Genomic DNA, 54,552 nt, shown 5'->3' on the forward strand with positions numbered 1-54,552 from the left:
AATATTGAGTTAATACCGATAGAATTAGCAGGGCGGGGGAAAAGATTTCGTGAACCGTTAATGGAAAATATCGAGGATGTAGTGAATGACATTTATAACATCATCGCTGAAGATCTAGAGGATGCAACATATGCTTTTTATGGGCACAGCATGGGTACTTTACTAGTTTATGAATTATGTCATAAGGTATTAAATAATGGTCACGTACCACCTCTACATGCTTTTTTTTCAGGGAGGCTCCCACCTCATTTAAGGCATAATAGTGTTTTACATAAAATGGAAGACGATAAATTATTAGATACAATTTGGAATCTTGGTGGAACACCAAAAGGTTTTTTTCAAGATCCTGGCTTAATCGATATTTACTTGCCGATACTTCGTGCAGATTGTAAAGTGGTGGAAACGCATGAGTATAAGGAAAAAACATCTTTATTTAATTTTGGTATTAGCATTATAAATGGAGAGGAAGATGAACTAACGAATTCAAAACTAAGTGAATGGAGTATTCATACCACGAATTCGACTGATTTCTATTGGCTAACAGGTGGACACTTTTTTATACATCATCACTATAAAAAGGTTACCGAAATAATAAATAATACTTTGTCCCGTTACATAGTATTAAATTAGAAAAGAGGTAGGCTAATATGAAAACGATTGGAGTAGTAGGAGCTGGAACGATAGGGCAGGGGGTGGCTCAGGAATTTTCCTATTATGGTTATAAGGTTATCTTAGTAGATAATTCTAACGAAGCACTAAAAAACGCTGAAAAAGGAATGATCCAAAATCATAAACTTTATCAATTAATGGGAAAGAAAAAGGGGATTTCTACACCTGAAGATATGTTACGTAATATTCAGTTCTCCGCTAATTTACAGGATCTAGAACGAGTGGATTTCTTAGTTGAAAATATAATTGAAAACTATGATGCTAAAAAACAATTATATTTCGAACTAAATGAAATATGTAATTCGGATGTAATTTACGCAGCAAATACTTCTTGTATCCCTATTACGAAAATAAGTTCAAATATTAAGAAGCCTTCTAATGTGATAGGATTGCACTTTATGAATCCGGTCCCATTGAGTAATTTAGTTGAAGTAATTAAAGGATTTCATACGTCAGAGGAGACTATTAGTATTGCAACAGAGCTAATGCATGTTCTAAAAAAAGAAACGGTTGTCGTAAATGATTACCCAGGATTTGTTTCTAATCGTGTTTTAATGCTGACCATAAATGAATGTGTATTTCTTTTACAGGATGGAGTGGCTACTCCTGAGGATGTGGACAAAATATTTAAGTTAGGCTTTTCTCATAAAATGGGTCCGCTTGCTACAGCTGACCTAATTGGATTAGATACGGTTTTATATTCTTTAGAAGAATTATTTAATAATTACTTAGATCCAAAGTTTCGACCTAGTCCATATTTAAAAAAATTAGTCGATGCCGGGATGCTTGGGAGAAAAACTGGACAAGGTTTTTTCAAATATTAATAAAGTAGGTGAATCGATAATGGAAGAGGGAATGAAGGAGATAAAATGTATTGTATGGGACCTTGATAATACCATTTGGGAAGGTACTTTAGCTGAGGCAGATGATGTTAAGTTAAAGCCTGGAATAATAAAGGTTATAGAAGAATTAGATCGGAGAGGTATATTACACTCCATCTCAAGTAAAAACAATTATGACCTCGCAATGAAAAAATTAAATGAATTCGATATTGGAAAATACTTTTTATATCCAGAAGTTCATTGGAATGCTAAATCGTTAGCTATACAGAAAATAATAGAAAATCTAAATATCAACGTTGATACCATTCTTTTCATTGATGATCAAGAATTTGAGCGAGAAGAAGTTAAAAGCGTTCACCCAACAATTAGCTGTTTAGACAGCAAATATTATCAGACGTTATTAACGCATCCTAGATTAAATCCTAAATTTATTACCGAGGATTCTTATAAAAGACGAATACGGTATTTAGAAGATATGAAAAGAAAAAAAGAAGAAGCTACATATGAGGGGCCAAAAGAGGAATTTTTAGCGGCATTAAAAATGAAGTTCACTATATCAGAGGCTAAAGAGCAAGACTTAAGAAGACTAGAAGAACTTACTTATCGGACTAACCAGCTCAATTCAACAGGTAACATATATAGTTACGAAGATTTAAAAGAGTATATGGAATCTGATAGTCATCAGCTTATTGTATGTGAGTTGAGTGATAAATACGGTAGTTATGGAAAAATTGGTCTAGCTTTATTGAAAAAAACGTCGGAATATTGGGAAATTATGCAGCTATTAATGTCGTGTCGGGTAATGTCCAGAGGTGTAGGAACAGTCCTATTAACCTATATAATCCAACAAGCTAAAAAGTCAAATGTATTACTTAGAGCAAAATTTCGCCCTACAGATAGAAATCGAATCATGTATATAACATATGGTTTTTCAAATTTTAAGGAAACAAAAGTTAATAGTGATGGAACAGTTGTGTTATCAAATGACTTATCTGTCATAAACTCATATCCAAGTTATATAGATGTACAAGAAGTAATAAATAAGGAATCCAAACACCTATTTATATAATTTAAAAAAGGCGGTGTAAATATGGAAAGTATTCAGGAGATAGAAAAGACGGTTAGGTCATTCTTAGAAGAAAATATGATTTTCTATGAAAGAGAAAATAGTCTTGATAATGATGATAATATTTTTGAACTAGGATTTGTAGATTCTATGTTTGCATTGAGTTTAGTAACATTTATAGAAAATAACTTTGAAATAAAAGTAGAGAGTGAAGACCTACAAATTAGTAACTTTAGTTCCATAAATAATATAACTAATTTTATTCAAAATAAAAGACAGAGTAGAGTAATAGAATGAACAATATTTTATCGCAAGAGCAAGAAACTTTTATTTCAAAGATAAGCATGTTTTCTGAACAAGAAGTAAAGACACGTAGCAAAGATATGGATGAACAGGGATATTTTGATGAAAATTTGATTCGTAGACTTAGTGAAATAGGTCTCCTAGGTGCAACCTTTCCTAAAGAGTATGGTGGATTAGAACTGGATCCTCTAACCTATGGTTACTGTACAGAAGAAATCGGAAAAAGTTGTAGTAATACTAGGGCATTAATGACAGTACATGTTTCATTAGTTGGCGAGACAATTCTTAGATGGGGAAGCCAAGAACAGAAAAATGAATGGATTCCCCAGATGGCAAGAGGAGATAAGATAGGTGCTTTTGCGTTATCGGAAGAAAATACCGGCAGCAACGCAAAAGGTATTGCAACAACATACATCGAAAAACATAACAAATTTATTATTAATGGAGAGAAGAAGTTTATCTCTTTCGGAGATATTGCTGATTTCTTTATTGTTATCGCTAGGAATAATCAGGAAATAACAGCTTTTATCATAGAGCGGGATTTAGAAGGAATATCTACAGAGCCGATCAAAGGACTGTTAGGATCGCGTGGATCACATGTTTCAAAAATATACTTCAATAATGTTGTTGTTCCTGCTGATAGAGTTCTTGGACTAAGAGGATCTGGATTCACCTATATTGTTAATACTGCTTTAGATCATGGGAGATATAGTATTGCTTGGGGAGCATTAGGTATTGCTCAGGCAAGTCTAGAAGAAATGATAAAGTATGCGAGTAAGAGAGAGCAATTTGGAAAAAGAATTGTGGAAAATCAGTTAATTCAAGGAATGATAGGGGATGCTATGACCCATATTCACGCAGCTCGAGCACTTTGTATAGAGGCTGGTCTAAAAAGAAGAAATCAAGATACAGATTCCATCATTCATACTTCTATGGCTAAATATTATTCATCTAAGATTGCTATGGAAATAGCAACAGATGCGGTGCAAGTACATGGAGGTAATGGATGCTATAACACATTTCCGGTAGAAAGATTCTTTAGAGAGGCGAAAATATTAGAAATTATTGAAGGAACATCACAAATTCAACAACAGCTTATTGCACAGTATGGTTTAAAAAAGTATAGTCCAAGAAAAACGTTGATTTAAATGAGGAGTAATAGAAAATGATAGGAATAAAATCGATAGAATTCTATATACCTGACAATTTATATCCTGTTAGAGAATTAAAGGAAGTTCAAGAGCTGACACCTGAGCAACAAAACATTCTTTCACTAATGAAATTGGAAACTGTATCTATTGCAGAAGAATATGATAATACAGAACTTGCATATGAAGCCTCTAAAAAAGCATTAACTGCAGCAGGAATTACTCCAGAAAATGTGGATGTTGTGATATATCTTCAAAGCAGATCTCCCAAATATTTAATGAGCTCAGAAGCAACACGTCTACAGGAACTTATAGGTGCAACCAACGCATACAGTTTCACAGTAGCAGATATGGGTTGTACGAATATTAATATAGCCTTATCACTAGCTAGAAACATATTAACCTCCGATGAGAACGTTGACAACATACTAATTAGTTGTGGAAGTAAACCCACTGGAAAAGACCGGTATCGTGAAGCGGTCACAGTAATTGGTGATGGTGGTATGGGGGTAGTGGTATCTAGGTGTGAATCTAATCAACTGTTAGATATTAAAATTAAGACAGATGGCAGATTTTGGGATCTTTATAAGGTGGAATACAAAGACAAATTAGTAGACGAATATAAGGAAATTTGTACTAATTCTAGGTATAAATTTGAATTATCGATAGCTAGCCGAAATAATTTTAAAATACTTAATTCAGAATTGTTAGGCAATAATTTTGATGAAGTAAATGGTGTTATTATGCAAAACTTATCAGAATCAGCATTTACATTTAATGAAGAGGCGCTTCAAGTCAATCTTTTAGAGAGTTGTTTTCAAAATTGTAGAATGTATGGCCATCTAGGATCCATTGATATTATGTTGAATTATAAGACCAGCTTACAAAATGGTGAAATTAATAAAGGTGATAAGGTCCTAATAATGAATAATAGTCCAGTTGCGTGCTGGAGCTCGTTATTAATGAAGGTTTAGAATTTGGGAGGTTAATAGACTTGGAACCTTATGAAGAATTCTCTAGGGAATACAATAACTATCAAACTATCTTCACACGTTTATATAATAGTTTTTTAAGAAAAGTACAAGTAAAACATGAGATAAATTTTGAAAGGACCCTAGATTTAGCATGTGGTACGGGGTTGCTAATTTCAAAAATAAGATCAAAAGCAGAAAAAGTAGTCGGTTTAGATTATAGTCCGGAAATGTTGAAATTAGCGATTGAAAGTTATTCACATTTTCCTAATGTAGAATTTATACAGGGAGACTTCCGTAAATTTTCATTACCTGATAAATTTAGTTTAATCATTAGTAGCTTTGATTCGTTTAACTATATCGATCACATTGATGAACTAGACTCCATTTTTTCGTGTGTAGCCAGTCATTTAGATAAGGATGGCCATTTTATATTTGATGTTGTAAGCGAAAATTACTATATGAAAATTAACGGGACTTCTATCAGTACTGAAAATTCAGGCTTTCAAAATAAAATTACCTATAATTCGGATTTGAGGAAAATGACAAGTGTATTTTCTTTTCGTAATGGAACCGAGGAACATCATCAAATACCAATTGAGCACACAGATGTATTAAAAAGTGCAAAAAATAATGGATTAGATATTGTAGGGTCCTTTTCTAGTTTTAACCTCGACCCATTAGTAGAGTCTTCGGAAAGGCTTTTTTATATCATGAAGCATAAATAACGAGAATCACTGTTGAGGTGATATAAATGGGAAAAATAGATAAAAATAATGTAGAAGATATAGTCGGCTTAACCCCTATGCAGCAGGGCATACTTTATGAATCCCTAAAGGATCCCGAAAATGATATGTATTTTGTACAAATTAGTCTGAAATTAGATGGAATAATAATTGAAGACTATTTCAGGAAAGCCTGGGAGTTCGTTATGGAACATAATAATAGTTTAAGAAGTATATTCGCATGGGAGAATTTATCAGAACCGGTGCAAGTAATATTAAAGAAAATTACGCCATCAATTAGAGTGGATGATTTATCAACTAAATCATTGGAATATAAGGATTGGTTTTTAGAAGATAGGAAAATAAAAGATCGAAATGAACGATTTGTCCTAAACAAAGGACCTCTTTTCAGAATAAATCTAATCAAACTTAGCTCTAGCATTTCATATGTCATGATTAGCTTTCATCATATTCTATGGGACGGTTGGAGTACCAATATTATCCTAAAGGAATTCTTTCAGTATTATGATCATCTCACAAAGGGCATTGAACCTATAATAACAAATGAGAAGGCGCAATTTAAGGATTATATTAAATGGATTCAATCCAAAAATTCGCTAGAAGAGTCGGAGTATTGGAAAGGTTATCTAAAAGGATTTGACACAAAGACTTCCCTATCTTCAACAATGATATCTAGTTCTAACCCAGGTAAGATTCAAGGATCACAAATTACCTTGTCAAATAAAATTGTAGATAAACTAAAGGAATTATCAAAAAAACAAGAAGTTACAATGGCTACAATACTTTATTCAGCATGGGGATTACTTTTGCAGAAGTATAATAACACCGATGACGCTGTGTTTGGTACAACTGTTTCTGGAAGGCCGAATCATATTGGTAAAATCAAAAATTCTGTGGGCTTATTTATTAATACAGTTCCACTAAGAGTCAAAACTAATAATGTTACAAGAATTAACGAGTTATTAAAAAAAGTTGGAGAAGAACTAAGTGAACGATATCAATTTGAAAGTACTTCATTGGTGGATATTAAATCTTATTCTAATATCCCAACTGAAAGTCAATTATTTGATTGTATCGTAGTGTATGAGAATTATCCTGTAGAAGATTGGTATCGTAATGGAATTGAATCCTTAAAAGTAATATCATACTCAACCTCTGAAAAAACAAATTATAGCGTAGTAGTTGAGGTTAGCGAAAATGATGAATATAACATCAACCTAAGATATGACAGTCAAGTATTTGACGAGGAAACAATAAATAGAATAAAAGAACATTTGTATCAAGTTATACTAGAAATTCTTGAAAACCCATTTGCAAAAACTTCTGATCTACAAATTATAACGGATGAAGAAAAACGACAAATACTTACAATGAATAAAAGTAATTCTGACTATCCAAATAAATGTGTACATGAACTGTTTGAAGAACAGGTAGAGAAGACCCCTAATTATATTGCTGTTACGATGGATCATAATAAACTAACTTATGAAGAGTTAAACAGAAGAGCAAACCAAATGGCTAGAGTACTTCGGAATAACGGAATAAAAGCAGAGAGTATCGTTGGGATTGCTACAGATAGATCCATTGAGATGATTATTAGTATGCTTGCAGTCATGAAAGCGGGTGGTGCGTATCTACCAATCGATCCGAGTTATCCTGACGATAGGATTAAATATATTGTGGAAGATTCAAAAATGGAATGTCTCTTGGTACAAAGTAAATTAAAGGAAAAGTTTCAATCTTTTTCAACGACAAATATGTTATGGATGGATGATTCATCCTTATTTGAGGGGGAAGGTACATCTAATCTGAATATTTCCTCTCAGAAGAATGATTTGGCCTATGTGATATACACTTCTGGGTCAACAGGTAATCCAAAAGGGGTTTTGATTGAACACCAATCAATCGTAAATACATTAACTTGGCGAGCTGAATATTATCATTATACAGAAGTGGATGCAGTATTACAGATTCCTCCTTTTGTTTTTGACAGTTCGGTCGGAGACATTTTTACATCCCTTATTTCGGGGGCTAAGGTTGTATTATTTCGATCCGAAGACAGACTTGAAATGAATAAACTAGCAAGGCTAGTACATGAGGAGAATGTTACGAACTTTTTAATTGTCCCTAGCTTATACAAAAAATTTATCGAGAATCTAACCTATGATTTACCGAGTCTCCGCTTTGTAACATTAGCAGGAGAAGATTTAACCGAAGGGCTAGTAGAAGATCATTTTAAACGATTTGACCATGTAGATTTGTATAATGAGTATGGCCCAACGGAAAATAGTGTTGCTTCAACTGTATATAAGTTTGATAAAAATAATATCCAAGTTAGAATTGGTACCCCTATTCACAATACAAATTGCTATGTGATGGACAAGAAAAATAAAATACAACCTTTTGGAATTACTGGTGAGTTACAAGTGAGTGGAAGAGGACTAGCACGTGGATATCTTGGTAATAAAGGATTAACGAATGAAAAGTTTTATTACAACCAAGAGATGGGAGAAAAATTATATAAAACGGGCGATTTAGTAAAACTACTACCAGATGGAGAATTAGTATATATCGGTAGAGTAGATAATCAAGTAAAGATTAGAGGAAATCGCATTGAATTAGGGGAAATTGAGAGAAAATTAATGGAACACGACCAGATAAAAGAAGCGATTGTTACAACAAAAGACGATGAAAATAATGGAACTAAAAAACTTGTTGCCTATATTGTGAAAAAAGAACATATTACGCTTGAGTCGATTAAACAATTTATCTCAGAAAAATGTCCTAATTATATGGTTCCAGAATATGTTATTTTCCTAAAAGAGATTCCATTAACACTTAATGGAAAAATCGATCGAAAAGCATTGCCGAACCCTAAAGGGAATTTGAATAACCGAGAAATGGAATCCCCCATTAATGAAACACAAGAAAAATTAGTAAGAATATGGCAGCAGTTATTAGATAGACAGGATATTGGTGTGCACGATAAATTTTTTGATGTTGGTGGTGATTCATTAAAACTAATCAGTTTGACAAGTTTAATAAATAGGGAGTTTGAAACAACGTTCAATGTTAAGGACTTATTTAAATATCCTAGTATTAGCAGTCTTTCAAAGATAATTTTAAAGGAAGAAAAAGATATGAAAGAGAAGAAAACCCTTGCTTTTAAATACTAAATTATTTGTAAACAGTTGATAACTGGGGGGAGTAATATGCAATTTCATAATCAAATGATTGAAGAAGAGGATATAGCTGTAATAGGAATGTCAGGGAGATTTCCGGACGCAAACAATTTAGAAGAATTTTGGACTAATCTAATAAACGGTAAACATTCCATAAAAAAATTACCAGAAGATCGAATTCATGAATTAAAACTGATGTTTGGGAATAAAACAGTTAATGATTTTATAAATGAAGGATACTTAGATAATATTCTTCAATTTGAACCCGAAATTTTTAATATTAGTCGTGAAGAAGCAAAGTATATTGATCCACAACAACGGCTATTACTTGAATTAGTGGAAGAAACAATCTTGGATGCAGGATATAATCCCGGTCAGTTACCTACTAAAAGTGTTGGGGTATTCATTGCTGAAAATGAAAATCAATATTCAAGCATATTTCAGGACTCGACTGCTTTTAGCAATGTTAATAATGTGAATGCTTCTAATGCTGGAAGGGTTGCTTATACATTTGATTTTCATGGACCTGTCTTATCAATTGGAACAGCATGCTCATCCTCATTGGTAGCAGTTCATATTGCATGTCAAAATATACTCTTGCGTGAAATTGAATATGCCATTGTAGGTGGGGTTCGAATGATGTTCTTACCACCTAGAGAAGGCCAGGTAAAGGATAACCCCCTAGTCTCCGAAAGTAGATTAGTACGTGCATTTGATGCAAATGCTGATGGAACTATAGGCGGTGAGGGGGGAGGAGTACTCCTTCTGAAACAAGCAAAAGAGGCACTGAAGGACGGTGATGTTATCCATGCCATTATTAAAGGAAGCGCTGTTAATAATGATGGTTTTCGTTCTAATGGTATGAATGCCCCAAGTGAGGATGGTCAGGCTGAGGTTATCTCTAAGGCTTTTGAGAAATCAAGAATAGAACCTTTATCTATCTCCTACATAGAAACACATGGCACTGGAACTAAAATTGGTGACCCTATTGAGATTGCAGGTATCTCACAAAGTTTAAAAAAATTGGGATATGCTAATCAATCTATTCCAATCGGTTCCTTAAAATCAAATATAGGCCATTTGGATGTAGCTTCAGGTATAGCTAGCATGATCAAAACAATCTTAATCTTAAAAGAAGGTAAAATACCTGCATCTATAAATTATAAAAAAGCAAACCCGCTTATCGATTTTGAAAAATCACCTGTTTATGTTAATACTCAACTTAGAGATTGGAATTTGGTTGAACCTAAGAGAGCTGGTGTTTCATCATTAAGTTTTATTGGTACGAATGCTCATATTATTCTTGAAAATGTCCCGAAAAGAAGGAGTCAGGTAGATGATAAACCGTCTAAAGAGAAACTGGAACTCCTTGTATTCTCGGCCAGAACGAAAAAGTCATTAACAGAGAATATGTTGAAGTTAAAACATTACATACAGAGAAACTCTGATATCAACATAAGCGATATTGCTTATACCTTAAACGCTGGAAGGAGAACTTTTGACTATAAGGTCATATTATCAGCTTGTTCAACTAAAGATTTACTTGATAAGCTTAATAGAAACGAATACAAAATCATAAATGTCAATAATAAGATAGAGCTTTCGCCGATATTTGTTATTCCTGACTTTTTAACGGATGAATTTACTATCCCAATCCCAATGGAAGATGAGCGTGTCGGAAAATATCTTCAAGAGCTTTATCAAGAATGGGGAGATACAGACAATATACCTGCTCATATTTTTGCTTGTCTGGCTTATTTCTCCTATTTTAATGATATATTACAGCGCTATGGTGTAAAACCAAAGACTTATTTGGGTTTCGGAAGTGGATACCATCTAGCGGAACTATTTAATGGAGAAATTTCATTACAAGAATGTATTCATAAAATAGTAGATTATATTCCTATAAATAAACAATTGGAAACCAATCGGTTGAAAGAACTCTATCAATCTATCATTGATTATGGTGTGAATTTGTTTGTTTTTATAAATCCATCTCGGAAGTTAGAACTAGAGAGTTCAAGGCTTTTATCGAGTATGGATAATATATCCATGTGGTCTGTAGAAGAAAACGACGGGCACTTTTATGATGGCTTAAAAAGCTTGGTAAAACAGGGGTTAGTGATAAATTGGGGCAAAGTATATAAAGGACAAAATAGACTTCGACTAAGTTTACCAACTTATCATTTTGACAGAAAACCGTATTACTTAAGTAAAACGATAAATAATACGAACAATAATACTTGGTTTGTAGACACACTGGAAGAAGAAAGGGTAATTAATAATGAAAAAGAAATTAAAGAAAGAATCACAAACTTAATTAGTAATATAAGCTTAGACAAAGAATTAAATTTAAATAGTAACTTGCTTGATGCTGGAATTAATTCTATTATGATAATCCATTTTATAGGAAAAGTAAAAGATGAATATGGGGTTAATATTCCTATTGAGCTATTTTTTGAAGAGAAAACAGTTAATGAGCTAATAAAGAGTATAGTAGGTATTATTCTTAATACATCCACTCAAGAAGAGATCACAATTATGGGTAAAAATGATAACCAGAATTACGTTGCCTCCTCTTCCCAACAAAGGCTATTTATATTACAAGATATGATAGAGAATAATACAAGTTATAACATGAGCTTTGCCATGTCTTTGGACGGGGAAATTGATAAGAATTTATTTCAAAAAGTAATGAGAGAACTAGTTGATAGACATGAATCACTAAGAACTTCTTTTGAAATAGGTAAGGAAGAACAATTGATTCAGAAAGTTCATCACCACGTAGATCTTGATATCAAATATGTGAAGCTGGAAAAAGGAAAGAATGTAAATAAGTTAATAAATGAAAACATAAAGCCTTTTAATTTGTTCAAACCACCATTGTTTAGAACTATGTTAATTGAAGATCAAGGAACATACCTATGGTTCTTTGACATCCATCATATCATCTCAGACGGTACCTCAATGGAGATTTTTCTTAAAGAATTTATCGATTTATATAACGGAAGAACTCTTAAACCACTACGACTACAATACAAAGATTTTGTAAAATATCAACTAGAATTTTTCAATAGTGACAAGTTTAAAGAAATGGAATTAATATGGTTACATCAGTTCAAAGGTACACTACCAATTCTAGATTTGCCAACAGACTTTGAACGCCCGAAATATTTTAAATTTGAGGGAAATACGATAGAGTTCAACATTAATGAAAGATTAATATCTAGGATAAAGGAAGTTTCAAAGCAAAATGGTGTGACACTATATATGACTTTGTTAGCAGTATATAAGATTTTATTATCGAAGTATGCCAATCAGGAGGATATTATCGTAGGAACTTTTACATCAGGAAGAACGAATGTTGACTTGGAAAAGGTCTTTGGAATGTTGGTAAATACCTTACCAATCAGAACACAACCAATCTCCTATAAGACTTTTACCAACTATTTGCAAGAAGTGAAGAATGTTGTCATTCAAGCTTTAGAAAATCAAGAATACCCTTTTGAAATGTTAATTGAGAAACTGAATATCCCTTGGAATCCTAGTCGAAATCCTTTATTTAGTTCGTCATTCGTTTTACAAAATTCGTTGCACAATTTTAATAGTAGTGAGGTAAAAAGTGAGAAAATAAACCTCTCTCCTTATAGGATTACAACGAGTTCAACACAATTTGATATACAGCTAGAAGCAATAGAAATAAAGGACAGTATTGTTCTAAGACTGCATTACGCTACAAATCTCTTTAAAGAGGAAAAGATGGAACAATTACTACAATATTACGAAAAACTACTAGAATATATTTCGAGTGATTCTAGCATAAGAATAATAGATATGGAAATAGGAACCCAGCGTGATGTGTATCATTTGAGACAGAAACACTTCGAGAATACATTCGAATTTGATATTTAACAGATTTAAGGGAGAGGAAGAAATGAAAGATAACTCAACACTATCACAACACCAACCAGAAATAGATAGTAAAACGAATCGAAGGATTCTTCAAAATATAATATTTCTGCTGGCAGGAAAGTTAGTATCCGATTTTGGATCATTCGTGTATGCATTCGTTATGGGGCTATTTGTTCTGAAAGAAACAGGGTCTGGATTGGGATTCTCAGCAGTTTTAATATTTAATATGATACCGAGGGTGATTCTTGGTCCATTCGCAGGGGTTATTGCTGATAAAATTAATCGAAAGAAAATTATTATTACAACAGATATCCTTAGTGGTTTGTCCTTACTATTACTATATGGAATATCTGTATTCGCTGGCTTCAACATCGTATATATTTATCTATTATCCGCTCTGCTAGCAGTCTACAATACATTTTTTGATGTTTCCTTTAATGCAAGTATTCCAGATCTTGTGAATAGGAAAAGAATAACAAAAGTAAATTCCTATTACGAAAGCATTGTGTCGTTTTCGCAAATAGTATCACCTATAATAGGCGGGGTGATCTTTGGGTTAATTGATATTAAACTTTTCCTTCTTTTTACTGGTATTACATTTTTGATATCCGCGCTATCCGAATCTTTTATCGATTTCAATGTGCTTAGAGAGAAAAAAAATACGGAAAAGGAAACGAAAAAGAAAATTAAAAAACAGTCTGCAGTAGACTTTAGGAGTATGTTTGGCGAAATTAAAGAGGGATTTGGATATATCAAAACACAAAGCGCCATCTTTACTTTATTTATTTTCGCTTTGGGTATTAACTTCTTAATCGCTTTAGGAATTGAGGTTCCAGTACCATTTATCGTTAACGAAGTATTAGAACTAACACCAACACAGTTTGGTATTATATCTGGAGCTTTTCCTGTAGGAATTTTTGTTGGATCGATCGTACTGTCCGCTTTACCGGAATTTAAAAAGAAATACAAACTATTCACTGTAGCACTATTTATTGACTCCATAGGAGTGCTGTTATGTGGAATTCCAGGTATTAATATATTTGGAAATCACTTAAATGATATGTTTTTCTTCTTTTATACTGGATTATATTTCCTACTAGGATTTGTGGTTATTTTTGTGAATGTACCAATTAGGACGATGTTAATGACAACAATAGAGGAGCAATATAGGGGAAGGGTTTTCGGAGTAATTAGAAGTTTATCATCGGTTATTACGCCTGCAGGATTGTTATTATCTGGATTACTCATCGAATATGTTCCAGCCTTCATAATTCCAATGTTTGCAGGAGTTGTCCAAGTATTAATGATAGTGTTATTTTCATCCAATAAAGCAATACGCACACTTTGATTGGGAGCTTGTTACATGAATACTGCGAAAGTGTAGGAGGTATATTAATGGAAAAGTATAATAACTTATTGTTATCTTCCAAAAGTTATATCATGCAACGTGATTATTGGCTAGAGAAGATAGAAAAGGCTAATACTGATTCCATCTTTCATAAACCTTCCATTAACTTAAACGATCAAAATAAAACGAAATCAATTCAAAAGGCAATACCTGTCCACATTAGTGAGAAATTGATAGAAATAAGTAAGAACTCTGAATTATCTTTATACTGCATACTTCTAGTAAGCTTCAATGTATTGATTTATAAGGAAACTGGAAGAATGGACAATACAGTTTTAATTCCATTATTAAAGGAATCGATAACTACAAATGATCGAGTGCTGATCCAAAGTGAGTTTTTACCAAATAACACGTTTAAGGAGTTACTTTTTCAAACAAGAGAAAATCTGATAACTGCTTATAATAACGCTGACTATCCCTTTGAAGAAATTATTAAAGAGCTAAATCATAGAGGTTTCCATCATTATGCTAATTTACTCGGAATAATGTTTGCATCTCGTGATATTCATAAAGAAATACATGTAGACAAAAATACCAATCTAATCATATGGAGTAAGAAAGTAAAAAAAGATATTCAGCTTATTATTGAATATTCGGAGAGTAATTATAGCAATTCCCAAATAGACAATCTTATATCAAATTATTTAAGTATTATAGAAACGTTATTAAACAAACCCGAAGTAAAACTAGCAGATCTAAAAACGGTAGGGCATAACGAGAGCAAGTTTATTTTTGAACAATTTAATAATACAAAGAATTGGTATCCTCAAAATAAAAGTGTAGTGGATATTTTTGAGGAGAAGGTATTGCAAAACCCAAATAAAATTGCTGTAGAGGATAATGGAAGAAGCATAACATACGTAGAATTAAATCGCCGAGCGAATCAGTTGGCAAGACGATTAAGACAAAAAGGTATAGGTGTGGAAGAGATAGTGGGTGTTATGTTACCACGCTCTATTGAGTTAATTATTAGTTTATTAGGTATTTGGAAAACAGGTGCTGCTTATTTGCCGTTGGATCCTTCAAATCCAACGTATAGAAATAACCATATTATCCATGAGAGTAATACTAGTTTTGTCATTACTACTAATCCATTTAAAAGTGACATAGATTTTACAGGAGAAACGATAGATATTAATGATAAACTTCTAAGTGAATTAGAATACGGTAACTTGGAAAGAGAATATCATCCATCTCAACTTGCATATGTGATATATACATCTGGTACAACAGGTCAACCAAAAGGGGTGATGATTGAACAAGGTTCGGTTGTTAACCTATTATATTGGTTTTCTATAAAGTTTCCAATGGATGAAGAAGACATATTATTACAAAGAACATCTATAGCATTTGATGCATCTGTTTGGGAATTGTTTGGATGGATATTTTCTGGTTCAACATTATCTTTACTAGATCCACTGCATGAAAAAAATGTCGAAAAAATAATTGAAAAAATCGACGAAGGTCGAATAACCATTGCGCAGTTTGTCCCTAGTTTATTAAGGAGTGTTATTTATTTTGTTCAAGAACACAATGAAATAGACAAACTCTCTAGTCTAAAACAGGTTTTTGTTGGTGGGGAATCTTTACCAATAAATACGGTAAATGAATTTAATCAAATACTTAATAAAAAATTCGGCACAAAGTTATGTAATGTATATGGACCTACAGAAGCTACTGTAGATGTTTCCTTTTATGAATGCAATCATACGCTAGAGAGTGATAGAAGCGTACCGATTGGAAAGCCAATCAATAACGCTCAAATGTATATTCTAAATGATGATTTAAGGTTGCTGGAAATTGGTTCAGTAGGAGAACTTTATATTGGTGGAGATTCATTGGCAAGAGGATATTTAAATAATCCAGATTTAACAAGATTAAAATTCATAAAAAGCCCCTTTGTCGATGGCGAATATTTGTATAAGACTGGTGATTTAGCTAAGTTGCTTCCGAATGGGAATATAGAATTTATAGGTAGAAAAGACCAGCAGGTTAAAGTAAGAGGTTATCGGATAGAGATAGGTGAGGTAGAGCATTGGCTCCATTCCCTTGAGGATATTAAAGAAGCAGTTGTATTAACAAGAGACAGTGGTGAATTATGTGGGTTCATTACTGCAACACGCAAAATTCCAACGAATGAGATTAAATATTTTCTATTGCAATACTTACCTAACTATATGGTTCCAGCGGAATTCATTCAGCTAGAACAGCTTCCATTAACTTGGAATGGTAAAATTGATAAGAAAAAATTACTGAGTTTAGAATACCAACTTCATTCTGACGTCCCGGTCGTTAAGCCGAATAATAATGTTGAATCCGAGATTATCAACGTTTTTGAAAAAGTGTTAAATATGAAACCTATTAGTACGGAAAGTGATTTTTTTGATTTAGGTGGAAACTCTTTAAAGGCTGCTACTGTTGTTGCAAGGTTATATAAAACGTTTAATGTTCGAATTCCGATGTATGACTTTTTTGAGAATCCAACCGCTAAAAAGTTAGGGCAGTTAATTATGTACGCTAAAAAGCATAATTATCAACCAATTAAAAGGGTTCAGAAAAGAGAATATTACCCTACCACTTCTGCTCAGAAGCGTATATATATTCTCAATCAAGTAGGAGATCATTCTGTTAATTATAATATGCCTGAAGTCTTATTGCTTAAAGGTAATGTTAATGTTAAGAAAGTAGACGAGATATTTAATCAATTAGTACAGAGACACGAGTCATTCCGTACATCGTTTCATATTCTTCATGATGAAATTGTTCAACTCATCCATGAAAATGTAGATTTTAAGGTAGATTATCTAGAGTTGGATAAAGAGTCACTTGAACAAGAAATTGAAAACTTTATAAAACCATTTAATTTAAGGAAGGCTCTATTACTAAGAGTGAAACTAATTAAGTGCTCAAGTAATGAACATTATCTATTCATTGATATGCATCATATTATCTCTGATGGGTATTCAGTAGGTTTATTAGTCAAAGAATTTGAACAGCTCTATCTTGGAAATACATTACCTGACTTAGAACTACAATATAAGGACTTTTCGGTATGGCAAGAAGAACAATTTAATACCGAACAGTTCAAAGAGAAAGAGCGATATTGGCTGAAAATGTTTGAAGGGGAAATACCAGTTCTAGATTTACCGACGGATTTCCCAAGGCCATCCGTCATGAAGTATGAGGGAGACTCCGTTCAAGTTGAATTAGAAAAGAATTTAACCGATAGAATTAAGGAAGTTGCAAGGGAAAATGGTGTAACCCCATACATTGTATTATTGTCAGCATATTTTATATTACTATCTAAATATACTAGGCAGAATGATTTGGTAGTTGCTTATCCTACTGCAGGAAGACCTCATCCTGATCTGGAATACTTAGTAGGTATGTTTGTTAATACAGTTGCTATGAGAATGAATATTAATCATGATGAATCCTTTAAATTGTTCTTAAGTAAAGTGAAGGAAACATCATTTGATATTTATGATAATCAAGACTATCAGTTTGAAATGTTGGTTGAAAAGTTAAAAGTTGAAAGAGATATAAGTAGAAACACCTTATTTGACACCATGTTTGCCATGAGAGACACAGACATAACGGAAATCGTTCTACCAGACTTAAGCATGTCACGATATAGCTTTAAGAATAAAAAAATAAAGTTTGATATTTATATCGAAATGCTTGAAACAGAAAACCATATAATGTTTGAACTATTCTATCGTACTGATTTGTTTAAAGATGAGAGTATAGAAAGATTTATTAAACATTATATTAATATTTTGCATAATATAACGATCAATCAGGAGATAGAACTATCGGATATAGAAATAATAACAAACGAAGAAAAAGAGATGCTAAGGAAATTTAATCAGTCCGAAACAGAGACTCCCAACGCCAATAAAGGTATTGCTACGTTGTTTGAAGAACAGGTTAAAAAGAACCCAGAAAGTTACGCTGTTATTTTTGGCCAAGATAAGATGACGTATAAAGAATTAAACCAGAAGGCAAATGCACTTGCACAATATTTGCAACAGCAAGGTGTCTCCCGGGGAGATTATGTAGGAGTTCTGTTAAACCGATCAATTGATTTAATTGTTGCAGTAGTTGCAATCATTAAATCAGGTGGTGCTTATATACCTATTGATCCATCGTATCCTTATGACAGAATAGAATTCATGCTAAAAAGTAGTAGAACCAACATGCTAATAACAAATGAAGCTTTTGTCAAAAAAATTGAGTACACAGGTGCAATATGTACGATGGATAATGTTAATGTAATCAATACGGGAGATGAAAGACCTAAAATTGTTAATTTACCAAGTGATCCAGCTTATGTAATTTATACCTCAGGTTCCACTGGTGAGCCAAAAGGTGTACTAGTAGAGCAGAAGAATGTCATTAATTTAGTTAATAATCCTAATTATGTGAGATTTGAGCCTGGTGATAGGATCTTGCAAACAGGATCGATTGCTTTTGATGCATCTACCTTTGAAATTTGGGGGGCATTACTGAATGGTTTAACATTATCTATGGTAGAAAAGGATATCATACTGTCTAGTGAGAAGTTAGGTAAAGAGATCATGAATAATGGAATTACCACTATGTTTCTTACTTCACCTCTATTTACCCAACTAGCAGAAGATAATCCATCAATATTCGCTCCTTTGAAATTTCTTTTAATAGGTGGAGATATCTTATCTACAAAACATATTAATATTGTCCGAGATCAATGTAGGGATGTAAATGTCGTACATGTGTATGGACCAACAGAAACGACAACCTTTGCTACTAGTCTATTAATAAATAAAGAATACAACGAAAGTATACCAATAGGAAAACCGATTAACAACACGAATATATATATATTAGATGAATTTGGAAAAACACAACCAGTAGGGGTTCCGGGGGAAATATATATAGGTGGAAAAGGGGTTGCAAGAGGTTATATTAACTCTGAATCCCTAACAGAGGAGAAATTTATCAATATAATGATGGCACCGAATGATCGAGTATATAGAACAGGTGATATTGGAAAATGGTTACCGGATGGTACCATAGAGTTTATTGGACGTACCGATTATATGGTGAAAATTAGAGGATTTAGGGTTGAGATTGGAGAGATAGAAGAAGCTTTGTTCAAGCATGAAGAAATAAAAGAAACAGTTGTAATAGTGAACAACGATTCCTATGGAAATAAGTATCTTTGTGCTTACTATGTATCGGATCAAGAAATACCAGCTAACAAATTAAGGGACTTTATATCTAATAATTTACCGGAATATATGATTCCATCCTATTTCATCTTTATGAACAAATTACCTCTTACAATTAACGGTAAGGTAGACCGAAAACTGCTGCCTGAACCAAAAGACGTTTTAATAAAGAATAAAATCATCGTACAGCCTAGAAATGAAATGCAAAGAAAAATGTCAACCATATGGTCAGAGATACTAGAGTTAGAGCAAGTTGGTATAAATGAAGACTTTTTTGAATTAGGTGGTCATTCGTTAAAGGCGAGTATTTTAATATCAAGAATATCAAAAGAGTTTGCGAAAGAAGTTCCTTTAAAGCAATTATTTATGACACCGACAATAGAGGGGCTTTCCAACTATCTTGAGACTGCTATGAGTAGTACGGACAGTGAAATAATTCCGATAGAAAATCGATTGTACTATCCCGTATCCTATGCCCAAAAAAGGCAATACACGTTACATTTCCTTGCTAAGGATAATATTACCTACAATATACCCGACGTCTATTTGTTAAGTGGGGAAGTAAATTCTTTTAAAATAGAACAAACATTAGAGAAACTAGTAAAAAGACATGATAGCTTAAGAACTTCTTTTCACATGATAGACGGAGAATTAATGCAAAGAATTGAATCTAATATTGATATCGATTTTACGCACCACGTATTAGAAAAGGATAGCATACATTATCACATTAGAGAATTTATAAAACCATTCGATTTAAGTAAAGCGCCACTATTTAGAGTAGAACTCATAGAAGTTGATGGCCAACACTTACTATTATTTGATATGCATCATATTATTGGGGACGGGACATCAATGTCAGTCTTGATGAATGATTTTATTACGATTTATAATGGAGAGTCACTCCAAAATTTAAAGCTACAATATAAGGATTTTGCAAATTGGCAAAACCAACAAATAAAGCTTTCTGACAAAATAAAGAAGCAAGAAAACTATTGGTTATCTTTATATCAAGATGAAATACCGATATTAAATCTCCCAACGGATTATTCAAGACCTAAGATTCTGAGCTATGAGGGTGATAAGCTTACATTTAAACTTGATAAGGAATTGACCTATAAACTAAACCGTTTAGCTACAGTAAATGGTGCAACATTATTTATGGTGCTGCTCTCTGCATATAATATATTCTTATCCAAAATAAGTGGGGATACAGATATAGTAATAGGATCACCAATTGCAGGGAGAAATCACCCAGACGTAGAGAATATAGTAGGGATGTTTGTTAATACACTAGCTTTAAGAAATAAATTGAATCCAAATGATACCTTTCTAAGTTATTTGGATAATGTTAAATCGAATGTACTTGAAGCCTTTGATAACCAGGATTATCCATTTGATTTGCTTGTTCAAAAGGTAGACAAAAGCAGAGATACAAGTAGAAACCCTCTATTTGATAGCATGTTTGTCTTACAAAATATGAAGAAGCCCAATATGTCATCCGAAGGTTTAAGATTACGTTCATATGAATTTGACTTTAAAGTATCTAAAGTTGACCTAGAGTTATTTGGTGAAGAGCGTAATGATGAACTTTGGCTAGGATTTCGCTATCGTACGGTATTATTTAAGCAAGAAACGATAGAAAGAATGTCTGAATACTTCGTTCATATTTTAAGGTCTATTGTAGATAACTCAGAAGAATGTATTAAGAATTTTGGCTTACCGCCTAAGGATTTACAGAACATTGTGTATGGATTTAATCAAACGGAACATCGATTTATGAAAACTAATTCTCTTCAGGAACTGTTTGAATCACAGGTTAAGAAAAAACCAAATGAATTAGCACTGATATTCAGGGATAACGAAATAACATATGGAGAGTTAAATACTAGAGCTAATCAGCTGGCACATTTTCTATTGAAGAATAAGTTGGATCAACCAAAAAGTATTCCAATCATCATGGAAAGAAGCCCAGAAATGATTATTTCTATATTAGCAGTGTTAAAATCAGGATTTGCTTATCTGCCAATCGATTCGGATTTTCCAATCGATAGAATCAACAATACTTTAGATGATAGTGGGGCAGATTTTATCCTGACCAATATCCAATCCATAAGTGAGAATTTAAAACATAAGAAGGTAATAAACGTTATGCAAGATGGCGTGTATGGAAATGAATCAACTGACCCTAAAGTTAAAACGAACCCCAATGATTTAGCCTATATTATATATACTTCCGGAACAACCGGAAAACCAAAGGGAGTTCAAATTACACATAGGAATGTTATCAATTTACTTGAAGGGGTTAAACAAAAAATTGATTTATCCCAAACCAGAAGTGTCCTATGTTTAACATCCATATCGTTTGATATTTTCGTTGTTGAAACAATACTTCCTTTAGTTAATGGTCTAAGAATTGTATTAGCTGATGATAATATCAAGCAAAACCCAAAAGCGATAAGGGAGATCATAAAAGAAAAGCAAATTGATTTATTACAATTTACTCCATCACGTCTAAAGCAGCTGACCAATAGAAAAAGCGAACTAGATTTTCTAAAAGAAGTTAAAAGTATCATTGTAGGTGGAGAGCCATTTAACATGAACTTATACAGTTTAATTCGTCAACATAGTGAAGCAAGAATTTTCAATGGATACGGTCCTTCTGAAACATGTGTATATTCTACTATGGAGGAAATAGACGGTAGTACGGATATATTAATTGGCAGTCCCTTAGCAAATACACAAATATATATACTAAATGAAAACCACCAACCACAACCAATTGGTGTTGTAGGTGAACTATATATTGCTGGTGAAGGAATTGCAAAAGGGTATTTAAATAATTCTACTTTAACAAATGAAAAATTTGTAACAAATCCATTTTCTAATGGAGAAAAGATGTATAAGACAGGTGATTTAGGAAAATGGAAAGAGGACGGCAAAATATTTTTTATAGGAAGAAAAGATAATCAAGTTAAAGTGAGAGGGAATCGCATCGAATTAGGTGAAGTGGAATCACATTTATTAGAGCATCATAGTGTGAAGGAAGCGGTAGTTCTAGTATTTTCGGATGATGACGGTAACAATTATCTAAATGCGTATATCGTATCTGATAGTGAATGGAACGTATCGAATTTGAGAACCTTTTTAAAACAGAAACTACCAAACTATATGATTCCTTCGAACTTTATTCCAGTTCCTGAGATACCATTAACGACTAATGGGAAGATAGACAAAAACCGTTTACCTAAGTTTGAAGAAAAAGTTAAGTTAGATACAATTTTTGAAGAACCTAGAACAGAATTAGAAAAGAAGATACTTGATATATGGAAAAAAGTTTTAGGAAATACACAAATAGGGATAAATGATGATTTCTTTGAGCTAGGTGGACATTCTTTATTAGTGATAAAACTAGAAGTAGAATTGGAAAAAGAAAATATCGATATAGAACATCACGATATCTATACGTTTAACACGGTCAAAAAACTTAGTGAACACATTGAATCAGTTCCTATAAAATAGGACAAGGGTCAAGAGTCTTGTTATTTTTCATACGAGCTCTTGACCGTTCCATACTTATTCATAGAAATGAGGTGACCTTCTTGAAAGAAAAGAAAATAGAAAATATAGATCCTTATAACGATTTATTTTATAAAGGTTGTTTTTATAATTCTTTCTTTCCAATAGTGCGGCATTATAATAAAAATGTTTCTGATTTTCTAGAAAATGACATTATTGTATATACAACCGATAATAGTATACAGACAATAGATGCCGAGTATATTGAGATAAGACCAGTAGAGGAAATCTTAGAACAGATGCACATTATGGTCAAAACGCTAACGTACATTGATTCCATAGTAAATGAAGTTATAGAATCACTACAACATAATAGACCAGTGTTACTATGGATTGATTGTTATTATGAACCAGCAAGGAATGATACATTCCAGAAAATTCACCAGCCACATACAATGCTATTATATGGATTTAATAAAATAAAAGAACAATTCCATATCATCGATCATAAAAATAGTAACACCTTATCCTATGAAAAAAGAACGATTTCTTTTAGCGATTTAGAAAATTGTTATACTGGCTATATCAAGAATTTTAATCATTTATATATTAATAATTCCTACTATGCGTTTTATGTTGAAGAAAATCCCGAAGATACAAATCAAGAATATAAGAGAAATGATGCCTTACTTGATAATATTATGAATAATCGAGAGTTAATTGAAGAGTCTTTAACAAGATTATTAACCTTCTGTCATTCCCATCATAGTGCTTTTGATAATACAGCTTCTTTTTGGGATAATACAGAATTGATATTGAGCAGCATAAACAATATAGTAAATGCCAAAAAAGCAGAACTTTATCGGCTAACCATACTTGAAAATATTCCCGAGGAATTCCAAGGTGGTATGAACAATATACTGCATAATTGGAATTTAGTACGGGGAATCATAGCTAGGGTAATATATTCTGAAAAGTATGGTGTTAACACAATGAAGAATATTACTGAAAAACTCTATGAAATCTATCAGTTAGAAGTTAGTTTTTATCAAAAAATTTTTGAAATGAAGAACTCGTATTTCCAACATTCCTTATAGGGGGTAGTAGTATGTCTGAAAGAATACTAAATAAATTGCTCAAGATATTTAGAGAAGAGTTAGGTGAAAACATTAATGTTGCAAGTATAAAAGGAGAAGATGAAATAAATTCACTAGGAATTAACTCTGTAAGTTTTATAAAAGTATTGGTAGCTATCGAATCAGCCTTTGATTTTGAATTTAACGATGAGGATTTGATATCGGAAAGATTTGTAACAATAAATGATCTAGTGCAGTATATAGAGGAAAACATAGAATAAAAGGTTGATAGAGATGGTTGAAATACACGCTATGAAAATTCCAAGGGAGATTCATGAAGAACAACTAGACGGTTTAATATCTTTTTTGACAACAGAAAAGCAAGTGAAATTAACTAAACTTATTCATAAAAAAGACTTGTACAGATCTTTGCTAGGGGAAATTATCATACGATTTATCATTATGAAGCGATACAATATGCGAAATGATAACATAAAATTTATTTATAATCATTTTGGAAAGCCGGATTTGTATAATCATCCTGATTTTTCGTTTAATATTTCGCACTCTGGAAGCTGGGTTATTTGTGCAATAAATCATCAAGAAATTGGCATTGATATTGAAGAAATAAAACCTCTACCTTATTTGAGTATCGCTTCAAGCTGTTTCGCAAAGGAAGAACTTGAAGATATTAGAATGAGAAATAAAGAGGACCAATTGCGTTATTTTTTTGATTTATGGACTTTAAAGGAAAGTTTTATTAAATTTTACGGTAAAGGGTTAGCTATCCCTTTAAAATCGTTTGTCATTAGAAAGTTATCAGAAAGAAAAATAGAGGTTTACGAAAAAAATAAAAAATTACCGTTAGCTTTTAAACAATATTATATTGATGAACATCATAAGCTTTCCGTTTGTATAAAGGAAGGTGACTTTCCTAGACAAATATGTTTTTGGGATTGCAATCGTTTATATGATGAGATGCAGTTTGAATAAGGAAAAGTTACAAATACCTTGTTTATTATCGGATGTTTGTAATAATTTTGATAAAATTGTTGTTTTTGGAAAAAGTTGGTATATTAATCTTATAATATACTGGTGAGGTAAAACTAATCGATCGATTATTAAATCCAGAGTATTTATCAAGGACTCTTACTATTAGATGCTATAGAATTACAAAATCCGTGTCGATCCCGACCACCGGTATTTATCGTTGTCTATTCCTATGTCTGGTGGTGGTACTCCCATCAAAGGTAAGCATGACTTATTTGCTGTACTAATTGCTATTAAGGTTTTGTTAGGTAAAACCGGTTTTAATAAGATGGTAACAGAATTAAAAGGAGCAGTTCATACCTTATCAAATGAGTTAAATATAATTAGTCTAGGATGCTATACCGCACATTAGTAATTTGAGGATATCCTTGTAGCAGTAAATGTTTTCTTTGAGAAGTTGTTTTAAAAAGCAGCAACAAAGTATAGAAACACAAGCAAATAGATACTCCAATTCTTATAATGAATTGAGCAGAAATCTAAAAATCAAGAAATCAAATAGGTTTTCAGTACATAGCCTGCCAGCGTAATTTTTTTGAATACCCCTTGAATACCCTTTACGAAAAATCCGTTAAAATCCCATGAAATACAAACAGGGAAAAACGTTGTTTAAAGCGGTTTATGAACTTCCATATAATATGGAAGAAACTCGTCTATGAAAGAAAATAAAAAGATTAACGAGTAGAAGCGCAGGCAATTATTTGCTTGTGCTTTTATTCTTTTACACTATAGGAAAGCATTCCTGTAATAAAGCAAAATGAGGATTAAAAACTAAAAACGCCCCCTTGGTATGATACGAGGTGTCTAAAGCTAATTAGCAAAAATGGACCCTTAAATTAACCGAGGAGGACTATCATGAAATATAAACAAAATGAAAAGATTTTACAACTAACAGACAAAACTTGACGTATACAAAATCATTTGTATTCTTTATTATCTCGTATAATTTTGATATAATCTTATTCATAAGAAGGTCTCTCTTTTCATGATGTATTTGCATGGTTAGCATACATCTATCATAGAGTACCTTCTTTCTTTTTTTCTACCATTTTTTCTAAATCATCTCGAGAAATATTTTACACATACACAAAGCTTTAATTATTAGAGTTGACATCGCCAAGCATAAAAAATTTGGAAAACCACTATACTTTGAAAACGCATTGGAGGGCTTCCAAAGGTTCACTTATTGGATAGATGAATGAACCACCCAACATGAAAAATCCCATGTTATTATCGGAATGGATCCAACAGGACATTACTGGCTGCCCTTAGCTTATTGGCTAATGGAAAAGCAACTCAAAGTAGTCGTGTAAATCCGGCACATGTTAAAAAGTCAAAAGAGTTGGATGACAATTCACCAACCAAAAATGATGTAAAAGATGCCACAGTCATTTCACGTTTAATCCAAGGCGGACGCTATCTGAACCCCATCTACCAGAAGGGATCTATGTAGAGCTTCGCGAAGGCATGAATATGTATGACCAATTAATGAAAGACCTGCAGGCAGTACAAGGACGCGTCTATCAGTAGATAGACAGGTATTTTCTAGAATACACTATTGTCTTTGCGAACTGGGAAGTAATCTTCTTTACAAATTTTAAAAATGGGTTTGTTTTCTGATGAAATCATGCAAAAAGATGAAATAGCAATCCTGTCAGAAATCCGTAAGAGGTATTGAAAGAAGTTGCCCGCCATTCCATTGGTATCCAAGAAGGAAAAACCATGGCAAGGCTAAAGATCCAAACATTATTGGATCAGTATACTCTCCTTCATGAAAAGATCAATGACGTGTGGGAAATGATAGAGGGGCTTACGAGCACGATTCCCAGTGTACAGGAAATGGTAGATATTAAAGGCGTAGGTGACATCACAATCGCTGCATTTCTGGCAGAAGTAAAAGATTTAAACAATTATAGTCATCCGGAACAAATTATTAAACTAGCGGGGTTAAATCTAAAATTAGCAACATCAGGAAAATGGCAAGGAAGAACGGTGATTACCAAGAGGTGCCGACCAAAGCTACGCGCCCTGTTGTACAAAGTTATCCTGCCATTAGTCAATCACAATCCTGCATTTAAAGCAATGCATGAGTATTTTACAACAAGGAAAGAAAATCCGTTGAAGAAGAAACAATCATTAATTGCCCTATGTTGTAAGTTAATTCGAGTATTATTCAAAGTAGGTAAACAACAAGTAGCCTTTAGTCCAGAAAAAATGTTAAGTGATATTCCGCATTTTCGCTTACAGTGTGCAGCTTAACTAAACAATAACGAATACTCAGTTTAGATTTTTTAAAGAAGTTCCATTTATACAAATACTACCAACAAAGGAAGCACGGAGCAGCCGGAAAATTTTTATACTATCGGGCAATGACCCTACAGGAAAGCATCGCTGGCCCCACTTCATGGATAGACCGAACGAAGGAATGTATGCGCAAATGACGCTGTGAGATGTGGGAGGTTTTGTCACCATGAGTATTGTGGGATTAAGAGGTGCAATCATAGCAGTATTAATTCCCATTTTTTTCAGAAAGAGAAGGATGGCTTATTAAGTGCACCCTTCTATATTAAAATTTATTCCTATGCTGTCTTAAAGTAAGCGTAAAATAGCCCACACCTATTTTAGATGTGGGCATGTGTTATGGATCTATTTAGATTTAGTTGGAACACGACACTCTTGAGGTAGTGTAGTTGACCATGGCAAGAGTTGAGCTAGTTGTTCTTTATCTGTTGTATCTATATTGGGAAGTTTTTCAAACAAATAGCTGAGATAATGGAATGGATTTAATCCGTTTTCCTTGGCTGTTTTCACCACACTGCTAAAAAGCCAAGCTTTTCTCCCTATCACAAAAGGCTTGATCGACCGTTCTGCACAGTTATTGTCTATCTCCAATCGTCCATCCTTTAAAAATCCTTCTAAACGATCCCATTGTTTAAGACAATAGGTAACAGCTTTACCAAGTTTACTTTTGGGAAGGACAAGTGGCGTTTGTTGTTTTAGCCATGCTGAAAAAGCATCCAGCACAGGCTGACTGCGCTCTAAACGTTTTTGTAACGTTCTTGTGGGCTCAAGCTCTTTAGTTCGCGTTCGATACCAAATAGTTTATACACAAGTCTAAACCTTCTTTTGCTTTTACAGCTGTAGTGGATGAAGATTCAGGAAGCGACTGTAATGCTTCTGTGAATTTACGACGTGCGTGCGCCCAGCAACCAACCAATACTACATTCGGCACCCCATTATAGCCGGGGTAACCGTCTACTGTTAAGTAGCCTTGATACCCTCTAGAAATCGCCGCGGATGTTTGGATGCTCGGGTTTGCTGGTAATCATGCAGAATGATTGGCACATCAGTGTGTTCAGAACGATACAACCACATATACGAATTTGAAGTGGCTTTTCTACCTGGTTCAGACAAAACCTGTATGTTTGTTTCGTCCGCATGTATGGCATCCAGTTCTAATAGGTTGGCATGCATTTCATTGTAAATGAGCTTAAGCCAAGTATGAGCACCGTATACTACCCAATTAGCTAGTGTTTGGCGTGGAATAAAGACTCCAAATCGTTCAAATTGTTTCTCTTGGCGATACAACGGCATCCCTTCGACGTATTTTTGTGCCATGGTATATGCCATAGAAGATGGAGAGGCTAAACTACCTGGAAATACAGGCTCTGGCATTTTAGCTATTTGAATAGGTGTTTTTATTTCATGTTGTTCACAATGGCGACAGCTATAGACGTGCTGTACGTGTTCAACAACTTTCACCTGTGCAGGAATAACCTTCAATTCTTTACGTACTTGGGTGCTCATTTCATGCAATCCACCAGCGCAACACGAATACACCTGTTCCTCAGCAGGTAAACGGTATTCTATCGTTTCCGTAGGCAGGTTTTCTAATTGCTGGCCACGTTGGCCTTTTTGCTTCTTGCGTTTATATGTAATCGTCTCAACAGTAGGCTCTTCATGTGTAGAATCAGAAGTGTCCTCTACCTCGTTGAAAAGAGACAGTTGGTCGGAATTTGTCTTCTCGCTAGAAGAGCCAAATTTTTGTTTTTGAAGCAATCTAAATTGTTCTTCATAACATTGTAATTTTGCTTCTAGCTCTTCCTTTTCCATTTCAAGCTTTTCGTTGAGCTCTTGATAATATTCAATTGAGTTCTTTTTCGTTTGCGCTGTTTTTTCCATAAAATAAGGATACGAAAAAGAATCCGACTTGCCTAGTCGAATTCCCGTATTTGTATATTTCAATTTTTTATAGAATGGTTCGCGCTGTCACTTCGCTGTGTGCCTGTTGCTGGTTCATCGATATTCAATCCAACAACCAGCGAAACTAGCGTGGGCTAATATGCATAGGAGTTGTATCTTTCTCGGATGGCCAGTGAAATGTTCCTTTTTCTAATCGCCGATAATACAACCAAAACCCGTTGACTTCCCATTGCAGTATTTTCAACTTATCAAGAATACGAAAAGGCAAGGAGAAAAAGGGTCTAAATCAAAGCATTCTGTCGCAATGGCAGCAAGGCCATCAATGGATTTGCGCATACCGGTGCTGCCTCGAGCTAAGTACACTTGTTCAAATGGAGCACTCGTTAACATGATTGCTTCTCTAAAACATGAACAATATCCGATAATAAGTTCATATCTGTTCCTGATCGCACTTCAATGGAGGTGGAACCAACATGAATGAATATAGGCTCCTTCTCGTGAGATGGAACAAGTTGACAATCATTCATTTGAACGGTCAGCCATTGTGTTTCTATTGATGTACTTCTGGAAGAATTGTCGTGCTCACGAAATTGTTGCACCCAATAATACATCTGATGCGTTTTAATTCTTGCCCTCGGCACCATTCCGCTATGCTTTGTCCACTTTTCTTCCAGGCATCGTATCGCATTCTCCATTCTATTCGCTTGTCTTTTAGGGTCATTGCATAACCTCCCAATTTGTTTTCTAAGAAGATTATCACATAGATGCCATTAGATTGTTATGTGTATTTTATTTTACGCTTTATAGTATAAGAAAAACTATAGCTTTCGCCATAAAGACTTGGCGATAAGCCAAGTTTTTCTAAAATAATTTACAAAGATTTTACATAATCTCAATGATTCGTACATAGTGTTTTGCTAGAATAATGGTATGTTGGAAGATTAGGAGGGGCAATATGCAGACAAGAGGGCAATTTGACCAAGAGCTTAAAACAATTGACGATGCAATTGTTGAAGTAGCTAACTTGACAGAAAAAGCCTTAGAAAATGCTATGGAATCACTATTTAATCAAGATATTCAATTAGCTGAACAAGTGATTGAAGCCGATAAAGATATTGATAAAAAAGAATTAGAAATAAACGATAAAATCGTATTGCTAATTGCAAAACAAAATCCAGTCGCTACTGATTTACGACGGCTAATCACTGCTTTACAGATCGTTGCTGATTTAGAAAGAATGGCTGATAATGCTAGAAATATTGCGCGTTCAACGATTCGTTTAGGAGAAAGCGAGGCGGCGTTAATTCCTAAACGACTGCATACAATGAAGGATGCATTAATCAATATGCTTCATAAAGCTATCACGGCTTTTACGGAAGAGAATAGCAAATTAGCTAGTCAGCTAGCTGAGATGGATGATTTCGTTGATAAAGAAAATAAGCTAATTCTTAGTGAATTATTAGGAGAGACTGCAACAAATCCGGATAAGATCCAATATATTATGCAGATTTCTTTATGCTCTAGATATTTAGAGCGTTTTGGGGATCATATTACGAATATTGGTGAGAGCATTTTATATTTGATTAAAGGCGAAAACTATAATTTGAATTAAAAATAAGCTAAAAAGCAGCACTTTGTCTGCTTTTTAGCTTATTTTGTAATTGCTTCTGCAATTTCGTATAAGCTCATATCACTTGATACTTTAAATTTACCTAATTGTACTTTTTCACTATAATTATGTTTCTCTAAGTACTTATTAAACTCACTAGCATCATCAATAATGTCATTTTCTTCTAATAGATCGCTTATATCCGAAGAAGGCATTCCTGATTTAATTTTTAATGTATATGTTTTATTTTTCTCTTTATCTTCCTTATCTTTTTCTTTATCCTCTCGATCATTATTCTCTCTCTTGTTGTCAGCTTCTTTTTGTTTATCTTTATTTTTCTCATCGTTCGTTTTTTCTGCTGCTTTCGCTTTTGTCGTTGGCTGTTCTTCTTTCTGAGGAGTCTGAGAATCTGTGGCCCCTTGTTCATCAACAGATAGAGCAATATATTCAGAGTCTGATAAAACGTGATAACCCTTCTCTTCAATTAGTTTCACTAGTTCTTCGTCGGATAGGTTATCTGCAGTTTGAATATTTCCATTGGAAAAAAAATAAAAGCCTAGCATGATAACGCCGGCAGTTAATAAACCAATAGCGAAAACACGTACCGGTTGTTTCATGTTTTCCTCCTCCCTTCATTATCTATTATCAATGCGATTTTCAGTAAAATCTTCTGTTAGCAACTCTTCTTCTAAGATTTTAATCTTCTTTTTGATTTGGTATGTATCTTGCATCGTTGTAATGGAAAATTGTTCTAATTGACTCTCGACTAGCTCAATTCGATCACTCATAAAAAATGATACTGCAAGTAAAACAATTCCCACAACAATAATGGAAATAATTGCATATAACATCTGGTTCCCTCCTTTTACTCATTACTAGTTATAACATAAAATACTATCGAAAAGCCATTACAATTTTGTTATTTTTGCTGAAACAACACGAATTTTCATATTAAATCGATTGCATGATGTCATGATTTGGCAAGAGAGATCTAGAAAAGGTGGATGATGACAACAGGTTTAAACGTAACTTTTACAAACCATTAAAAAGTTAAGTAGCAGTAGCCACATATGTTGAATTATATAAAAAAATGTACTAAAAATCAAAAATAGCATTTACTTGTCCAGCTAAAGTGGCGATATACTTGAGTTATATAGTTTCTTATATTTGTATTTGTAAAATGCTATGGTAATTTTTTAAGAGAAGCTGAAGGTTAATTCTCCTTTTAGAAAAAGGTTCTAATTAATGATTAATAATGATTTCAGACTAAAAATCAAAGCATAGCGTTCATTCATAAATCACTATGATGTATAAGTTTTTGCTGAAAAATAATCTCAGGTTAAGCCTTGATACTTTCGGTAATATTTGATATTATGATTAAGTCTGAAATGAAATTTTCGCTACTACGTGATAAAGGAATTTGATATAGTTTGGAGGGAAGAAAATGCGCGTTAATATTACTTTAGCTTGCACTGAAACAGGAGATCGTAATTATATTACAACTAAAAATAAACGTACAAATCCTGAGCGTCTTGAGCTTATGAAATATAGTCCACGACTAAAAAAACATACTCTACATCGAGAAACAAAATAAGATCTTCTTAATAAAACCTTTATCAAAAAGATAAAGGTTTTATTATTATCATAGTCTTCATTATGGATAACTTTTTGGAAAATAACATCATCTAGCTTAAGTGCTCAATCTGTAGCAAATTTCCCTCTTTTTTCTACGACAACTCAACATGGGCTTGAATCTAAAGGAAGGTCGACTAAAGGTGGGCTTGAGCTCAGGCGTCGACATCCCCCTGTTTTAGAGGCATGTTTTCTTGATCTCGGTTAGAAACTCTCCAGTTTGTACACGTTAAACAAGCACCTGAGCTTTTGTTCTTGCATAAAATTATGTTAAAGTTATATATAGAAAAGTGATAAGTGTAATACTGTTAAAAAATGGATAAGAATAAGGTTCATATTTGGTTTGTTTTTGCACTCTATAAGCATCTAACCATATAGATTCTGCTGCTTGAAATAACATTATACGCCAATTATAGATAACTTCAACCATATGGAAGGGAGGAAGCTAGCTTAGTGACGAAGGAGAAATTACGCTCAACTGGAATTGCTAAGTTAAAAAAATTCAGTGAGGAAGAGAAAAAGGGAACGGAGAAACAGTTACATGCTCATCTCCTTACTTCTCACTTGTGGAAACAAGCAAAAACTGTTGGCATAACCATATCACAAGGTTTTGAATGGGATACAATGAAAATTATTGAAACAGGCTGGGAGCAAGGGAAAACAGTTTGTGTGCCAAAATGTTTTCCAGCTACAAAAGGAATGGATTTTTTTCAAATCGATACATATGAGCAATTAGAAGTTGTTTACTACAATTTGCTTGAACCGAAACCGAGTATGACCAAGCATATCCTACCAGAGCGAATAGATTTGTTATTAGTTCCTGGTATTATCTTTGATCGACAAGGATACAGGATTGGCTTTGGTGGTGGATATTATGACCGTTTTTTAGTAAAGTATAAAAATAAAACGGCATCGATTCTACATAGTTCTCAACTCATTGATACCATCCCAAAGGATCCTTTTGACTTACCTGTTGACTATTTAATTACGGAGCATGGATGGATATAAAAGGAAGGTTTTTAAGTTTTACAATAATTTTATCCCGCATGTAACTGGTAGTAAGACCTCTACCAATGCTACGAGGTGAAATCTAGAAGGATAAGTGGAGGAACCAACTGAAGTCAAATGCTCGATTCTGTCCAGAGGTTTTTAGGTCATACCCTTGTGGTACTAATAATCAGTGGGGGATAAAAGAAAACCCCACTGACCGAATTCACTTTATAATAAATGTATAAAACTTCATGCTTCTGCCATAACTAAGAACACAACTTAGAAAAAAGAGGTGTTCCTATTGCGTATTATAGTTTTAATTGCTGGTATACTAACTACTGCAGCTTTATTATTTAAATGGCGCTATCGAGTAATGAATAATCTTTTGGCGATCGGTTTTTTGCGTAAATTAGCTGTCCTGCTATCAATGAATATGCCGACAGTACGCAGTAAATTAATCCCTTGGATGTTTAAATCATGATAAATGGTGAAGAATTTACATGCCAAACAGATACATGAATATCATCCACTGGAAAAAAGAAGTTGTGGAAAACAACTTCTTTTATCATATATAGCACTTATACTATATATAAAGAGAAAAAGCTTAACAATATTCAGATTAACGAAGGTAGAACTTAAGGGGAGATGTGGTAATGTATTTGGATGAACAATATAAATTGTACAAACTGGCAGTTCAATTTGTTTCCGCTGACAATTATGATGTACTATATGTAAATGATCAAGGCAATGAAATATGGTTAGAAAAGAAGCAAGGAAAAACTTCAAATGTTGTACGATTGATTAACCAGGGATTTGATTGGACAAATCATTTAAAAAAAGATATCGCTGTTGTTTTTCAGAAAGTGAAATCAATGAAGCGTCTGTTACGTGGAAGAATTATTGAAATACATAATATTTATATTTCTGAACATGCTCCGGTTGATGATTGGGAACTTTTAAAAAAACCAATGAAGTTAAATACGAAGCAATCTATTTCAATGCAGCTTTATTACTTATCTAATTCTCATTATGAAGAAGAAAAACAAAGACTTGCAAGTGAAGTCGGTGTTTCCATCATAGATACAGATATTTCATTGGATATAGAGGAAAAAGAAAGGAAGTTAGTCTCCTATAAACAGTATTTAACTCAACATGTGTTTGATCGTCAACAACAAACCAAGGCTGTTTTTTCCTTTGGTAAGCCAAGACTTACATATATTATCTTGCTTTTATGTATCGGTATGTTTTTACTTCTTGAGTTGAACGGTGGAAGTAAAAATACGGAAACATTAATCAAATTTGGCGCTAAGTTCAATCCTGCAATTATTGAAGATGGTGAATGGTGGCGGATAATTAGCTCCATGTTTTTACACATTGGATTACTCCATTTGGCAATGAATATGATTGCCGTTTATTATTTGGGATCATTAGTTGAAAGAATCTATGGATCCATACGGTTTCTGATCATTTATTTTCTAGCAGGGATTGGCGGAGGATTAGCTAGTTTTGCTTTTTCTGTAAACATAGCTGCCGGAGCATCTGGCGCATTGTTTGGACTGTTTGGTGCATTATTATTTTTCGGTCTTTATCATCGTACAATATTTTTCCAAACCATTGGCACCAATGTGCTCCTGTTAATAGGCATTAACATCGTTTTTGGGTTCTCTGTTCCGCAAATTGATAATAGTGCACATTTAGGTGGTCTTATCGCTGGTTTTATCGCATCATCAATTGTCCATTTGCCGAAACATAGAGATTTACTAAAACAATTAAGTGCACTTGCCATTTTCATTGCGCTTCTATTTGGTATTGTTCAATATGGGTTAGTTAATAATCAGAATAGTCAACTCTATCATGCCATGCAATTAGAAAGACTGGTAAAGGAAGGAAATTATGATAAGGCGATCGAGCAAGCTAATCAAGCATTACGCAGTGAAGGGGACTTAAAAGCGGCTATCTTATTTCAGCGGTCTTATGCGTATATTGAATTAAATCGGCCTGATCAAGCAATCAAAGATCTAGAGGAAAGCATTGAACTGGATAATAGCGTTCCAGAGGCACATTATAATCTTGCTTTCTTATATTTTCGTAATGGGGAGATGAATAAGGCGGATGCTGCTATCAAAAAAGCATATCAATTGGACCCGAATAACCCGAAAATTACTGAGCTATATGAGAAAATCACTGGAAAAACAGCAAAATAACCAAGGAAGTTTACATCTGGTTTTTATTAATCGGACAGTGGAAAGATCAAAGAATATTAGTTATAAGAAACATACTAAGAATTAGTGGGTAGAGTCATCCGTCGATGACTCTACCCATTAATCTTAGTATGTTTTTGAAATAGTTTACATAATAATTATATGGTAAACAATATTTTTAAAAAATATTTTTGTTACAAGGAATATTTTTGAATCAGTTGTTTCTTTTTTTTATTTAATTCAAAAAGAACAAGCAGATGCTTATTTTCCTTATCAAATAAAATTAGAGGAATATAACTATCTACTACTTCTTTTTCTGTTTTGACAATTGGGATCACATAATTTTTGTATAAACCTTCCCATAGCTGGCCAATTATTTTATCGGTTTGTGCTTGCGAAAGAGAAGGAAGTGGCTCGCTTTGATATTTATCCAAAACAGTTAAAGGAACCGCTAAGTATTTTTCTTTATCGATTTGAAAATGATTTAATAACGTATTCCAATGGTATAATAACTGTTGCTTGGATGTTCGATCAAGCAAATTTTTCCATTCTCTTTCATAATTACTCTTCGCTGTTTTAAATGACACAAGCGGAGTTGTTGGTGAATCAATCACGTAAAGATAATCACTAGACATTTTTTGGATGCTTTTAATCTCGTCTCTTGATTTATGAATTTCACCGTGGTGAAAAGAAATAGACTGATATAGGCTGCTGTCTTCAAGTTGAAGTATCTCTTTTAATTGGATTGTATCCGTATCCTGAACCCATTTCGTTAAAGCGCCACGAAGTCTGCCATTGTCAAAAAGTAAGGAAACATCTTGTCTTAAGTATACGGGGATGTCGGTTGTGGAATTAGTCTGCCACAATAATTTGTAATTATCATTTCCTTTTTCCGTAAATAGAGATAGAGAAGTTTTTGCAGTGGAAAAGGTAGTATCTTGATCGATTGGAAAGTAAGTAATTGCAGGTTTTGTTTGTACATTTATAATACATATGGTCGCTAAAATTATTCCCGAACAGAGTATGATGATTGCTTTTTTCATTCTATCCCCGCCTTTGTACAAGCTTTCTTCTTTCACTATATGCAACCACTTACGCCGTTATGCTATTTATATAGCAAATGCATACAACAATCACAAAATCCACACAATACGTATAGTAATTAAAATGGATAGGTGAGTATATGCAAAAGGATACGCAACCATTATTTCGCTCGTTTGAAAAAAATCGTAACTATATACGCGATCGATTAGCTGTGGACAAAAGTTTTGACGTTGTACAACGTGACCTGGAATATGCTGGTGTTAAAATGGCATTTTTTTTAATTGACGGATTTATTAAAGATGATATATTACTGTATATTATGGATTTATTTGCTGATTTGAAGCCAGAAGATATCCAAACGAATACACTTAAAAAGTTGGTGGAAACATATATTCCATATGTTGAAGTAGATGAGGTCGATGATTTAAATAAAGTAACGGATCTTGTTCTTGGTGGACCTGCAGCGTTGGTAGTCGAAGGAATCGATAAAGTAATTATGATAGATGGAAGAACCTATCCGGCTCGCTCACCGGAAGAACCAGATTTAGAAAGAGTTGTTAGGGGGTCACGGGATGGTTATGTAGAGACCATTATTTTTAATACAGCACTCACAAGACGTAGAGTTCGTGATCGTTCTTTACGCATGGAGTATATGCAGATAGGCAGAAGATCAAAAACAGATATTTGTATTTGCTACTTAGAAGATATTGCAGATCAGCGTAGAGTAGAAGCTTTAAAAGACAAGCTGGCGCAAATCGATACAGATGGTTTGCCAATGGCTGAAAAAACAATCGAAGAGTATATTAGTGGCAGGCATTGGAATCCATATCCTACGGTGAGATACACGGAGCGCCCCGATACTGCTGCGGCTCATTTGTATGAAGGACATGTCATTATCATTATTGATGGTTCTCCGAGTGTAACGATAACCCCGGCTACATATGCTCATCATCTCCAACATGCAGAGGAGTACCGACAAAAGCCGCTAGTTGGTGCATATTTGCGCTTTGTTCGCTTTTTTGCCGTGTGGGCATCCATTTTTATCTTGCCATTGTATTACTTATTTACGAAAAACCCTGAGTATTTACCGGCGAACCTTCAATATATCGGGCCTACTGACCAAGGGGTAGTACCTTTATTCATGCAGTTCTTATTAGCAGAGATAGGAATAGATATTTTGCGAATGGCGGCCATTCATACTCCTTCATCATTAGCAACTGCACTTGGGCTTGTGGCTGCAATTATGATTGGAGAGGTATCTGTTCAAGTAGGTTGGTTTTCTCATGAGGTAGTACTTTATTTAGCGGTTGCAGCGATTGGTACTTACGCTACACCAAGTTATGAGTTAGGCTTGGCAAACCGATTAGTTCGCATTTTTTTATTAATTTGTGTAGCTTTATTTGGCGGCATAGGCTATATCGTTGGAATAACTGTTTGGATTCTCTACTTAGTACGTATGGAATCTTTTCATGTACCATATTTTTGGCCATTTCTTCCTTTTTCCTACCGTCCGTTTCGAGATGTTTTCTTACGTTCACCAATACCATTGAAAAATCGACGTCCAGCATTTCTACATCCAAAAGACCCAGATCGTTAAGAAGATTTGGGTTTTTTCAATGTCTGAAAAACGATATCCGTAGTGTGGGTTTCTTTTTGAAAGTAGCTTCGTGTCTAGTTTATGCGCTCAAACACGTAGCAAACTCCGACCTTCTTACGATATATCAACATTGGCTTGCCTTGTTTCTTTTATCTCATTAGAAGATCTCCAGTTTGAACGTCGCTAACGAGCGTTTCTAGCTTTTGTTCATGTAAAACAGATGCAAATTTTAAAAATTGCTATATGGCTTTAGGATTTATCCTATAAATCATGCGCATTTTTTTGCAATCTATTCTTTTTCTTACCCAGATTTAGTATAATGAAATTTGGTGATCGTTAATGAAATCAGTCTATGATATCCAGCAATTGTTAAAAAAGTATGGTACATTCATTTATACTGGAAGTCGTCTTGGTGATCTCCATATGTTTGAAATGGAGTTAGATGAACTACACGGGCTAGGTTTTATAGAACAAGAGTTATACGTGAAAGCAAAACTAATTTTAAAAAAAGAAATAACATCATTAAAAAAATAGAAAAAAGGGAGTCTTGAAGTTGGAACAGATAATTATTGGTATCGACATAGGAGGAACTGCAGCTAAATTAGGTCTGATTAGTAATGAAGGAGACATACTTGACAAATGGCAAATCCCAACAAATACAAATGATGGTGGTATTCATATCATTCATGATATATGGGATTCGATAACTAAAAAAATAGAAGCAAAAGGAATGAAGCAGGGACAAATTCTTGGTATAGGGATTGGCGCCCCGGGATTTATAGAAGACGAAACAGGTTTTATATACGAGGCAGTAAATATTGGTTGGAGAGACTATCCGTTAGGTGATTTATTAAAAAAACGAGCGCAATTACCAGTGTTTGTTGAAAATGACGCTAATGTAGCTGCTTTAGGTGAAAATTGGCGAGGATCTGGTCACCAAGTTGCAAACTTAATCGCGATTACACTTGGTACAGGTGTAGGCGGAGGTATTATTGCTAACGGAAGAATCATTAATGGTGAAGCAGGGTTAGGTGGCGAAATCGGGCATATAATTATTGAAAAGGATGGCGCTAGTTGTAACTGTGGTAAGAAAGGTTGTTTAGAAACCATTGCTTCAGCGACCGGTATCGTGCGCCAAGCAAAACAGAAGGCAGAGGAGTTTCCTAAAAGTAAACTAGCTTCTATAATAGCAACAAATGGAACAATTACTGCAAAGGATGTTTTTCAACTAGCAGCAGAAGGTGACCAAGATGCTGAACAGATCGTCGCTCGTACTGCTGATGTATTAGGCGAGGTAATTGCAACTATGGGTGTTATTCTTAATCCTGCTAAAGTTTTAATTGGTGGAGGAGTGTCAAAAGCAGGCGAGCCGTTACTGTCCGCTATTCGTGAAGCATTTGATCGATATGCACTTCCAAAAGTGAACCAAACTTGTGAATTAGCGCTTGCCCAATTAGGTAATGATGCTGGTATAATAGGCGCTGCTTATCTAGTAAAACAAAAACTAGAAAAATAGTATCCTGAAGATAAAGTGAAACTTCATTCAAGGAGTGCTTTTCTCCTTGAATGTTAGTACCACAAGGGTATGACCTAAAGGCCCTTGAACGAATCGGGCATTTAGGTGCCGTGTTCTCCCACTTAGACCCTTTTGTACCAGATCAGACTCTTAACGTGGAAGACTTACGGCACCTTACATGCGGGGATAAATAACGAGAAATTGAAACTTTTTGGTTGGATGTTTTTTCATCGTTAATGAAGTAAAGAACGTAATGGAAATATTTATTGAAGTAAAAGAAAGAGTCAACTTAGGTAAAAACTAGTGTTAGAAAAATATCCTTTTCACATATTTTTAACATATATTATACGTCATGTTTATAATGGAGATAAATAGGGTAAAAGAAAAACGCATGATAAACCCAAATGCACCTTGGGATTATTTTACTGTTGTAAAATGGAAATGAATTTAGTATGATTATTATTTAATAAACCATTATTTAAGATTTGATTTTGTATCACAAGAAAGCTTTACTACGTCTCTTAATTTTAGTACGTGTTCAAAAAGAAGTAAGTTCATCATAAGTAGAAGATTTACCAATATATTAGATTTGCAGAAACAGGTAAACGAAGTATATAATGTGTTTTGGACGGACTTTTTGAACGTTTTCTTTTAGAAGCAGCTATAACTTTTACGTAGTTGCCATTTTTCCTAGAGGGAGTAGGGTAGGAAAAATGTAGAAATTTATATTTATAAGGTAAGAAGCAGGAGGAAGTTTTATGGAGTTAAAACGAAAGAAAATACCATTATTTGTTTTAGCTACACTATTATTTGGCATTAAAACATATATTGTTTATCGTTTTATGTTTTCCATTGAATTGGACAACATAATGCAAGAGGTTATTTTATTTATTAACCCATTTGTATCTGCATTTCTTGTTTTTGCTTTGAGTGTTTGGTTTAAAAAACAAACAAGGCAAATGAAATTTTTACGGTATACAGCATTGGTTGGAACCTTGATTATTTACGCAAATCTAGTATTCTATCGTTCATTTACTGATTTTATTACGTTACCGCAGCTGTTCCAGACTAGTAATGCAGCTGATTTAGGGTCTAGTATTTTAACTTTAATTAAGCCATTTGATATTCTGTTGTTTGTCGATGTTATAATCATCTGGTATCTAGGTAAAAGGCGATCAGAGCAAATGACTGTCCGCTATTCAAAAAGTGGAAAAGTTTTTGCTTTAGCTATGTCTTTAGTGTTATTGGCAGGTAATTTCTTTTTGGCCGAAATGGAAAGACCACAGTTATTTACTCGTGCTTTTGATAGAGAATATTTAGTGAAGAATATTGGGTTGTTTAATTATCATATTTATGATCTTGCTACACAGGCAAAAGCAAAAACGCAGCGGGTGTTTGCTGATGGAAATGAATTACCAGAAATTCAAGAATATGTAGATGAAAATATGAAACGTAATAAAAAATCAGAGCTTTTTGGTGTCGCTAAAAGTAAAAATGTAATTTTCATTAATGCAGAATCAATTCAAAGTTTTGTTATTAACAATAAACTTAACGGTGAGCCAATTACGCCATTTTTAAATCGTTTAACGAAAGATAAAGACACGTTTTATTTTGAAAACTTCTATCATCAAACGGAGCAAGGAAAAACATCGGATTCAGAGTTTATTGTAGAGAATTCCTTATATCCACTCTCTCGTGGAGCAGTATTTTTTACCCATGCCCAAAATGAGTTTAATGCCATGCCAGAAATATTAGGAAAAAATGGTTATTACACTAGTGTTCTACATGCCAATAATAGAAGCTTTTGGAATCGTGATCAGATGTATCAAAGTTTAGGAATTGATCACTATTATGGTGAGGAATCGTATGAGGTAACAGAGGAAAACTCGATTGGTTGGGGTCTTAAAGATAAACCATTCTTTGAACAATCCACTAAAATTTTACAAAAATTGCAGCAACCATTTTATGCGAAATTGATCACATTAACAAACCATTTCCCATTTGAATTGGGTGAAGAAGATAAATCGATTGAGCCGTATAATTCTAATTCCAATACCCTAAATAATTACTTTCCAACTGTTAGGTATATGGATGAAGCAATTGAGCAGTTCTTTAATCAATTAAAAAACTCAGGCCTCTATGAGAATTCCATTTTAGTTATTATGGGAGACCATAATGGAATTAGCGCAAACCATAATCGGGCAATGAGCCAGTATTTGGGTAAAGAAGAGATCACACTATATGACCATGTTCAATTACAACGAGTGCCATTATTTATTCACATTCCTGGTTATGGAAAAGGCGGGGTTAAATCAGAAGTTTCTGGTCAAATTGATGTAAAACCGACGTTATTAAATTTATTAGGTATAAAAAATAGCGATGATATTCAGTTTGGTAATGATCTATTTAGCAATAATCGAAAGGGATTCATTGCCTTACGTGATGGAAGCTTTATTAGTGAAGACTATATTTATACAAATAGCACATGCTATGATCGAAAAACGGGTGAACCGATAGCTGAAGAAGATAATAAGAATGATAATACAGGAAAAGAAGAAAACGAGAAAGAGGCTTGTGACCCAATTCGGGAACAAGTGGAAAAAGAACTGGGTTACTCTGATGATCTCATTTATGGTGACTTATTCCGTTTTCTTGATTTTGATAAAAAATAATTAAATATATTGGTGTTTTAAAATTAGTTCTTCAATCCGTAGAAAAAGATGTTCTACGGATTGAAGCTTTTTAGTGTCTAGGAATACTATCCTCATTTAGAGATGAATAATCTCCGTTCGATGCATAATTCTGTTCCATGGCAGTTGTTATTGCTGGATCTCTTAATAGATCCCCTATTTTTAAGTAGGGGTAGAGAAAATTCGACTGTTTGTAGATGGGGAGTATGCAGCTACGAGCTCTCGCAATTTGGGGTTCGTAAAATGGATATTTATCATTATCTGAAAACCTTTGAAAAGAAAAAAAGGTGCCCTTATTCAAAGTCAAAGTTTGAATAAGGGCACCGACACATATTAAAAATATTTATCACTTATTATATCGGAAAGGAGAAAGATTTTATAGCATTATTCCATTATACAAAGGAAAAGAATAACCTTCCAAAGGTATTAAACGCCATTGAGCGATTGAAGAAAGTTCGTTGTAATTTATATTTTAACCATACTTTGGAGTGAACACAATATAGTATTTACAAAGCCATTTTGTGTGTGCCAAACTATTAGCTTTATTGGCCAATTTACTCACTTTCCTTCCTAAGGCTTGAACAATCTCTATTATAGAACAAAGTGAGTTTTTTGGTAGAACCATTTGTTACCCACCCGCATAGCAGGTGGTTTTCTGTTTCGTATGCTGTCACGAGTTCAACTGACTAAAGTCATAAATAAAAGACAAAAGCGCCTTTTTGGTGCTTTGTCTTAAGTGGAATAAAAAATATCGAGATTTTTGCATCTTACTTATTATTTAAAATTTTACAGATAGATGTTACTCTTTCTACCTCTCCAATTTCTTCCATGTCCTTTTGGGGTTTATTTAACATGTTTATTGTAATTACTATTATACTTGGTATTTCACCAGTTTTTCGATATTCTCCTTCGATTTTCATAGGTAAACATTTAACTTCAATAGTATGTAGTGCATCCAAATCTAGTTTTAAACGCAGCTATTCTATGTCTTTTTAGAATTTATCCCGCATGTAATGTGCCGTAAGACTCCCACTTTAAGAAACTGAGTTGGTACAAAAGGGGCTAAGTGGGAGAAAACGGCACCTAAATGCCCGATTCGTTCAAGGGCCTTTAGGTCATACCCTTGTGGTACTAACATTCAGTAGGAGAGGAGGAAAACTCCTACTGAATAAAGTTTCATTATCAGAGAATGAACTTTCCGCGATTTCTTCTACAACATCTTTTAGTTTCTCTATCGTTTCACTAAGTTCAAAGAATTCATTGTCAATACGTTCGACAGTATTTTTGATTTTTTAGTTTCAATTTCGCTCATTTCAGTTACCATCTTAAGAAAATTATTTTTATAACTTATATTTTATAATGTCAACTATAACTCTAGCAACAGATTTTGCTCTATTTTTAGAAAATACAACATTTTCATTTCATTACTTAATCACGAAGCGGAAAATATTGATATAAAAAACACTACTTTTTGCAAAAATTAAACAAGTAAAGTTTTTTAAGCATGAGACAATTAAATCATTATAATAAGGAAATAAGGAGGATGTTACTTTGAATTATCATGTCTTACATCCCTTACCTTGATGCCATATATGAGAGAGCTTGAAGAAAATGAGGTTCTCCAAAAAATAATAATTTCCGAAAGGTCAAACAGTTCTTGGGTGAGGGATAAAAAAGGAAATCATTACAATAACATTAGCAATGCAGTGTTATCAATAGGATCCGGTCAAGAAGATATCATGGATCCAGCACTAACCCAATATAAAAAGTTATCTACTGGAATTCTAATGGCGCAAGGTCATGACAAGGCAAATGAACTGGCAAAAAAGCTTGTTAAAAAAATGCCGAGGTATAATATGTTATTTTATTCACATAATGGAACAGGAACTCTTGAAACAGCCCTAAAAATTGCAAGGAAACATTTTTTAGCAAAAGGAAGGAGTGAATAAGAAAAAATTTATTAGTTTAGAAGGTGATTTCCACGGAAACAGTTATGGGAGTTTGTCAGTAACTAATGTTGGTCTCCATGAATTGTTTGGACCAGTTTTAGATGGAAGCCTAAAAGTTACTCCTCCAAACGCCAGTCTTGATAAAGAAAACCTAGAAAAGGACATAGAGAATAAATGCAAAGAACTTATAGACTTAATTAGTTGCGAAGGATCTGAAACAATTGCGGCTATGATAATAGAATCTATTCAAGGAGTATCGGGAGTTCGTATTATCCCCAACGAATATATACAAAAAATTAGAGAAATTACAAGACAGAATGATATCCTACTCATAGTCGACGAGGTAACTACCGGTATAGGAAGATTAGGTGATATTGAATAATATTCCGAAAGAGTATCAATCTTCCTTTAGTCAGGGCATGGCTTTTGGATATGAGGCAAGACGTTTACAGGATAATGAATTTTGGCAAAATTCTATGGATCAAGTTAATGAAACAACAAAACAAACTATACTCTCATGAATTTCAAACGTTGATTATACGAGAGGTGTTATCAGTAATAAGGAAACGAATTTCTATTTAAGATGGCTTGATCTTATGAGGGAAACAATAGAAGTAGATTAAAATAATGTTGGAAACCGAGCTGATTTAATCTAAATTCGAGCGATTTTAATCTAATTGAGTATTTTTTAGTTGTGCGCCCGGCATGTCTAACAACTTGGTCCACTACAGGCTTGGCAGTAGGAACTGTTAGCAGAAGGCATGTCCATCGTGAAAAGAGTTACTGGATAGTGATTTATTTGAGTATTTTGAAATTTTTGGGAATTGTTTTATTCTGTAGAAAAATTTTATTTTTGTTATATCTTAGGGGCTTCCTATTGCTCTAGATGTTTGTGTTTTAAAAATTTTTAAGTATTTTAATATGCAAAACAAGCAGAGATAATTAATCTATTTTAAATCATAATTAGGTTAGACAATAGAAAGGGGTAGATATTATTGAATAGGAAGAAGTTGATTAATTTTGGATTAGTTATATTTACACTGGGAATATTAACTTTCATTTTTTGGTACTTTTTCTATGATACGAAATATACTTTACCAAAAATTGATTTAAATTTAACAGTAGGAGAATTAGGGATTGATTTCACGGAAGAAATTTCAACTAACAGTGATGTCTCTAAAGAAAATTTGATGAAATTAGTTGAAGACAATCCAGAAAATATGGCTTATCTTAATGCTCTTCGACTGAATATGAATGATGATTTAGATAGTTACCTCGAGTTTTTAGAACAGTTAGGTGAGAGTGAAAGAGTCTATCTTCAAAAAGCCCTCGCATATATTGATAAATTACAAAATCCCCAGTTAGGGACGGGAAGATTAGGACAAATATCTAACCAATCAATCAGTGAGCTGGAACAAGTTTTAAGTATCAATGAATACAATTGGTTGGCTTATTATGCGAGAGGACTAAATAACCTATATTGGCCAGTCGGATTAAAAAGAATCGATAAAGCTATCCAGGATCTCGCTTACTGTGTTGCTGTCTCAGAGGAATACGGAAATATAAGTAATCCATTATGGGCTGATGCTTATGTGGCATACGGAGATGCATTAATTAAAGGGGAAGATCTCGATACCGGTTTTCAAGTTTGGAAGGATGGGTTAAAACGCTTCCCAAACCATCCAGAATTATCTAACAGAGTAAAATCTGGAAAAGAAAAAGCTTATTCAGTAGTCAAATCAATTCGGGGAATTGATTCGTTTCAAAGACCAGATGAAAACTTAACAGATTTAAGCATACTTTGGACTAATAAGGAGTGATTGAGATGACTGGTGTAGCCATTTCTGGGGCGGGTATAATATCCTCAATTGGGGATAACTGTAATGAAACTTGGCAAAGTTTACTAGCAGGTAAAAATGGAGCCGGAAAAGTAAAAAAGTTTTCTAATACACCTTTAAAGGAAATATATGCATGCGAAATAGAAAATGTCGATGTATTAGTTAACGAGGATAAAGAAATGGGAAGTGCCACTAACTTATTTTATAAAACTGCAAAACAAGCATTGAGTGACGCGTCTTTAGGATTTAGGGAACCTATGAAGGTAGGATTATCTATTGGTACAACAATGGGAGAAATCGATAGTTTAGAAAGTGAATTATTTAATAAAGAAGAATCGAACGTTATTGGAGGTCCTAATGTTATTGCTGATAAAGTATACCATAAACTTAGATTAAATGGCCCAAAATGGACTATTACCAATGCATGCGCCGCTGGAAATATTGCCATTTCCAGGGCTATGGAAGATATATTAAGGGGTAATGCAGATGTAATGATAGCTGGTGGTGTGGATATCCTTTCCTGGGTAGCATTTTCAGGATTTAATAGTTTAAGAGCATTGAGCCCTAAACTGTGTACCCCGTTCGATAGAAATAGAAAAGGATTATTACTGGGAGAAGGAGCGGGTGTTTTAATTTTAGAAAGTCTAGAACACTTAAAAAAAAGGAAAAAAGGAAAAAGGGCTGTATTGTACGGTTATGGATTAAGTTCGGATGGTCACCATATAACACAACCGGACCTCAAAGGAGATGGTGCTGTTAAAGCAATGAAAGATGCGATAAAAATGGGGAATATTACGGAAAATGACATTGAATACGTTAATGCACACGGAACCGGAACTTTAGCTAATGATCAAATGGAGAATATATCAATTAATAGAGTATTTAATTCTTCCCATCCCTATGTGAGTTCCATAAAAGGGCATTTGGGACATACTTTGGGTGCGGCAAGTGCTATAGAAGCTGCAGTTTGTGTAAAGATTTTAGAGAATGGTGTTATTCCACATACTCAGAATCTAAAAGAGATTGACCCTAAATTTAGTATAAATTTAGTTAAAGATAATCCTATATCAAGCGACATTAAGTATGTTCTATCAAATTCATATGCATTTGGTGGAGTTAATTCTTCCATCTTAATTGGGAGGTAAATATATATGTCTAAATCTAATAAAAGCTACATTACATCTTGGTCTGATTATAAACTAGATCCCAGGTTTCTCATTATATTGTTTTTAGGATTATTTATTATATCTGGTCAGACTTACTTAAACTTTGAACAAGGACTAGAAAACGTTATTGTTGCGATAGCGACCACAGTCATAACTGAAATGATTCTTGGTAGAATCATCTTAAAAAAATGGGTAAAGCCAATTAGCGCTCTCATTACAGGTATGGGACTAAGCTTATTAATAAGTTCCACTTTACTATGGCCATATTTTTTAGCAGGATTTTTATCTATTGGTATGAAATATACCTTCAAATATAAAGGTGGTCATATTTTTAACCCTAATAATTTAGCGGTAGTGCTCATTATAACTTTTTTTCCTTTGTTTGCAACGATAACTCCTAAGCAATGGTCTAACGGCTATATTATGATGTCTATAATAATAGCCTTAGGGTTAATTGTTGTGGTTTTTGCCAAGAGAGCGGAAGTAGCTATTACTTTTATTTTATTCTTTTTGATCATTGGATATTTTAGACATTTATTTTTTGACATACCATTATTAGCGGCAATTGGTCCCATTATGGGAGCTTCCACACAATTATTTATATTTTTCATGATCACTGATCCCAAGACTACTCCGGTAACTAGAACGGGAAAAATTCTCTTTGCTCTTACTATAACAATAATTGACGGAATCTTGAGAGTCAATAGAATTCCTCACGCGCCTTTCTACGCGCTATTTCTAACAAGTATTATCTTTATGATTCCTTATAGATATTTTGTTAGTAAACTAAATCAGAAAGAAGGGGAAAACTATGAAGGAAGTAAGTATAAGTGGATTTAATGTTGTTACACCATTTGGTTCGGGGTTCGACAGTCTTCCAGGAGAATCTATTTCAGATTTTATAATATCTAACTGTTTCGAAATAGATGACAATCTGGAGTCTAATTTACCTTTAATAAAGCGTTCCCCCCGTGAGATTAAAATACCTTGTATTTCAATGTATGAGGCAGCAAAAAATGTCGGCATTAATACTAGAGGAGAGAAAAAATATACAGATATCGGGATAATAGTCGGAACTTCTTTTTCAAATTTAAAAGCAATCTATGACTTCTATTTAGATGCTGAAAAATATGGGATAGATAAAATTAATCCTAGATTATTTCCTAATACTGTCCTAAATTCTATTAGCGGATATGCTTCAATGCTTTTAGGAGCTGTAGGTGCAAATATAACAATTTCCCAAGGGGGAGAGTCTGGAGTTAAGTTACTTGAGTATGCAGAGGATTTGCTCAATAGGAACATTTTGAGAAAAGCAATTGTTTGTGAAGTCAATTTAAATGTTCCTACCATTTTTCAACATAGAATTGATTATCAACTTAAACCCGAAAGTATTAGTAGTTTAGTTTTGCAAATAAAAGATAAAGGATTGCCTTTAAATGATTTCAAGATTGAACACTATGATTTTAGAGGGAAGCAGTCTTATGCAGTATTGGATATTATGTACCGATTAAAGCTAGCTGAAAGGAAAGTTGTTGGGTAAAGTTAAAACGTTTATTACAGGAACAAGTATATTAGTTCGGCTGGACTGGGTATGAAAGAAGCTTGGTCATCATTTTTAACTCAAGAAATAACCATTCGTAAACGAGATTTAATTTTTTAAAAAAATGATGGTGAAATATCATTTCCGGTTTATCCCATTAAAAAATTTGATGTTTTCAATTGGTTCACCGGAAGAGAATTAGATAATATAAGAAAGGTTCCATTAAGTGAAGATAAGGATTTTCAATTATTATTGGTTGCTATCAAAGAAGTCATTAACGAATCGGGTCTTGATATTAATAATAAAGACAAAATATCTATTATATTAGCCCACGAAAACCCTGGAGTTAATAATTTAACAAACAAAATAATTAAAAACCCATTTAATCAAAAGCAACATAACCCAGAAATGTTAGAAAGAATTTCAAGAGGATTTTTTTAACATACAAACATTTCCACATCTTTTTTATCTATCTAAAATATTTGGTTTTGAAGGGCAAAATTATGTTGTAAATAACGCATGCGCTTCTGGTAGTTACGCATTGGACTTAGCTCAATCTTTAATAAAGAGTAATAAAGCGGATATTGCTTTAGTTGTTTCTTCGGATTATGCTCATCCAACGAAATATCTATGGTTAAAGCAAAAAGGATTTTGCTCAATTGAAATTGATATGACCGAGGGGATAATTGAAAAATCCTTTTTAAAAAAATTCTTTTAAGACGAACTGGTACTGCACAAGAGGTTTCCTCCTGTATTATGCTTTTACTTTCCGATGCATTATCTTATATAACTGGTAAAGTATTAATACCTGATGGACGTATTATATAGTATACGAATAAAATTAAGGAGACTATAAAATGAAAAACCATAAAATATTATTTCTTATTGTAGGTTTGTTAATTTCTGTAGGTTGTACCGCGATAAATACGGATACAGCTGGACAATCCAAAAAACAAAAACATGATATAACCTTCAATTATACGGATATTACGGCCGAATCAAATGTTGATTTTAATCATTTAAAGCCGACATTTGACCCTAAGGTAGATAATATTATGCCATGGCTTGCCTCAACTGGGGCTTCAGTTGCTGTGGCAGACTATGATAATGATGGCTATTACGATTTGTATTTTACAAATTCGAAAAAAGGCAGTGAAAATGGTCTTTACAGAAATAAAGGGGATGGCACTTTTGAGAAAGTAGATAGCATAACTACAGATATAAACCACGATAGTGTCTCAACTACAGCCCTATTTTTTGATTACAATAATGATGGGTACCCTGATTTATTTGTAGGTAGTTGGGGGTATAGTAAGCTGTTTAAAAACAATGGAGATGGAACCTTCACTGATGTAACAGAAGAAGCAAATACTACTAAGTTTGGTTATGCCGCAAAAGCAATAGCATTAGACTATAACAAAGATGGTCATCTAGATCTTTATGTTGCCAATTATTTTAGAAGTGAAAACAATTTATGGGACCTTGAAACTACTAAAATTATGCACGATGATTTTGAAACAGCGGTAAATGGTGGGAAAAACTATCTTTATAGAAATAATGGGGACGGCACTTTTACCGAAGTTGCGGGTGATCTAGGTGTAGATGACACTGGATGGACCTTATCTACTGGATCGGTTGATTTAAATCATGATGGATATCCAGATATTTATAATGCGAATGATTTCGGGCCAGATTCTTTATACATTAATCAGAATGGTGAGGGATTTAAAAGGGTTACTCAACCAAATAATTTTGGGAATGACACCCATAAAGGTATGAACGTGGATTTTGCTGATATTTTTCATAAAGGCGAATATGGTATCTATGTGAGTAATGTAAGTAAGGATTCTTACATTATAGAAGGAAATGATTTCTGGTATCCTAATGAAAACGGAGAATATGAAGAAATAGCTGATAAATTAAAGATCAATTATGCAGGTTTTTCATGGGGAGCTAAATTCTTTGATGTTAATAATTCTGGAGAATTTAGTCTAGCGGTTACCAATGGCTTCATAACTGGAGAAAGCGATGATGATTATTGGTTTGATTTGGGAACCCTTGTAACTACTCCTGGAAATGTGGTAGAGGATACTAAAAATTGGCCTACTATTGGGGATAAAGATTTGTCAGGTAATGAAAATAAATTCTTATTCTTAAATCCGGGAAATGGAAAAGAGTTCATAGATGTTGCGGAAGAAGCGGGGATTAATTTTACTAGCGATGGGCGAGGAATATCTGTAGTTGATATCGATAACTCAGGAGAACTTGATTTAGTTTTTGCTAATCAAAATGCTCCAGCAAAAGTATATAAAAATAATATTTCAAATGATAATAATTGGATAACTATTGAACTTGAAGGAAGTCCACCAAGTAATAGAGATGCCATAGGAGCAAAGGTTACTATTATTACTGAGGACAAAGAAACATTAATTGAACGGGATGGTGGTAATGGTTTTGGTGGTCAAAGCGATCCGCGTATACATTTTGGTACTGATTCAAATGAAGTCATTAAAGAAATTAAAATAGTTTGGCCAAGTGGACGTGTTCAATCATTAGAAAATGTTGAAACTAATCAATTCCTTTCTATTAAAGAAGATGCATCAATTCCGATGAAATAATAATTTAAAAGGATGTTGACTAGTGTGAATAATTACCTAGATTATTTACCTCAGAAAAGCCCATTCAGGTTTATAGATGAGGTAATTGATTACAAACAAGGGAAATATATGATGGCAAAACTATATTCGGAGTCATTGCCACAAGAAATTACCAAGGCAGCTGAATTCTTCTCACCATCATTTATTACAGAGGCATTAGCCCAATTAGGGATAATATTTATACAATTTGAAACTGAACCATTAAAAGAGAATGAACTTCCTGTATTAGGGTCAATTAAGATGGAAAAATTTAATTCCGTTATTTTAAAAGTCTCTTGTATTGATTTATTAATAAAAAAAGTAAAAGTATATAGTAACCATGCATTATTAGAAGGTATAGCCACAGTGAAAGGACAAGTTATTTGTAATGGACAATTTGGGGTAGTTAAAAGTTTTAAAGCAAAGGAATGATAAGATGCAGATAGTTGATAATAACCTTTTTACAAAAGAATATCATCAAGCATATGATTATAGCTCCTATTATACAGGAAGAAAGATACTTGATATTTTATATCATGTAAACCTTATTTTGGGACAAAAAACATCATTCACTAGAGAAGAAGTCTATAATAATACTGAGTGTATGCCCAATTTTATACCAAGCGTTAATTGGGCTTTAGATTTTTTAATTCAAGAAGGGTTTATTGAGAGAAAGAAAAATAAATTTGTCTTGATTAATCAACGTGATTCACCCAAAATGCCTATGGTTGACTTAGATGTATCATACAAAATGATAGATTATGTTAGCGAGAATTGGCTAAATGTTATTAAAGGTAATATCTCCCCAATTAAACTATTTTTGGGGAAAGATGGGAAACGGTTATGGAAAGAATATTTTGGAGAGAATAACTATTTATATTACGTTCATAATGCATGGATTGCCAGTTTCCTTACAAAACAAAAATCGTTGAGCGATAAGGAAATTCTAGAATTAGGTGCGGGTTTTGGTTCAGGTACCAAAGCAATTACGAGAGATATTGTTGATAAAAGATATAAAAACATACAATATTATGCGACGGATATTAGTAGAGTTATGTGTAAATACATCAAAAATGAAATTCCATATAAAGACCTAAATACATTAGTTCTTAATTTTGAAAAAGAAATATCTTTACAAGTGAGTAATAAAAAATTTGATTATATAGTGGCCATAAATGCTTTACATTGTTCCAACGATATTCTCTATACATTAAACAGTATTAAAAACTCATTAAAAAGTGGTGGATCACTTATTATTTCCGAATGTATTAGAGATAACACGTATCCACTAATGCATCAAGAGTTTATTTTTAATCTCTTACCCGGATATACCCAAAAAAAGAGCAACAAATACTATATTAAGGGATTCTATTATGAAAAAGAATGGTTAAATGCTTTTGAGGAAAGTGGTTTTTATGGTATAGAAATATACAGTAATCCTGGGAATAGAAAGTTAGGGGCAATTTTAAAAGGGATGAAACTATCATGAAAAATAAGAACCACCTTCCGAAACCACTCAACCAAATAGATAAATTTGAAATTATAAATGATAGTAAAATAATCATTTATAAATATGTTTCGGAAGGAGATTACTTTTTACAAGGACATTTTCCAGAAAAAAGTATTTTTCCAGGATTATTAATGGTTGAAGCTATTAAACAATCTATTGAGCAATTTTTAAAACTACGGGAATCTGACTATTCTTTTAGAAACGTTTCAGCAAGATTCTTGAAAATAGTTTCACCAGCAGACATATTGAAATTTGTCCTCAAGAAAGAAATGGTATCCAAAACAGAAATTATAATTAATTGTATAGGAACAGTGGAGCAGGATAAGGTTATGGCATTCAAAGCAAATATAATAATAAATCCCTTAAGAGGAAAGTAAAAAAAATGATAATACCAAAAAATTGAAAGAGTCTACCAAAAAATTCGAATTAGATAGGAATCATTAAGATCTAGCTAAAAAATGATAGGGAGTGTCAATAATTTTGTGTAAATGACAATCCAACCTTTTCTTATAACTCAAATATCACTTCAAGTGCTGCACGTGCCTGATTGAAACCGATATGACAACGTGTCGCAAATTTTTGATTGTAATCTTCAAACTGTGAAACAAGGAAACGTTCAAGTGATTCTTCGTTTGAGAATTGCTCTTTGCGTTTTGTATATTTCTCAATTTGTTTATTAAATGATTCAATCAGATTGGTGCTATAAATACTACGTCAAATCGCTTTCGGAAAGACTGTAGAAATGGCATCCACCATGCCTTTTAAGCCATCAGAAGTAAACAGAAGCACTTCTTCGACACCACGTTCCTTGAGTTCTGTGAGCAGTCCTGCCAGTTGTAAGCAGATTCAGTTGGTGCAATCGTGTAGGCCAGTACTTCTTTTGAGCCGTCCTCACGAATACCAACAGCGATATAAACAGCTTCTTTAGATACCGTTTCACGACGAACAGGAATATAGGTCGCATCTAAATAGACGCAGACATAGCGTGCATTTAAGGGACGTTTATTAAAGGCTTCTACCTGTTCTGTGACCACTTTTGTCATGTTGGAAATCGTCTGTGGCGTGTAATGATGGCCATACGATTTCTGACATCGTAATCCCTTTTTGGAAGAGATGAATAACGGTTGATTCTAACGTGTCATTTGAACGTTTATAGGGGGCGATCGTCTGTTGCTTGAACTCGCCGTTACGATCACGTGGAATTTGGATATTTAAATCACCGTATTCCGTGTGTAATGTACGTGAATATGAACCATTACGTGAATTGCCGGAGTTGAAGCCAATTCGATCATATTTTTCGTAATCTAAAAAAGCCGTTAGTTCTGTTGC

General features: G+C 33.5%; 44 protein-coding genes and 6 pseudogenes (1 of these 50 running past the window's edge). 40 read left to right on the plus strand and 10 right to left on the minus strand.

The window, feature by feature from the left end; translation table 11 throughout:
* The 16 genes and pseudogenes from KQI21_RS03435 to KQI21_RS17030 all read left to right on the plus strand — a co-directional run.
* Nucleotides 1-630: the 3' portion of a thioesterase II family protein gene (locus tag KQI21_RS03435; RefSeq protein ID WP_301281720.1), read on the plus strand. Its footprint begins 93 nt before the window's first position; only the last 630 of its 723 coding nucleotides appear in the window; its start codon lies off the left edge, out of view; the stop codon is at nt 628-630.
* A 17-nt stretch (nt 631-647) separates the two neighbouring features.
* Nucleotides 648-1,493: a 3-hydroxyacyl-CoA dehydrogenase family protein gene (locus KQI21_RS03440; RefSeq protein WP_216482624.1), complete on the plus strand. Its 846-nt coding sequence runs from the start codon at nt 648-650 to the stop codon at nt 1,491-1,493.
* 19 nt (nt 1,494-1,512) lie between these two features.
* Nucleotides 1,513-2,580, plus strand: coding sequence for an HAD-IIIC family phosphatase (locus tag KQI21_RS03445; RefSeq protein ID WP_216482625.1), 1,068 nt, complete (start codon nt 1,513-1,515; stop codon nt 2,578-2,580).
* Nucleotides 2,581-2,601: 21 nt separating this feature from the next.
* Entirely contained in the window at nt 2,602-2,874 is a 273-nt protein-coding gene (locus tag KQI21_RS03450; RefSeq protein ID WP_216482626.1) for an acyl carrier protein, read from the plus strand.
* A complete protein-coding gene (locus KQI21_RS03455; protein WP_216482627.1) occupies nt 2,871-4,028 on the plus strand; it encodes an acyl-CoA dehydrogenase family protein in 1,158 nt (385 codons plus the stop codon). The genes KQI21_RS03450 and KQI21_RS03455 overlap by 4 nt, the downstream gene beginning before the upstream one ends.
* A gap of 17 nt (nt 4,029-4,045) precedes the next feature.
* Nucleotides 4,046-5,002 carry a hypothetical protein gene (locus KQI21_RS03460; protein ID WP_216482628.1) on the plus strand — a complete coding sequence of 319 codons (957 nt, stop codon included), beginning with the start codon at nt 4,046-4,048 and terminating at the stop codon, nt 5,000-5,002.
* A gap of 20 nt (nt 5,003-5,022) precedes the next feature.
* Nucleotides 5,023-5,727, plus strand: a complete 705-nt coding sequence (locus KQI21_RS03465) for a class I SAM-dependent DNA methyltransferase (protein ID WP_216482629.1) — start codon at nt 5,023-5,025, stop codon at nt 5,725-5,727.
* Nucleotides 5,728-5,753: 26 nt separating this feature from the next.
* A complete protein-coding gene (locus KQI21_RS03470; RefSeq protein ID WP_216482630.1) occupies nt 5,754-8,921 on the plus strand; it encodes a non-ribosomal peptide synthetase in 3,168 nt (1,055 codons plus the stop codon).
* Nucleotides 8,922-8,957: 36 nt separating this feature from the next.
* Nucleotides 8,958-12,839: a condensation domain-containing protein gene (locus KQI21_RS03475; protein ID WP_216482631.1), complete on the plus strand. Its 3,882-nt coding sequence runs from the start codon at nt 8,958-8,960 to the stop codon at nt 12,837-12,839.
* 22 nt (nt 12,840-12,861) lie between these two features.
* Entirely contained in the window at nt 12,862-14,187 is a 1,326-nt protein-coding gene (locus KQI21_RS03480) for an MFS transporter (RefSeq protein ID WP_216482632.1), read from the plus strand.
* A gap of 47 nt (nt 14,188-14,234) precedes the next feature.
* A complete protein-coding gene (locus KQI21_RS03485; protein WP_216482633.1) occupies nt 14,235-22,982 on the plus strand; it encodes a non-ribosomal peptide synthetase in 8,748 nt (2,915 codons plus the stop codon).
* 80 nt (nt 22,983-23,062) lie between these two features.
* Nucleotides 23,063-24,076 carry a cysteine peptidase family C39 domain-containing protein gene (locus KQI21_RS03490; RefSeq protein WP_216482634.1) on the plus strand — a complete coding sequence of 338 codons (1,014 nt, stop codon included), beginning with the start codon at nt 23,063-23,065 and terminating at the stop codon, nt 24,074-24,076.
* Nucleotides 24,077-24,087: 11 nt separating this feature from the next.
* Nucleotides 24,088-24,336 (plus strand): acyl carrier protein, encoded by a 249-nt coding sequence (locus KQI21_RS03495; protein WP_216482635.1) that lies wholly within the window; start codon nt 24,088-24,090, stop codon nt 24,334-24,336.
* 13 nt (nt 24,337-24,349) lie between these two features.
* The gene (locus KQI21_RS03500; RefSeq protein ID WP_216482636.1) at nt 24,350-25,048 is read left to right on the plus strand and encodes a 4'-phosphopantetheinyl transferase family protein; all 699 of its coding nucleotides are present in this window, start codon (nt 24,350-24,352) and stop codon (nt 25,046-25,048) included.
* Between the two features lie 217 nt (nt 25,049-25,265).
* Nucleotides 25,266-25,457, plus strand: a complete 192-nt coding sequence (locus KQI21_RS03505) for a hypothetical protein (RefSeq protein WP_216482637.1) — start codon at nt 25,266-25,268, stop codon at nt 25,455-25,457.
* 703 nt (nt 25,458-26,160) lie between these two features.
* Nucleotides 26,161-27,361: pseudogene (locus KQI21_RS17030) on the plus strand (IS110 family RNA-guided transposase).
* Nucleotides 27,362-27,748: 387 nt separating this feature from the next.
* On the opposite strand, the gene KQI21_RS16345 reads toward KQI21_RS17030, so the two are convergent.
* From KQI21_RS16345 to tnpA, 5 genes and pseudogenes are all read right to left on the minus strand, one after another.
* Entirely contained in the window at nt 27,749-28,201 is a 453-nt protein-coding gene (locus KQI21_RS16345) for an IS66 family transposase (protein ID WP_309245496.1), read from the minus strand.
* Nucleotides 28,179-29,284: pseudogene (tnpC, locus tag KQI21_RS16355) on the minus strand (IS66 family transposase). Before tnpC ends, KQI21_RS16345 begins: the two are co-directional and overlap by 23 nt.
* 145 nt (nt 29,285-29,429) lie before the next feature.
* Nucleotides 29,430-29,695, minus strand: a pseudogene (tnpB, locus tag KQI21_RS16665) (IS66 family insertion sequence element accessory protein TnpB).
* Nucleotides 29,689-29,832 (minus strand): hypothetical protein, encoded by a 144-nt coding sequence (locus tag KQI21_RS17035; protein ID WP_444972189.1) that lies wholly within the window; start codon nt 29,830-29,832, stop codon nt 29,689-29,691. The pseudogene tnpB and the gene KQI21_RS17035 overlap by 7 nt, the downstream one beginning before the upstream one ends.
* A 23-nt stretch (nt 29,833-29,855) precedes the next feature.
* Nucleotides 29,856-30,026 carry an IS66 family insertion sequence element accessory protein TnpA gene (gene tnpA / locus KQI21_RS17040; protein ID WP_444972190.1) on the minus strand — a complete coding sequence of 57 codons (171 nt, stop codon included), beginning with the start codon at nt 30,024-30,026 and terminating at the stop codon, nt 29,856-29,858.
* A 234-nt stretch (nt 30,027-30,260) separates the two neighbouring features.
* Here tnpA and phoU point away from each other — a divergent pair, with 234 nt between their 5' ends.
* Nucleotides 30,261-30,917, plus strand: a complete 657-nt coding sequence (gene phoU / locus KQI21_RS03535) for a phosphate signaling complex protein PhoU (RefSeq protein WP_216482641.1) — start codon at nt 30,261-30,263, stop codon at nt 30,915-30,917.
* A gap of 38 nt (nt 30,918-30,955) precedes the next feature.
* Here phoU and KQI21_RS03540 read toward each other — a convergent pair whose 3' ends face one another.
* Both KQI21_RS03540 and KQI21_RS03545 read right to left on the minus strand, forming a co-directional pair.
* Nucleotides 30,956-31,531, minus strand: a complete 576-nt coding sequence (locus KQI21_RS03540) for a hypothetical protein (protein WP_216482642.1) — start codon at nt 31,529-31,531, stop codon at nt 30,956-30,958.
* Between the two features lie 18 nt (nt 31,532-31,549).
* The gene (locus KQI21_RS03545; protein WP_216482643.1) at nt 31,550-31,765 is read right to left on the minus strand and encodes a hypothetical protein; all 216 of its coding nucleotides are present in this window, start codon (nt 31,763-31,765) and stop codon (nt 31,550-31,552) included.
* A gap of 593 nt (nt 31,766-32,358) precedes the next feature.
* On the opposite strand from KQI21_RS03545, the gene rpmG reads away from it, so the two are divergent.
* From rpmG to KQI21_RS03565, 4 genes are all read left to right on the plus strand, one after another.
* Nucleotides 32,359-32,508, plus strand: coding sequence for a 50S ribosomal protein L33 (gene rpmG / locus KQI21_RS03550; RefSeq protein ID WP_050353076.1), 150 nt, complete (start codon nt 32,359-32,361; stop codon nt 32,506-32,508).
* A gap of 491 nt (nt 32,509-32,999) precedes the next feature.
* Nucleotides 33,000-33,554 carry a 5-formyltetrahydrofolate cyclo-ligase gene (locus KQI21_RS03555; protein ID WP_216482644.1) on the plus strand — a complete coding sequence of 185 codons (555 nt, stop codon included), beginning with the start codon at nt 33,000-33,002 and terminating at the stop codon, nt 33,552-33,554.
* A gap of 283 nt (nt 33,555-33,837) precedes the next feature.
* A complete protein-coding gene (gene yqgO / locus KQI21_RS03560) occupies nt 33,838-34,017 on the plus strand; it encodes a protein YqgO (protein ID WP_216482645.1) in 180 nt (59 codons plus the stop codon).
* A gap of 172 nt (nt 34,018-34,189) precedes the next feature.
* Entirely contained in the window at nt 34,190-35,740 is a 1,551-nt protein-coding gene (locus tag KQI21_RS03565) for a rhomboid family intramembrane serine protease (RefSeq protein ID WP_216482646.1), read from the plus strand.
* A gap of 191 nt (nt 35,741-35,931) precedes the next feature.
* On the opposite strand, the gene KQI21_RS03570 is transcribed toward KQI21_RS03565, so the two are convergent.
* A complete protein-coding gene (locus KQI21_RS03570) occupies nt 35,932-36,780 on the minus strand; it encodes a hypothetical protein (protein WP_216482647.1) in 849 nt (282 codons plus the stop codon).
* Nucleotides 36,781-36,920: 140 nt separating this feature from the next.
* Between KQI21_RS03570 and KQI21_RS03575 the strand changes: the two genes are divergently transcribed.
* The 5 genes and pseudogenes from KQI21_RS03575 to KQI21_RS17045 all read left to right on the plus strand — a co-directional run.
* A complete protein-coding gene (locus KQI21_RS03575; RefSeq protein ID WP_216482648.1) occupies nt 36,921-38,378 on the plus strand; it encodes a spore germination protein in 1,458 nt (485 codons plus the stop codon).
* Between the two features lie 339 nt (nt 38,379-38,717).
* Nucleotides 38,718-38,912: a YqgQ family protein gene (locus KQI21_RS03580; RefSeq protein ID WP_216482649.1), complete on the plus strand. Its 195-nt coding sequence runs from the start codon at nt 38,718-38,720 to the stop codon at nt 38,910-38,912.
* A 19-nt stretch (nt 38,913-38,931) separates the two neighbouring features.
* Nucleotides 38,932-39,894 carry an ROK family glucokinase gene (locus KQI21_RS03585; RefSeq protein ID WP_216482650.1) on the plus strand — a complete coding sequence of 321 codons (963 nt, stop codon included), beginning with the start codon at nt 38,932-38,934 and terminating at the stop codon, nt 39,892-39,894.
* A gap of 758 nt (nt 39,895-40,652) precedes the next feature.
* Nucleotides 40,653-42,566 carry an LTA synthase family protein gene (locus tag KQI21_RS03590; RefSeq protein WP_216482651.1) on the plus strand — a complete coding sequence of 638 codons (1,914 nt, stop codon included), beginning with the start codon at nt 40,653-40,655 and terminating at the stop codon, nt 42,564-42,566.
* Between the two features lie 261 nt (nt 42,567-42,827).
* Nucleotides 42,828-43,037: pseudogene (locus KQI21_RS17045) on the plus strand (IS21 family transposase); the annotation flags it as partial.
* Nucleotides 43,038-43,062: 25 nt separating this feature from the next.
* Here KQI21_RS17045 and KQI21_RS03595 read toward each other — a convergent pair.
* Nucleotides 43,063-43,137 (minus strand): annotated as a pseudogene (locus KQI21_RS03595) (IS200/IS605 family transposase); the annotation flags it as partial.
* A gap of 1,039 nt (nt 43,138-44,176) precedes the next feature.
* On the opposite strand from KQI21_RS03595, the gene KQI21_RS03600 reads away from it, so the two are divergent.
* The 14 genes from KQI21_RS03600 (at nt 44,177) to KQI21_RS03665 (ending at nt 53,600) form a co-directional block, all read left to right on the plus strand.
* A complete protein-coding gene (locus KQI21_RS03600) occupies nt 44,177-44,533 on the plus strand; it encodes an aminotransferase class III-fold pyridoxal phosphate-dependent enzyme (protein WP_216482652.1) in 357 nt (118 codons plus the stop codon).
* A complete protein-coding gene (locus KQI21_RS03605; RefSeq protein WP_216482653.1) occupies nt 44,526-44,915 on the plus strand; it encodes an aminotransferase class III-fold pyridoxal phosphate-dependent enzyme in 390 nt (129 codons plus the stop codon). The genes KQI21_RS03600 and KQI21_RS03605 overlap by 8 nt, the downstream gene beginning before the upstream one ends.
* Nucleotides 44,908-45,054, plus strand: coding sequence for a hypothetical protein (locus tag KQI21_RS03610; protein WP_216482654.1), 147 nt, complete (start codon nt 44,908-44,910; stop codon nt 45,052-45,054). Before KQI21_RS03605 ends, KQI21_RS03610 begins: the two co-directional genes overlap by 8 nt.
* Before the next feature lie 474 nt (nt 45,055-45,528).
* Nucleotides 45,529-46,353, plus strand: a complete 825-nt coding sequence (locus tag KQI21_RS03615; RefSeq protein ID WP_216482655.1) for a tetratricopeptide repeat protein — start codon at nt 45,529-45,531, stop codon at nt 46,351-46,353.
* A gap of 5 nt (nt 46,354-46,358) precedes the next feature.
* A complete protein-coding gene (locus KQI21_RS03620; RefSeq protein ID WP_216482656.1) occupies nt 46,359-47,516 on the plus strand; it encodes a beta-ketoacyl-[acyl-carrier-protein] synthase family protein in 1,158 nt (385 codons plus the stop codon).
* 6 nt (nt 47,517-47,522) lie between these two features.
* Nucleotides 47,523-48,377, plus strand: a complete 855-nt coding sequence (locus tag KQI21_RS03625; protein ID WP_216482657.1) for an RnfABCDGE type electron transport complex subunit D — start codon at nt 47,523-47,525, stop codon at nt 48,375-48,377.
* Nucleotides 48,349-49,077: a beta-ketoacyl-[acyl-carrier-protein] synthase family protein gene (locus KQI21_RS03630; RefSeq protein WP_216482658.1), complete on the plus strand. Its 729-nt coding sequence runs from the start codon at nt 48,349-48,351 to the stop codon at nt 49,075-49,077. Before KQI21_RS03625 ends, KQI21_RS03630 begins: the two co-directional genes overlap by 29 nt.
* Nucleotides 49,078-49,329: 252 nt before the next feature.
* Nucleotides 49,330-49,518: a hypothetical protein gene (locus KQI21_RS03635; RefSeq protein ID WP_216482659.1), complete on the plus strand. Its 189-nt coding sequence runs from the start codon at nt 49,330-49,332 to the stop codon at nt 49,516-49,518.
* Nucleotides 49,519-49,555: 37 nt separating this feature from the next.
* A complete protein-coding gene (locus KQI21_RS03640) occupies nt 49,556-49,795 on the plus strand; it encodes a beta-ketoacyl synthase N-terminal-like domain-containing protein (protein WP_296363181.1) in 240 nt (79 codons plus the stop codon).
* 38 nt (nt 49,796-49,833) lie between these two features.
* Entirely contained in the window at nt 49,834-49,905 is a 72-nt protein-coding gene (locus tag KQI21_RS16670) for a hypothetical protein (protein ID WP_367112763.1), read from the plus strand.
* A gap of 29 nt (nt 49,906-49,934) precedes the next feature.
* Nucleotides 49,935-51,695, plus strand: coding sequence for a CRTAC1 family protein (locus KQI21_RS03650; RefSeq protein WP_216482660.1), 1,761 nt, complete (start codon nt 49,935-49,937; stop codon nt 51,693-51,695).
* Nucleotides 51,696-51,719: 24 nt separating this feature from the next.
* Nucleotides 51,720-52,145, plus strand: a complete 426-nt coding sequence (locus tag KQI21_RS03655; RefSeq protein WP_216482661.1) for a 3-hydroxyacyl-ACP dehydratase FabZ family protein — start codon at nt 51,720-51,722, stop codon at nt 52,143-52,145.
* 4 nt (nt 52,146-52,149) lie between these two features.
* Nucleotides 52,150-53,202: a class I SAM-dependent methyltransferase gene (locus tag KQI21_RS03660; protein ID WP_216482662.1), complete on the plus strand. Its 1,053-nt coding sequence runs from the start codon at nt 52,150-52,152 to the stop codon at nt 53,200-53,202.
* Nucleotides 53,199-53,600 carry an ApeI family dehydratase gene (locus KQI21_RS03665; RefSeq protein WP_216482663.1) on the plus strand — a complete coding sequence of 134 codons (402 nt, stop codon included), beginning with the start codon at nt 53,199-53,201 and terminating at the stop codon, nt 53,598-53,600. The genes KQI21_RS03660 and KQI21_RS03665 overlap by 4 nt, the downstream gene beginning before the upstream one ends.
* Nucleotides 53,601-53,730: 130 nt before the next feature.
* On the opposite strand, the pseudogene KQI21_RS03670 reads toward KQI21_RS03665, so the two are convergent.
* Nucleotides 53,731-54,552, minus strand: a pseudogene (locus KQI21_RS03670) (IS256 family transposase); the annotation flags it as partial.

Source organism: Virgibacillus proomii (assembly GCF_018916875.1).
Taxonomy (GTDB): Bacteria; Bacillota; Bacilli; order Bacillales; family Amphibacillaceae; genus Virgibacillus; species Virgibacillus proomii_B.

Bases quoted from the DNA above. Each gene is read 5' to 3' on its own strand.
- KQI21_RS03440 (WP_216482624.1), top strand. From the start codon at position 648: ATGAAAACGATTGGAGTAGTAGGAGCTGGAACGATAGGGCAGGGGGTG.
- KQI21_RS03445 (WP_216482625.1), top strand. From the start codon at position 1,513: ATGGAAGAGGGAATGAAGGAGATAAAATGTATTGTATGGGACCTTGAT.
- KQI21_RS03450 (WP_216482626.1), top strand. From the start codon at position 2,602: ATGGAAAGTATTCAGGAGATAGAAAAGACGGTTAGGTCATTCTTAGAA.
- KQI21_RS03455 (WP_216482627.1), top strand. From the start codon at position 2,871: ATGAACAATATTTTATCGCAAGAGCAAGAAACTTTTATTTCAAAGATA.
- KQI21_RS03460 (WP_216482628.1), top strand. From the start codon at position 4,046: ATGATAGGAATAAAATCGATAGAATTCTATATACCTGACAATTTATAT.
- KQI21_RS03470 (WP_216482630.1), top strand. From the start codon at position 5,754: ATGGGAAAAATAGATAAAAATAATGTAGAAGATATAGTCGGCTTAACC.
- KQI21_RS03475 (WP_216482631.1), top strand. From the start codon at position 8,958: ATGCAATTTCATAATCAAATGATTGAAGAAGAGGATATAGCTGTAATA.
- KQI21_RS03480 (WP_216482632.1), top strand. From the start codon at position 12,862: ATGAAAGATAACTCAACACTATCACAACACCAACCAGAAATAGATAGT.
- KQI21_RS03485 (WP_216482633.1), top strand. From the start codon at position 14,235: ATGGAAAAGTATAATAACTTATTGTTATCTTCCAAAAGTTATATCATG.
- KQI21_RS03495 (WP_216482635.1), top strand. From the start codon at position 24,088: ATGTCTGAAAGAATACTAAATAAATTGCTCAAGATATTTAGAGAAGAG.
- KQI21_RS03500 (WP_216482636.1), top strand. From the start codon at position 24,350: ATGGTTGAAATACACGCTATGAAAATTCCAAGGGAGATTCATGAAGAA.
- KQI21_RS17035 (WP_444972189.1), bottom strand. From the start codon at position 29,832: ATGAATGATTGTCAACTTGTTCCATCTCACGAGAAGGAGCCTATATTC.
- tnpA (WP_444972190.1), bottom strand. From the start codon at position 30,026: ATGACCCTAAAAGACAAGCGAATAGAATGGAGAATGCGATACGATGCC.
- phoU (WP_216482641.1), top strand. From the start codon at position 30,261: ATGCAGACAAGAGGGCAATTTGACCAAGAGCTTAAAACAATTGACGAT.
- KQI21_RS03540 (WP_216482642.1), bottom strand. From the start codon at position 31,531: ATGAAACAACCGGTACGTGTTTTCGCTATTGGTTTATTAACTGCCGGC.
- KQI21_RS03545 (WP_216482643.1), bottom strand. From the start codon at position 31,765: ATGTTATATGCAATTATTTCCATTATTGTTGTGGGAATTGTTTTACTT.
- rpmG (WP_050353076.1), top strand. From the start codon at position 32,359: ATGCGCGTTAATATTACTTTAGCTTGCACTGAAACAGGAGATCGTAAT.
- KQI21_RS03565 (WP_216482646.1), top strand. From the start codon at position 34,190: ATGTATTTGGATGAACAATATAAATTGTACAAACTGGCAGTTCAATTT.
- KQI21_RS03570 (WP_216482647.1), bottom strand. From the start codon at position 36,780: ATGAAAAAAGCAATCATCATACTCTGTTCGGGAATAATTTTAGCGACC.
- KQI21_RS03575 (WP_216482648.1), top strand. From the start codon at position 36,921: ATGCAAAAGGATACGCAACCATTATTTCGCTCGTTTGAAAAAAATCGT.
- KQI21_RS03580 (WP_216482649.1), top strand. From the start codon at position 38,718: ATGAAATCAGTCTATGATATCCAGCAATTGTTAAAAAAGTATGGTACA.
- KQI21_RS03590 (WP_216482651.1), top strand. From the start codon at position 40,653: ATGGAGTTAAAACGAAAGAAAATACCATTATTTGTTTTAGCTACACTA.
- KQI21_RS03600 (WP_216482652.1), top strand. From the start codon at position 44,177: ATGAGAGAGCTTGAAGAAAATGAGGTTCTCCAAAAAATAATAATTTCC.
- KQI21_RS03620 (WP_216482656.1), top strand. From the start codon at position 46,359: ATGACTGGTGTAGCCATTTCTGGGGCGGGTATAATATCCTCAATTGGG.
- KQI21_RS03625 (WP_216482657.1), top strand. From the start codon at position 47,523: ATGTCTAAATCTAATAAAAGCTACATTACATCTTGGTCTGATTATAAA.
- KQI21_RS03630 (WP_216482658.1), top strand. From the start codon at position 48,349: ATGAAGGAAGTAAGTATAAGTGGATTTAATGTTGTTACACCATTTGGT.
- KQI21_RS03650 (WP_216482660.1), top strand. From the start codon at position 49,935: ATGAAAAACCATAAAATATTATTTCTTATTGTAGGTTTGTTAATTTCT.
- KQI21_RS03660 (WP_216482662.1), top strand. From the start codon at position 52,150: ATGCAGATAGTTGATAATAACCTTTTTACAAAAGAATATCATCAAGCA.
- KQI21_RS03665 (WP_216482663.1), top strand. From the start codon at position 53,199: ATGAAAAATAAGAACCACCTTCCGAAACCACTCAACCAAATAGATAAA.